At 43.9% G+C, this 57671-nt stretch carries 49 protein-coding genes and 1 pseudogene (2 of these 50 cut by a window edge); 31 read left to right on the top strand and 19 right to left on the bottom strand.

What is annotated here, in order from left to right:
* The 6 genes from M9196_RS16205 to M9196_RS16230 all read left to right on the top strand — a co-directional run.
* A protein-coding gene (locus tag M9196_RS16205) for an ABC transporter ATP-binding protein (RefSeq protein WP_250618561.1) crosses the window boundary here: on the top strand, positions 1-336 show its final stretch. It extends 348 nt beyond the left edge of the window; only the last 336 of its 684 coding nucleotides appear in the window; its start codon lies beyond the left edge, outside the window; its stop codon occupies positions 334-336.
* Between the two features lie 95 nt (positions 337-431).
* Positions 432-1745, top strand: coding sequence for an ABC transporter permease (locus M9196_RS16210; protein ID WP_250618562.1), 1314 nt, complete (start codon positions 432-434; stop codon positions 1743-1745).
* 106 nt (positions 1746-1851) lie between these two features.
* Positions 1852-2607, top strand: coding sequence for an outer membrane lipoprotein-sorting protein (locus tag M9196_RS16215; RefSeq protein ID WP_406707696.1), 756 nt, complete (start codon positions 1852-1854; stop codon positions 2605-2607).
* Positions 2607-3938 (top strand): hypothetical protein, encoded by a 1332-nt coding sequence (locus tag M9196_RS16220; protein ID WP_250618563.1) that lies wholly within the window; start codon positions 2607-2609, stop codon positions 3936-3938. The genes M9196_RS16215 and M9196_RS16220 overlap by 1 nt, the downstream gene beginning before the upstream one ends.
* Positions 3939-3940: 2 nt before the next feature.
* Positions 3941-4990 (top strand): sensor histidine kinase, encoded by a 1050-nt coding sequence (locus M9196_RS16225; protein ID WP_250618564.1) that lies wholly within the window; start codon positions 3941-3943, stop codon positions 4988-4990.
* 1 nt (position 4991) lies between these two features.
* On the top strand, positions 4992-5777 hold the full coding sequence (locus M9196_RS16230; RefSeq protein WP_250618565.1) for a LytR/AlgR family response regulator transcription factor: 786 nt from the start codon (positions 4992-4994) through the stop codon (positions 5775-5777).
* Between the two features lie 68 nt (positions 5778-5845).
* Here M9196_RS16230 and gloA2 read toward each other — a convergent pair whose 3' ends face one another.
* On the bottom strand, positions 5846-6238 hold the full coding sequence (gene gloA2, locus M9196_RS16235) for an SMU1112c/YaeR family gloxylase I-like metalloprotein (protein WP_250618566.1): 393 nt from the start codon (positions 6236-6238) through the stop codon (positions 5846-5848).
* Between the two features lie 102 nt (positions 6239-6340).
* Positions 6341-7264 (bottom strand): LysR family transcriptional regulator, encoded by a 924-nt coding sequence (locus M9196_RS16240; protein WP_250618567.1) that lies wholly within the window; start codon positions 7262-7264, stop codon positions 6341-6343.
* Positions 7265-7436: 172 nt separating this feature from the next.
* Between M9196_RS16240 and M9196_RS16245 the strand changes: the two genes are divergently transcribed.
* The 3 genes from M9196_RS16245 to M9196_RS16255 all read left to right on the top strand — a co-directional run bounded on the left by M9196_RS16245 (position 7437) and on the right by M9196_RS16255 (position 10141).
* On the top strand, positions 7437-8630 hold the full coding sequence (locus tag M9196_RS16245) for a glycine C-acetyltransferase (protein WP_250618568.1): 1194 nt from the start codon (positions 7437-7439) through the stop codon (positions 8628-8630).
* 127 nt (positions 8631-8757) lie between these two features.
* Positions 8758-9789 (top strand): L-threonine 3-dehydrogenase, encoded by a 1032-nt coding sequence (tdh, locus tag M9196_RS16250; RefSeq protein ID WP_250618569.1) that lies wholly within the window; start codon positions 8758-8760, stop codon positions 9787-9789.
* Between the two features lie 106 nt (positions 9790-9895).
* Complete coding sequence (locus M9196_RS16255) at positions 9896-10141, top strand: hypothetical protein (protein ID WP_250618570.1); 246 nt, start codon at positions 9896-9898, stop codon at positions 10139-10141.
* A 462-nt stretch (positions 10142-10603) separates the two neighbouring features.
* Here the strand turns inward: M9196_RS16255 and M9196_RS16260 are convergent, their stop codons facing one another.
* Positions 10604-11632, bottom strand: a complete 1029-nt coding sequence (locus tag M9196_RS16260) for a metal-dependent hydrolase (protein WP_250618571.1) — start codon at positions 11630-11632, stop codon at positions 10604-10606.
* Positions 11633-11962: 330 nt separating this feature from the next.
* The gene (locus tag M9196_RS16265; RefSeq protein ID WP_250618572.1) at positions 11963-13147 is read right to left on the bottom strand and encodes an MFS transporter; all 1185 of its coding nucleotides are present in this window, start codon (positions 13145-13147) and stop codon (positions 11963-11965) included.
* 190 nt (positions 13148-13337) lie between these two features.
* Here M9196_RS16265 and M9196_RS16270 point away from each other — a divergent pair, with 190 nt between their 5' ends.
* Positions 13338-14219 (top strand): LysR family transcriptional regulator, encoded by an 882-nt coding sequence (locus M9196_RS16270; protein ID WP_250618573.1) that lies wholly within the window; start codon positions 13338-13340, stop codon positions 14217-14219.
* A 243-nt stretch (positions 14220-14462) separates the two neighbouring features.
* Positions 14463-14906, top strand: coding sequence for a DUF4955 domain-containing protein (locus M9196_RS16275; RefSeq protein ID WP_319946360.1), 444 nt, complete (start codon positions 14463-14465; stop codon positions 14904-14906).
* Between the two features lie 79 nt (positions 14907-14985).
* Here the strand turns inward: M9196_RS16275 and M9196_RS16280 are convergent, their stop codons facing one another.
* Entirely contained in the window at positions 14986-18345 is a 3360-nt protein-coding gene (locus tag M9196_RS16280) for a thrombospondin type 3 repeat-containing protein (protein ID WP_250618575.1), read from the bottom strand.
* 153 nt (positions 18346-18498) lie between these two features.
* A complete protein-coding gene (locus tag M9196_RS16285; protein ID WP_250618576.1) occupies positions 18499-19710 on the bottom strand; it encodes a helix-turn-helix transcriptional regulator in 1212 nt (403 codons plus the stop codon).
* A 277-nt stretch (positions 19711-19987) separates the two neighbouring features.
* Here M9196_RS16285 and M9196_RS16290 point away from each other — a divergent pair, with 277 nt between their 5' ends.
* The 3 genes from M9196_RS16290 to M9196_RS16300 all read left to right on the top strand — a co-directional run bounded on the left by M9196_RS16290 (position 19988) and on the right by M9196_RS16300 (position 21118).
* Entirely contained in the window at positions 19988-20308 is a 321-nt protein-coding gene (locus tag M9196_RS16290; protein ID WP_250618577.1) for a cupin domain-containing protein, read from the top strand.
* Between the two features lie 73 nt (positions 20309-20381).
* Entirely contained in the window at positions 20382-20597 is a 216-nt protein-coding gene (locus M9196_RS16295) for a DUF3820 family protein (RefSeq protein WP_250618578.1), read from the top strand.
* Between the two features lie 155 nt (positions 20598-20752).
* Entirely contained in the window at positions 20753-21118 is a 366-nt protein-coding gene (locus tag M9196_RS16300) for a RidA family protein (protein WP_250618579.1), read from the top strand.
* 127 nt (positions 21119-21245) lie between these two features.
* Here the strand turns inward: M9196_RS16300 and M9196_RS16305 are convergent, their stop codons facing one another.
* Both M9196_RS16305 and M9196_RS16310 read right to left on the bottom strand, forming a co-directional pair.
* The gene (locus tag M9196_RS16305; RefSeq protein ID WP_250618580.1) at positions 21246-21719 is read right to left on the bottom strand and encodes an FKBP-type peptidyl-prolyl cis-trans isomerase; all 474 of its coding nucleotides are present in this window, start codon (positions 21717-21719) and stop codon (positions 21246-21248) included.
* Between the two features lie 62 nt (positions 21720-21781).
* A complete protein-coding gene (locus M9196_RS16310) occupies positions 21782-22405 on the bottom strand; it encodes a thioredoxin domain-containing protein (RefSeq protein WP_250618581.1) in 624 nt (207 codons plus the stop codon).
* A 180-nt stretch (positions 22406-22585) separates the two neighbouring features.
* On the opposite strand from M9196_RS16310, the gene M9196_RS16315 reads away from it, so the two are divergent.
* Complete coding sequence (locus tag M9196_RS16315; RefSeq protein ID WP_250618582.1) at positions 22586-23218, top strand: OmpA family protein; 633 nt, start codon at positions 22586-22588, stop codon at positions 23216-23218.
* A gap of 159 nt (positions 23219-23377) precedes the next feature.
* On the opposite strand, the gene M9196_RS16320 is transcribed toward M9196_RS16315, so the two are convergent.
* Together M9196_RS16320 and M9196_RS16325 are read right to left on the bottom strand one after the other, a co-directional pair.
* Positions 23378-25126: a formate--tetrahydrofolate ligase gene (locus tag M9196_RS16320; RefSeq protein WP_250618583.1), complete on the bottom strand. Its 1749-nt coding sequence runs from the start codon at positions 25124-25126 to the stop codon at positions 23378-23380.
* 174 nt (positions 25127-25300) lie between these two features.
* Complete coding sequence (locus M9196_RS16325) at positions 25301-26605, bottom strand: inosine/guanosine kinase (protein ID WP_250618584.1); 1305 nt, start codon at positions 26603-26605, stop codon at positions 25301-25303.
* Positions 26606-26813: 208 nt separating this feature from the next.
* Here M9196_RS16325 and M9196_RS16330 point away from each other — a divergent pair, with 208 nt between their 5' ends.
* A complete protein-coding gene (locus tag M9196_RS16330) occupies positions 26814-27776 on the top strand; it encodes a sensor domain-containing diguanylate cyclase (RefSeq protein ID WP_250618585.1) in 963 nt (320 codons plus the stop codon).
* A gap of 113 nt (positions 27777-27889) precedes the next feature.
* Here M9196_RS16330 and M9196_RS16335 read toward each other — a convergent pair whose 3' ends face one another.
* A complete protein-coding gene (locus tag M9196_RS16335) occupies positions 27890-28366 on the bottom strand; it encodes a CreA family protein (RefSeq protein WP_250618586.1) in 477 nt (158 codons plus the stop codon).
* Between the two features lie 75 nt (positions 28367-28441).
* On the opposite strand from M9196_RS16335, the gene M9196_RS16340 reads away from it, so the two are divergent.
* Positions 28442-28954: a hypothetical protein gene (locus M9196_RS16340; RefSeq protein WP_250618587.1), complete on the top strand. Its 513-nt coding sequence runs from the start codon at positions 28442-28444 to the stop codon at positions 28952-28954.
* 125 nt (positions 28955-29079) lie between these two features.
* Positions 29080-29757: an HAD-IA family hydrolase gene (locus M9196_RS16345; RefSeq protein WP_250618588.1), complete on the top strand. Its 678-nt coding sequence runs from the start codon at positions 29080-29082 to the stop codon at positions 29755-29757.
* Here the strand turns inward: M9196_RS16345 and M9196_RS16350 are convergent.
* Both M9196_RS16350 and M9196_RS16355 read right to left on the bottom strand, forming a co-directional pair.
* On the bottom strand, positions 29731-29943 hold the full coding sequence (locus M9196_RS16350; protein ID WP_250618589.1) for a hypothetical protein: 213 nt from the start codon (positions 29941-29943) through the stop codon (positions 29731-29733). The two genes, M9196_RS16345 and M9196_RS16350, sit on opposite strands and share 27 nt — an antisense overlap.
* 150 nt (positions 29944-30093) lie before the next feature.
* A complete protein-coding gene (locus tag M9196_RS16355; protein WP_406707693.1) occupies positions 30094-31764 on the bottom strand; it encodes an amidohydrolase in 1671 nt (556 codons plus the stop codon).
* 414 nt (positions 31765-32178) lie between these two features.
* On the opposite strand from M9196_RS16355, the gene hpf reads away from it, so the two are divergent.
* Both hpf and M9196_RS16365 read left to right on the top strand, forming a co-directional pair.
* The gene (gene hpf / locus M9196_RS16360) at positions 32179-32535 is read left to right on the top strand and encodes a ribosome hibernation-promoting factor, HPF/YfiA family (protein ID WP_250618590.1); all 357 of its coding nucleotides are present in this window, start codon (positions 32179-32181) and stop codon (positions 32533-32535) included.
* A 359-nt stretch (positions 32536-32894) separates the two neighbouring features.
* Positions 32895-33668 (top strand): ribonuclease H family protein, encoded by a 774-nt coding sequence (locus M9196_RS16365; protein WP_250618640.1) that lies wholly within the window; start codon positions 32895-32897, stop codon positions 33666-33668.
* A 116-nt stretch (positions 33669-33784) separates the two neighbouring features.
* Here the strand turns inward: M9196_RS16365 and M9196_RS16370 are convergent.
* The 4 genes and pseudogenes from M9196_RS16370 to M9196_RS16385 form a co-directional block, all read right to left on the bottom strand.
* A pseudogene (locus tag M9196_RS16370) lies at positions 33785-35239 on the bottom strand (catalase).
* A 330-nt stretch (positions 35240-35569) separates the two neighbouring features.
* Positions 35570-35815 (bottom strand): hypothetical protein, encoded by a 246-nt coding sequence (locus tag M9196_RS16375; protein ID WP_250618591.1) that lies wholly within the window; start codon positions 35813-35815, stop codon positions 35570-35572.
* Positions 35816-36121: 306 nt separating this feature from the next.
* Complete coding sequence (locus tag M9196_RS16380) at positions 36122-38212, bottom strand: alpha-amylase (RefSeq protein WP_250618592.1); 2091 nt, start codon at positions 38210-38212, stop codon at positions 36122-36124.
* A 164-nt stretch (positions 38213-38376) separates the two neighbouring features.
* On the bottom strand, positions 38377-40446 hold the full coding sequence (locus M9196_RS16385; protein WP_250618641.1) for a PAS domain-containing sensor histidine kinase: 2070 nt from the start codon (positions 40444-40446) through the stop codon (positions 38377-38379).
* A gap of 156 nt (positions 40447-40602) precedes the next feature.
* Between M9196_RS16385 and M9196_RS16390 the strand changes: the two genes are divergently transcribed.
* From M9196_RS16390 to lhgO, 4 genes are all read left to right on the top strand, one after another.
* Positions 40603-41952, top strand: a complete 1350-nt coding sequence (locus M9196_RS16390; protein WP_250618593.1) for a sigma-54-dependent transcriptional regulator — start codon at positions 40603-40605, stop codon at positions 41950-41952.
* 421 nt (positions 41953-42373) lie between these two features.
* Positions 42374-43387, top strand: a complete 1014-nt coding sequence (locus M9196_RS16395; RefSeq protein ID WP_250618594.1) for a TAXI family TRAP transporter solute-binding subunit — start codon at positions 42374-42376, stop codon at positions 43385-43387.
* 121 nt (positions 43388-43508) lie between these two features.
* On the top strand, positions 43509-45695 hold the full coding sequence (locus M9196_RS16400) for a TRAP transporter permease (RefSeq protein ID WP_250618595.1): 2187 nt from the start codon (positions 43509-43511) through the stop codon (positions 45693-45695).
* 8 nt (positions 45696-45703) lie between these two features.
* Positions 45704-46942, top strand: a complete 1239-nt coding sequence (gene lhgO, locus M9196_RS16405; RefSeq protein ID WP_250618596.1) for an L-2-hydroxyglutarate oxidase — start codon at positions 45704-45706, stop codon at positions 46940-46942.
* A 214-nt stretch (positions 46943-47156) separates the two neighbouring features.
* On the opposite strand, the gene M9196_RS16410 is transcribed toward lhgO, so the two are convergent.
* The gene (locus M9196_RS16410) at positions 47157-47774 is read right to left on the bottom strand and encodes a YitT family protein (RefSeq protein ID WP_250618597.1); all 618 of its coding nucleotides are present in this window, start codon (positions 47772-47774) and stop codon (positions 47157-47159) included.
* A gap of 363 nt (positions 47775-48137) precedes the next feature.
* Here M9196_RS16410 and M9196_RS16415 point away from each other — a divergent pair, with 363 nt between their 5' ends.
* Both M9196_RS16415 and M9196_RS16420 read left to right on the top strand, forming a co-directional pair.
* On the top strand, positions 48138-48737 hold the full coding sequence (locus tag M9196_RS16415) for an acyl carrier protein phosphodiesterase (protein WP_250618598.1): 600 nt from the start codon (positions 48138-48140) through the stop codon (positions 48735-48737).
* A gap of 298 nt (positions 48738-49035) precedes the next feature.
* Positions 49036-50124: a ketoacyl-ACP synthase III gene (locus M9196_RS16420; RefSeq protein ID WP_250618599.1), complete on the top strand. Its 1089-nt coding sequence runs from the start codon at positions 49036-49038 to the stop codon at positions 50122-50124.
* Between the two features lie 180 nt (positions 50125-50304).
* Here the strand turns inward: M9196_RS16420 and M9196_RS16425 are convergent, their stop codons facing one another.
* Positions 50305-52008: an FAD-dependent oxidoreductase gene (locus tag M9196_RS16425; protein WP_250618600.1), complete on the bottom strand. Its 1704-nt coding sequence runs from the start codon at positions 52006-52008 to the stop codon at positions 50305-50307.
* 185 nt (positions 52009-52193) lie between these two features.
* On the opposite strand from M9196_RS16425, the gene M9196_RS16430 reads away from it, so the two are divergent.
* From M9196_RS16430 to M9196_RS16450, 5 genes are all read left to right on the top strand, one after another.
* On the top strand, positions 52194-52508 hold the full coding sequence (locus M9196_RS16430) for an ArsR/SmtB family transcription factor (protein ID WP_250618601.1): 315 nt from the start codon (positions 52194-52196) through the stop codon (positions 52506-52508).
* Between the two features lie 85 nt (positions 52509-52593).
* The gene (locus M9196_RS16435) at positions 52594-53010 is read left to right on the top strand and encodes a YeeE/YedE family protein (RefSeq protein ID WP_250618602.1); all 417 of its coding nucleotides are present in this window, start codon (positions 52594-52596) and stop codon (positions 53008-53010) included.
* A 6-nt stretch (positions 53011-53016) separates the two neighbouring features.
* The gene (locus tag M9196_RS16440; protein ID WP_250618603.1) at positions 53017-53460 is read left to right on the top strand and encodes a YeeE/YedE family protein; all 444 of its coding nucleotides are present in this window, start codon (positions 53017-53019) and stop codon (positions 53458-53460) included.
* A gap of 260 nt (positions 53461-53720) precedes the next feature.
* Entirely contained in the window at positions 53721-54725 is a 1005-nt protein-coding gene (locus M9196_RS16445; RefSeq protein WP_250618604.1) for an efflux RND transporter periplasmic adaptor subunit, read from the top strand.
* A gap of 10 nt (positions 54726-54735) precedes the next feature.
* Positions 54736-57671, top strand: partial view of an efflux RND transporter permease subunit gene (locus M9196_RS16450; protein WP_250618605.1) — the 5' portion only. It continues 250 nt past the right edge of the window; only the first 2936 of its 3186 coding nucleotides appear in the window; its start codon is at positions 54736-54738; its stop codon lies beyond the right edge, outside the window.

Below are 57671 nucleotides of genomic sequence, written 5' to 3' on the forward strand. Positions count from 1 at the left end.
CAACATAGTCAGTCACTTGCCATGCTGGAAAAGGTCGGACTCGCAGATTGGGCGCATCACAGACCAGATGCCATGTCTGGTGGTCAACAGCAGCGAGTGGCCATCGCACGTGCTTTAGTTCATAAACCAAGCTTGGTGATCGCCGATGAACCGACCGCGAGTTTGGATAGTGCGTCAGCAAGCCAAGTGATCGAGCTAATGAAGACACTAGGTCATGAATTAAAAACCACGTTTATTGTCGCCACCCATGACAGCCGTATGGCAACACGGTGCGATAGAGCGATTGAGTTAATCGATGGAAAGGTAAGTCATAGCGCTTATCAGTGGGCGAGTTAATCGCGATAGACATTGTTAATACTGTTAATGGTTAAGGCTGTTAATTCTTAAAATGATTAGTTGCCAAGGCGAGTAATTAAAAGAAGGGAAAGATTATGATTATGCGCACCGTCTATTCATTCAAAATGCCGTTGTTGTATTTGCTACGAAATCGCAGACGTACCGTGCTGTCCTTGTCCATTGTTGCCATAGCGATTTTCGCATTGACCGCGGCCGCGGGCTTTGGACTATTTACTTATCAATCACTTGAAAAGTCGACCGCCAACGACGTCGGCCATATCACGGTGACTCAAGCGGGATACTTCACTTCGGAAGAAGAAACGCCCTTAGAAAATGGCTTATCCAAACCCAATGACCTGATTGCGTTGTTGAATGGGATTGAGCATGCAAAAAGCATTCAACCTAGAGTCTACTTTTCTGGGTTGATATCCAATGGTAGAAAGTCAGCAATTTTCATTGGTAACGGTGTGGAGCCTAGTGAGTTTGAGGTTCGTGATGGCGTGGTTGATTTGCAGTCAGGTACGGTACTTACTCATCAAAGTGCTAATCATATTAGCGCTGAAGGCAACGACGATGCTGGTGAAAGCGGGATCATGATAGCCAAAGACTTAGCGCGTAATTTACGTGTAGCAGAGGGTGATTGGGTGACGTTACTGGCTACAACAAGTGATGGCGCACTTAATGCGATGGACTTCCAAGTAACCGGTATCTACTCCACTGGGGTGCCAGAGATGGATAAGCGTCAGATATATATTGGACTTCCCGCTGCGCAAGACTTATTGAGTACAGAGCGCATTAGCACGTTGTCAGTTTATCTTTCTGATACTAAATATACCCAACAAGGAATGATGGAAGTCGAGCAACGGCTTAACCATTACCACCAACAGCTTAAGCATTACCACAAACAGGACGAAGCCTCATCGCAAACACTAGAGACAACACCGTGGCAAGACAGAGCATTTTTTTACCATAAGGTGCGCGGGCTGTATAACGGCATTTTTGGGGTATTAGGATTGGTGATGGCTGTTGTGGTATTCGTTGCCTTGTTTAACACAATGACCATGACAGTGACGGAGCGTACTCGTGAGATAGGCACCTTATCAGCTCTGGGTAGTTACCCGCGTGAAATTGTTGGTGGGTTTGTTAGAGAGTCAATGTTAATCGCGATCATTGGTAGCGCAATTGGGGCAGGGCTAGCACTTGTGACGACCTTAATGCTAAAAGTCGCTAACGTACAAATGCCGCCGCCTCCGGGAAGATCGGAAGGTTATCCATTAGAAATAGTTTTCTCGCCACAAGTGGCTATGTATTCATCGGTCGCCATTTTAATCATCTGTATGTTTGCTGCTTTTATGTCCGCACGTAAAGGAGCGAAAAAACCCATTACTGAGGCACTCGCTTATGTTTAATAATCAAGCGCTACTGTTTAATAATCAAGTGCTACAAACGCAAAAGAAAAGTAACCAGCAGTCATGGGCTCGCCGAGCGAGTTCAACATGGCTTGCAGCAAGCATTATGGCGATGGTGACGCTGCCAAGCGTGGCAGAAACGACGTCTTCAGTCGACACGAATGTAATGCAAGCTAGTGCGTTGATTGAACAAGCTGACCAATATCGTTTGGACAGCGAATCTTCTAAAGTGGTCTCTGAAGTCAAACTTTATCAAGATGATGAACTAGATAAGACACGCTTATACGATGTTTACTTAAAACCCAATCGGGAATCACTAGTGGTCTTCAAAGCCAAAGTGGAACAGGGGCAAAAGATGCTTATGCTGGGCGACAACTATTGGCTGTTAATGCCTAAAAGTCGCCGTCCTATTCGAATTACACCCATGCAAAAGCTGTTAGGCGAGGCGTCGGTAGGCGATATTTCAACATTAACATGGAGTCAGGACTATCAAGGTGAAATTCTGAAAACGGAAGAAATAACGGCATTAGACGGCTCGTTAAAAAAGACTAAAAAGCTAAGGCTGACAGCAAAAACATCGGGCGCAAGTTACCAACAGATAGATTTGTGGATTGATGATAACAATGCGTTTCCAATTGAAGCCGATCTGTACCTTCGCTCTGGAAAGATGGCTAAAAAAGCATACTTTAAACAAGGGACCCGATCGGGGCAGCCTCGTGTGACTGCTATGATCTTACAAGACCAAATACAGGTAAACAAAAAAACAGTGATCGAATATCAGTCGATAGAACCTTACTCGCTGCCGAGCAAATACTATAACCCTGCGTTCTTATCAAAAAATAAGCAGCTAGGGATAGAGTAATGTTCAGGGCTCGCAAGGTTAAACTCACACTTGTATTGCTGTGCCTCGCGTTAGGGGCACTCCTTCCATTGGCAGGGTTGGCAAATGAAAATGATGACAGCGGCCAGGTTGGAACATGGACAGAATCGTTGATGTTAACCGTGGACTATCAACTTAACGTACAAAGTGTCGGTGACCAAAACTCAGCGTTTTTTCCTGAAACAAATAACGAATCAGTCCAAACCGTTAATGGATTAGTTGATATTGGTGTTGGGTTTAAGGCTTTTTTCGCGAATCTTGCCTTGCAGGGAAGCGATCTTTTTAATGATGCCGAACCATCATCGAGTGGTTACCGAGATCGTGAATTTGATGCGATCATTAGAGAAGCGGTGTATGAAACTCAACTTTCCTTCGGTGATGCGGAGCTTGACGTATTATTCGGGAAAGCTCGAATAGATTGGGGGGTAGGTTACGGATATCGAGTGCTCGATGTGTTTAATCCATACCGACGAAACCCGGTAGGCATCCAAATAGAAGAAGGCGCTGGGACGTTGGCACTGTCTCATTATGGGGTAAGCTCAGAATGGACGCTTATTGCCACAGACTCAAGTTGGACGCAATTAGCCGGTTCTGACTTTGATGAAGCGAATCAGCAACAAGGGGTAGGCGCTCGATATTACACGTTGCACGGAGACTCGGAAATACAGGCTGTTGGTTATTATGACAATGTACGACAGGGTCTCATTGGTGGCAGCTTCGTCACGGTATTTGGTGAGTCATGGGAGTTTCACTCCTCAGCGATGATGCAGCGTCGTTATTTGAATTATCAGTTTGAGGACGCCGCCCCTGCAGAGCTAAAAGAAAACCACAATGCCGTGCAATACCTTATGGGAGTGACATGGGCTAATGAGACTGGGCATAGTGTGATTGCTGAATATTGGTATGATGAAAGAGCGTGGAGCGAGCAAACATGGACGTCAGCGTATGACAGTGCCACCCAAGTTAACCCCTTAGCTGCCTATTCTTATGGATTGGGTTATACACAGAAAAATCTTGTACAACACAATATCATGTTACATTGGTCGCTTGACCCTGCGGCGTGGAGTCGCTGGGATTGGAGCCGTCAATTAGGCTTAACAGATAGGCTGACTCCAAAAATAGACCTGATGATTTCTCCGGAAGATGGTGGGGTTATCGCGACACAATGGCTGGATTACTTAATTATGGATACTGGCGATTCTAACTTGCACATAGAGCTGGCGGCTCGTTATGTGACGGGTGGGAATAAATCTGCATATGCAAACTTACCAGATCGATATAACATGTTGATAAACATAAAAGGAAGGTTCTAATTATGCAATGCGGGAGTAAAGGTTCCAACTTAATACCATCGGTAGTTTTTACCACGCTATTTTGTCTTGCTATTGCCGTTTTGACCTCATCAATTTGGTCTGCATCCTATTTAGAAAATGCCATCATTAGTTTAGGTTACGGTTATAGCGCAGTGACATGCTCATGGCTCGTTAAACGTTTTCTACCAAAAATTGCCCAGCTTAACTTGGTGGCTGTTGGTTTATCTCTCGTGGGGGCGGTGTGCTTAGGGACGCTCAATGCGTATCTGTGGTTAAAGCAATATCCCGGATTTGATGAATGGCAAGGGCTAAAACCTATTTTACTACTCGGCTTAATATTTACCGCGATTTCATTTTATTTCTTCTATGTACAAGAAAAACAGTTTTTGCTTCAGCAGCAAGTCGAGCAGGCAAAATTTGAGAAAGCAACGCAAGATAAAGCCCTAATTGAATCAGAACTTAAACAGTTACAAAGTCAAATAGAGCCGCATTTTTTATTCAATACTTTGGCAAACATTAACGTCCTAATTGATTACGATAAAAATCAAGCAAAGGAAGTGCTAGACAAACTCACTGTGCTGCTGCGAGGCTCTATGTCTCGCCATCGAGAGCGCCAAGTCGATGTTGCTTCTGAAATCGCATTGATTGAAGCATATCTCGGTATTCAGCAGGTCCGGTTGGGTGAAAGGCTGACCTATAATATAGATATTCCAGCTGAACTCGATACGTTTCATCTTCCTCCATATCTTCTTCAACCTTTGGTTGAGAATGCCGTAATACATGGCATAGAACCTAGTGTCGCAGGTGGACATATTCAAATAAAAGGCCGAGTAGAAAAGGGAGGGTGTACGTTACAGGTGATTGATTCCGGTGGCGGGTTCGGAGCGGTTGAAAATGAGATTGGGGCAGGTCATGGCATTGGTTTGGCCAATGTGAGAGAGCGCTTATCGACACTATACGGCAAGGCATCTTCTCTTTCTGTTAGCGCCGGGCAGGAACAGGGCGTCGTATCGACCATCATCTTACCGTCGCCGATAAATAAGGAAGTATAAAATGAATTCAGTGACCGCAATTATTGCTGATGATGAACCACTGCTTAGGTTTCATTTGGACAAGATGTTAGCAGAAACATGGCCCGAATTGACGATAGTCGATACTTGTGAAAATGGAGAACGAGCACTCGAAGCCATTAAGGTGCATCAACCTAGTGTGGCTTTTCTTGATATCCAAATGCCTGGAATGACGGGCATCGACGTGGCGAATCGAGTGGTTGCCCTAGAGAAGAAGCACCAACTGACGGCACCGTTGATCGTCTTTGTTACCGCGTTTGATCAATATGCTATCTCTGCGTTTGAGGCGAACGCTATTGATTACGTTCTTAAGCCTGTACAAGAGGATAGACTCTTGGAAACCTGCCAACGCGTTAAGCAGCGCTTATCATCCTCAGACAGCGATGGTGTAATGCAAACTCTGATGGCTAAAATTGAGCACCTTTCTGTTGGGGGAACGAAGCAATATACAAAATGGATTAAGGCGACAAAGCAAGATGAGATTCATGTGCTTGCCGTGGATGATATCGTTTATGCAAAAGCCGAAGATAAATACATTACTTTAGTTGTATCTAGCGATCAGGGTTATCAAGAGTATATCCTGCGTAGTTCTATCAAAGAATTAACCAGCCAGCTTGATTCAGATTTGTTTTGGCAAATACATCGTTCAACGTTAATCAATGTCAATCGGTTAGACAAAGTGAAAAAAGATATCACCGGAAAAATGTTTGTTTATATCGCCGGGACGAAACTGCCAGTTAGCCGCGCAATGCAGTCTTTGTTTCGTTAAGCTCTAAGCTCTAAGCTCTAAGCTCTAAGCTCTAAGCTCTAGATTCTAGTTACCGCGTAACGTTATATTTAAAATGACAGCTCTTCGCATAGCTCTAATGGTAGGCCGTCTGGGTCTTTAAAAAAAGTGTAGCGTTTTCCTGTGTATTCATCGACTCGAATAGGTTCGACATCGATACTCTGATTCGTCAACCATGCCACGGAATGGGCGATATTCTCGACAGTAAAAGCTAAGTGTCTTAGCCCTTGAGCTTCTGGTGTATCGGGGCGAAGCGGAGCATTAGGGAAAGAAAACAACTCAATTTGCGTTCCGTCAGGTAAAGCGAGATCCAATTTATGGGAGTCGCGCGCTTCACGGTAGTTTTCATCCAATACAGCGAGTCCTAAAATTTGAGTATAGAAGTGCTTCGATACCGTATAATTAGAACAAATGATAGCAACATGATGTGTGCCTTTTAACATGAAAACCCTACCTACAATGGATGGGTAACAGTCGGTAGAGTACTACCGTTGTTACCATGCTTGTTATCTTAATACGACTGATATAAGTAATATGATGCCTTGTTATAGAGACAGTCGTTCTGGAAGCACAGACATAACATAGTCAATAAATACACGCATTCTGGCGGGCAAATATTTCGTTTGTGCGTATTGAAGTGCGATAGCCCCATGGTAATTACTTTTGATCGTCCAGTCAGCTAAGACTTGAACCGCACTGCCATCCTCTAATGCTTCTTTGATCACAAAATCATGAAATATCCCAATGCCTAATCCTTCTTTCACTCCACTTAATCTCAATTGAGAGTGATTGACCGCAAATCGACCGGATACTTTTACTGTTAGGAATTCATCGTCTTTTAAGAAGTCCCAAATGTTATCTCTTCCTGTCTCTGCCAAGTAAAGGCAATCATGATGAGTGAGGTCATTGGGTGTCATTGGTTGTCCATGCTGAGCAATGTAAGCGGGGCTTGCACACAATACCAAGTTAGTGGGACCAACGTGTTTCATAACTAAATTTTCGTCTGGCTTATCGGTTAGCTTAAACGCCACATCAACCCCCATTCGCATCAAGTCGATGTCTCCATCGAGAGCCCTGACCTTAAGCTGTATTTCGGGGTATTGCTTTAAAAACGGTGTGATAAAAGGCTGCAATACTGAGTTTAGAAAAGCTTCCGGAGCACCAACGGTTAAACTACCACTTGGGACGGTATGATCGGATTGGGAAACCTCTATTGCTTGCTGAGCCGCATTCACCATAAGGACACTTTGGTCGTAGACTTTTTGTCCTGCTTGGGTAATCACAAGCTTTCGTGTGGTTCGCTCAAATAATTTGACCGATAGGGCGCTTTCTAATCGAGTGATGGTTTTTGACAATGCAGAAGGTGTCACGCCAAGGTTTTTTGATGCCGCGGTAAAGCTACCTTCGTTTACCACCATAATGTAGGAGGCGAGATCAGGCAGTAGACTGATTAGTTTATGGTTAAACACTATTGTTGCCTCAGATTCACTAATGGTTTTCCATCTTAAGGGATAATCGTTTTCTTCACAATGAACTAGAATGGTTTCATTAAAGACTCACCAGACTGGTACGTGTCTTTCCCTACGCAACCTATGCACGCTATATAAGTGATGCAAATAGGATTATAAAAAGGAATCTAAGATGTCTTCTGCATTCTACCAACAAATCCAAGATCAAATTGAAGAAGTAAAAGTGGAAGGACTGTACAAGTCTGAACGCATCATTACTTCACAACAAAAAGCAGCCGTGAAAATTGCTTCGGGCGAAGAAGTGCTTAACTTCTGTGCCAACAACTATTTAGGTCTTGCTAATCACCCTGAGCTTATTAAAGCCGGTCAAGTTGGTATGGATGAACATGGTTTTGGTATGGCGTCTGTTCGTTTTATATGTGGTACGCAAGACATCCATAAAGAACTCGAGCAGAAATTGTCGACTTTCTTAGGTAAAGAAGACACGATCCTTTATACCTCTTGTTTTGATGCAAACACGGGTTTGTTCGAAACCATTTTAGGTAAAGAAGATGCGATTATTTCAGATGCATTGAATCATGCTTCAATCATCGATGGCGTACGTTTGTGTAAAGCAATGCGTTTCCGCTACGCAAACAACAACATGGCTGAACTTGAAGCGCAACTGATTGCTGCAAAAGAAGCAGGTGCTCGTCACACGCTTATCGTTACTGACGGTGTTTTCTCTATGGATGGTGTTGTTGCAAACCTTCCTGCTATTTGTGACTTAGCCGATAAGTATGGCGCATTAGTGATGGTCGATGACTCTCACGCCGTTGGCTTTATGGGCAAGTCTGGCGCAGGTACACATGAGTACCATGACGTTGTTGACCGTATCGACATCATTACCGGTACGCTAGGTAAAGCGATGGGTGGCGCATCAGGTGGTTACACATCTGGTAAGAAAGAAGTGATTGATTGGTTACGCCAGCGCTCTCGTCCGTACTTGTTCTCTAACTCTGTAGCACCAGCAATTGTTAATGCATCGATCCGCGTTCTAGACTTACTAGAAGAAAGTGGCGATTTGCGTGACCATCTGTGGGAGAACGCGGCACATTTCCGTACTCGTATGGAAGACGCTGGTTTCACTATGGGTGGAGCAGACCACGCTATCATCCCAATTATGTTAGGCGACGCTAAAGTGGCGGCAGAATTTGCAGAACGTGCGCTTGAAAAGGGCATTTATGTCGTTGGTTTCTCTTTCCCTGTCGTACCGAAAGGGCAAGCTCGTATCCGTACTCAAATGTCTGCAGCGCACTCGCGTGAGCAACTTGATCGCGCTATTGATGCGTTTATTGAAGTTGGTAAAGAGATGGCAATCATCTAATTCTTGCTCACAACTAAGCAAGTATTAAGTGAATGAGTCAACGAACGAGCGTTAATTATAGCGCTCGTTCAACATTAGAATTGTATTTTCACTTGCTGTATCGCAAGTGGGAATTATAGGTAACAACATGAAAATTAAAGCACTTTCAAAACTAAAGCCTGAAGAAGGCATTTGGATGACCGAGGTTGAGAAGCCTGAAATGGGTCATAATGATCTTCTTATCCGCATCAAGAAAACTGCTATTTGTGGTACTGATGTTCACATCTACAATTGGGATGAATGGTCTCAAAACACGATTCCTGTTCCTATGGTAGTAGGGCACGAGTACGTGGGCGAAGTTGTTGGTATTGGCCAGGAAGTTCGTGGCTTTGAAATTGGCGACCGTGTATCTGGCGAAGGTCATATTACCTGTGGTCACTGTCGTAATTGCCGTGGTGGTCGTACTCACCTTTGTCGCAATACAACCGGCGTCGGTGTAAACCGAACGGGTGCATTTTCAGAATACCTTGTGATTCCAGCGTTCAACGCATTTAAAATTCCAGCAGGCATCTCTGACGATCTTGCGTCTATTTTTGACCCGTTTGGTAATGCTGTTCACACCGCACTATCTTTTGACCTTGTGGGTGAAGATGTACTGATTACGGGTGCAGGTCCGATTGGCATCATGGCCGCCGCTGTTGCGAAACACGTTGGTGCACGTCATGTTGTTATTACTGATGTTAACGAGTACCGTCTAGATCTTGCCAAGAAAATGGGTGTGACTCGCGCGGTTAACGTTGTGGAAGAGAAGCTTGAAGATGTCATGAGCGAACTCGGCATGACGGAAGGTTTTGATGTGGGCCTAGAGATGTCGGGTAACCCATCAGCATTTAACAGCATGCTTGTTAACATGAACCACGGCGGTAAGATCTCCCTGCTAGGTATTCCACCATCGGATATGGCGGTAGACTGGAACCAAGTCATTTTTAAAGGCTTAGTGATTAAAGGTATCTACGGTCGCGAAATGTTCGAAACTTGGTACAAGATGGCAAGTTTGATTCAATCTGGCTTAGATTTATCACCAATCATTACCCACCACTTCAAGGTAGATGACTTCCAAGCAGGCTTCGACGCTATGCGTAGCGGGCTTTCTGGCAAGGTTATCCTTGATTGGGAATAAAAAATAGCACTCCATAACGGGGTGCTTTTTTATTCTAGGCCTGCCGTATATTATAAACCGACGCGGCCTACTTATAAGATGCCCATTTTAAACGAAAAGACTTACTATGAATTTAGATATCAATGCACTTAAACACCACCAGTTGGTTGAAGATGGTCAACTAGAGGGGTGTTATATTCATCAGCCAGTAGCGGGCAGTCAAGAAGACGACGAAACGGTTTTGGCAGAGGCACAAGCGCTGGAAAAATTGGGATATAAAGTGGTGCAGGTTCAAGCAAAACGTGGAACAACGACGTTTGCTGAGGCTATGCAAGAACTTGCTCTTAAGACTGGTCACCAACCTAAGAACTAAGATCAACGATACCGTGGGGCCGCTTTGCGTTTGTGAGTCATAGTCTACGGTAGTGAGTCGAAATCTACGGTTATAGTAGTACCTAAAGGTGTTTAGGTAGGTAAACCGTTGTAAAGTAGTTTGGTCAACGACTTGTTGACCAAATTCACAGCCATTCATTTGTGATATCAACCTTTGGGTGAATTATCTTTACCCTGAATCACCTATCTCTGCCTAGAATCACCTATCTTTACCTTGAAGCACCTTCGTCCCATTTTCAGTTTGTGCCGCAGAGTGCGAGTAAATCCTCACCAGAAACAGACTAGTTTTGCTAAAGGTAGTTCCAGTCGTTGAGATGCGTGAAAAGTCCCAAACGCTGTTGCTTCTTAAAATCCAGCGAGTCACTTTTTAACATTTGGTAAGTCACTATTACCTTATTCGTTCATAACACTAGTCGCTCACAACACTAGCCACTTGAAACAGTTAACGTCGAGAACTTAATTTCATGGCCTGCAAGTTCGCATCAATGGTTTGATTGCCCATTAAGCGAAGCCAAAGTGGCGCGAGTAAGTCAAAATCTTTCTCACTAGGGTAACGTTGAGTCGCCTCAAGTAACGCCCAATTTCCGCTCTTATCCAGTTCTGCAAATACAAACTCAAACGACAGGTTATTTGCCATCCCTAAACGCAAATCAGACACGATTAGCTTGTTGTCTTCGACTCGGTAGTTCAAATAGTCATGAGAAAAGGCTTTAAGTCCTGTCAATGTGCTAGGTTTTTCTTCTAAAGGCCAATGACCTAATGGACGAGAAATGAAATTGATGTGTTTGTCTTTATCAAGCACCGATGCCAAGCCTTCCCAATATTGTCCATCATCCATGACAACAATACGCCAGAGAACGGTATTGAATGCCGTTGGTGTAATGAGTACTTGTTGATTAGGCAGATTCTGGGCGACTAAGTTCTGTTCAACGCGATCAGCAATGAACTGCTGTGACAGGTAACCCCAGCCTAAATACAGAGTCGATAACAACACAACACGTTGGCACCATTTCCCCCCCTTTTGCTTGAAGACTAGAGCCACACCAATGGCAAACAATAACGGTAGTGTATACAAAGGGTCGATGATGAACACGTTGCGAAGCTCAAAGTAACCGTCAAAGGGCCAAATAAGCTGCGTGCCATAGGTGGTCATCGCATCCAACAGAGTGTGAGTGACTAACACACTGACAGTTAAAAAGAACACTCTGGAAAATGTCCAGAATGAATCAGAGTAACGACGACAATATAGCCATGAAATTAACAACGCGATAGGTGGAAGTATAAGCAAAGAGTGACTAAACCCTCTGTGCTTAATCGTATTTTGAACCGCGTCGCCATAATCCAGAACGACATCTAAATCAGGTAATGTGCCCAAGAGAGCGCCGGCGAGTAACACCTTCGCATTACACTGTTTTCCCGCAATCGCTCCAGCGACGGTTGCACCTAGCGCGGCTTGAGTAATAGAATCCATATCGACCGTATTTTATATGATTAAAAGGCTACATTGCTTCAAAAAGTAAATGGAAGCCGTTGTAGAGTCAAACTTATCATACGTTCAAGTCTCTCTATTTACCTACTTTTACATAATTGTTTAGTGAAATTCTTTCTGAATAATGAAAGTTAAGATTTACTGGTCAGTTTGTTCAGCTTTTGCTAGATAGGTTTTTGTAATTCAGAAATGGTTATTTAGCGTTGTAAACTCGACTTTATAAACCTAATCGTGGTTTTTCAATCGCCTAGAGCTTTTTGTGCTCCTCACTTTCGTGAGGAGCACTGATGTTGTTACCGGAGAAAAATAAAACTACGCCGTTTGTGCCAAATTATGAGTTGTACGTTTATCAAGGTGACCACTCAAACGGGTTAGAGCCAGTGCGGTAAGCACGATTAGCGCACCAATCCACGGGGTATGCATCAAACCCATTTTTGAGACAATCACACCGCCTCCCCAAGAGCCCAGAGCAATACCTACGTTAAACGCTGCAATATTTAAACCAGATGCGACATCGACAGCATCAGGGGCGAATTTCTCGGCCAGTTTTACAACGTAAACTTGTAGCCCAGGAACATTACCGAAAGCAAACGCCCCCCATACTAAAATGGTGGCTACCGCGGCAATTGGGTTTACAGCAGTAAAGTTAAAGACAACTAGGATGGTAGCGAGTCCTGAAAAAATAATCGTTAGCGCTTTAATTGGTCCCATCTTATCGGCCATTTTGCCCCCGCAAATATTACCAATCGCTACCGACACACCGTATACAAGCATAATTAGGCTGACAGCATTTGAGCTAAACCCGGATACATCTTCAAGGATTGGTGCTAAGAATGTAAAGGCTGTGAAGGTTCCCCCGTATCCCAGTGCCGTAATGGCATAAACGAGGAGTAACCTCGGTTGAGTCAACACGTTTAGTTGTGCGGACAGTTTAGCTGCAGGAGGCTGTTTTAGGTTGTTCGGAACTAAGAAAGCGCTGCCAATAAGAGCAATAAGGCCTAACAGCGCAACAATTAGAAATGTCGATTGCCAGCCAAAACTCTGACCAATATAAGTCCCCAGTGGCACACCTGTGACTAGCGCGACGGTTAATCCTGTAAACATTATCGCAATTGCGCTCGCTGCTTTCTCTTTGGGTACGAGACCTGTCGCGATCGTAGAGCCGATTGAGAAAAACACACCATGGGCAAGACCTGTCAAAATACGAGCAACGATAAGGGTGTTATAACCAGGTGCTTGCCATGCCAATACGTTGCCTAACACAAATAGTGACATAATAGTAAGTAGTACGTGTTTGCGGTTCCATTTTCCGGTTAGCGCCGTTAAAACAGGTGCGCCAATTGCTACACCAAGAGCATACAGACTCACCAGTAGTCCTGCTGATGGTAGTGAGACATTTAAATCAGACGCCATAGTAGGGAGCAGTCCTACTATCACGAACTCGGTTGTTCCAATAGCAAAGGCGCTGAGCGTCAGTGCGAGAAGGGCTAGTGGCATATCATTTACTCTCTTAAGTTAGGTTCGAATACAGAGCAACAGATACGTTCTTCAACATTTTGCTGCACCGTGATTTGATAGGAAAGATTCTGAGCGAAAAGTAGATTGCGAAAAATAGGTTATTTAACAAATAATATTTGTTATAAATGCAATAATTGAGCGTAAATTGATGAGTAAATGGAAGTGAAGCATGCTGACAAAATCGAACGATTTAGAAATTCTACTTTCCGTCGTCGATACTGGCGGGTTTACAGCGGCAGCAGAAAGTTTAGATATACAGGTCGCTCGAGTATCGAGAGCGGTGAGTAAGGTGGAAAGCCAGCTTGGCGTGACAATATTAACGCGTACGACAAGACGAATTGAATTAACGGATGAGGGAAGGCAATTTGTTGATTCTGTTAGAGTCGGGTTAATGCAGTTGCAGCAAGCGGAAGAGGAGATCATATCTCGAGGGGAATTGCCCAAAGGGAAATTGCGTGTTGATGCCGCCAGTCCGTTTGTTTTTCACCAGTTAGTCCCATTAGTTCAATCATTCAACCAAGCCTACCCGGACATAGAGTTGGAATTAACCTCCAATGAAGGCTTTGTCGATTTGCTCGAGAAGAAAACCGATATCGCTATTCGTATCGGTGCATTAAATGATTCAACGTTACATGCACGCCCACTCGGTAGAAGTTTACTTTACATTGTGGCCTCACCGGATTATTTAGCCAAGCGAGGAATTCCTAATAAAGTCAGCGAATTAGTTCAACATGACACGATTGGTTTTTCAATACCGAAAAAGCTCAATGATTGGCCGCTAAAAGGGTTTGATAAACTGGTCCCCACGATGACTTCAAGTAACGGTGAAACGGTGAGGCAGCTTGTGTTGAAGGGCAATGGGATTGCCTGTTTATCTGGATTCATGGTCAAAGAAGACATTGCAGACGGGAGACTAATTTCTTTGTTCGAAAGTGAAAAAATTAATCATTCAGGCAGAGAACAAATCAACGCGGTTTACTATAAGTCTTCTTCTGTTGCTAAAAGGATTTCTGCTTTTATCGACTTTATTCAGCCGAGGTTGGATCTGTAGAAGGTAGACAGCAGAAAGTGGGGGACTGTTCGCTTCTTTGCTTTAGCAACTGCTGCGGTGTGCTGACTTCAACAAGGGGTAGAGCGTGATTGAACGTATTCATTTGTTCTCAGTCACAAAATATGGAAAGGGGCGTAAAGCCCCTTTGGTTTATTAGCCATTTTGACTTGCGTGCGGCTATTCAGCTATTTGCGCACAAGATACGTATCGCCAGTTAGACATAGAGTTGTTGCCTGATGAGCCATCTTTCTTGCGTCAACGTCATCCGATTTACATGGTGCACAACCTCGTATCAATTTGTTTGACAACTTACAAGGTGGCTGGATTCCTTCTCGTTGGGGAGCGGCAATTAGCAATTTACCCAATCACTTGGCGGGGTTAACCTATTGGAACTTTAGAAATATAGGTGCGCCTCAGACAGGCTTTGAAATGATGTCGACGAAATCCAAATATGGGCGATTAATTGCGCCAACGATGGTTGGTAATCATGGTAACGCGATTACCTTTGCGTCAATGCAAGAATACTCTAAGCACGCAACGAAGCAAGGAGAGGCCAGCTATAAGGAATGGCTGCCAGATCAGCCACAAGCTTGGTTGGAGTCAGATGGTAGTCGAGTCTTTCCCTCATCGTTGTATCAAGCTCAACTTGAGCAACGTTTAGGGCACTTACCGGCCTGGGTAGAGTAGGGAAATGAATAAACCCCTCATGTGCACGTATTTAGCCGTAAACACATGTGGGGCTTATGATTTTAGCTAACGGTCCGGTTTAATCACTGGTAAAGGTATAGTTGTCGAGGTTATCTTCTTTGAATCTAACCTGCCATGTCGCTATTGCGCCTGTGTCTCCGTTAATTTCGTTGGCACTCGCCCAGCCGGTATATTGTTCAAAGGTTTTAATGACAAGCGTTTCTGACATCACGTCGACGGTATAAAAGGTCAATTGATAGGTGTCGAGACCATTAATTATCGTCACGGTATAATTAGGGTTCTCATCATCATTAAGCACCCAAGTTCCTGATAACCATTCATCATCAGATTTAATCAAGGCATCCCCAGATAATCCCGTTTCATCATTCATTTTGAACACGATGGTGTCATCATGTATGTCACGGCGCTCCAGCACAAGTACTCGATTGTCCTCTATTAAGTCATCTGCGAATCGAGGCGTGTAAATCCGACTATTGAAGTTTTGTGTTTCAATGCATCCTTCAGTTTGGCTTTCAAAGTCCGTAAATGAAGAAGTACTCGTAGGTCCATCGTCATTCCAAGTATCGTCGTTACTGGTATCACAATTGAAGTTCGATGATAGGCTATGAAGTTCGTACACAGAGGCTTCATCATCGTTAAACCAGTAGGCTGCGATTAAGAAGCCATTTGTTGTTTCCGCTAATAAAGCGATTCGGAGTTCGACAAAATCACCATTTTGATGGGAGATATCAATGACATTGTGCTCTTGAAGCGCCCAGTTATAAACACCATCCCAAACCCCATCAAATGCGTAATCTAATGTCCCGTCGTCTGACATTACGAAAACATCGCTACCATTCCCTTCTTGCCAACTGTCGGCTAAAACAAGCTGATTGATATCGGTATCTTGTACAATCAGCTTATCCTCTGCCCTGCAGGTGTGGTAACGCTCCGCTGCTGCACTGAATTCCTCCGCTGAGGTGATGGAATCAGACTCAAATGAACATAACACTTTGTCTTTATAGAATGTGACATCATCAGACCAGATTTCTTGAAAAGTCTGGCCATTTTCAGACCAAGTCTCATAAAATTTAAACGCACCACGGGATTCGTGCTGATCGACCATCGCCCAAACCCATGTTCCTCCATCGTCAAATGTAATGGTTACAAGATCACCTTCTAATACCCAATCAACTTGGTAGGTATTGCCAAGGTCATCGTCTTTGACTACTACAGCGGTACCGTCGGTGTTAAAAAAGTATTCTCGGCTTCCGCCGCTACCACGAGTTCGATAAACACTATGGGTTAATAAAAGATGTTCAGTGATCGGTAATGCGCCGCCACAATTTTCTAATGCGGGTGCGTAATCGGCAAAGGTTGCGTTACCTTGTTCGCTATCACCGATACGGCAGGTAAATTCGTCTCGTAGACTTGCTTGATACTCATTTAACGCGGTGTCATTTAGAAGCGTGAAGTTGGACGCAATACTTCCGCCTACTAGATGCTCGTCTTTCCAGCCAATGTAGACCGCATTGTCGTAGTTGGAAAGGATGAACGTAGTTTGTTCAATATTGATTTTATTGCGGATAATAGTCGGTAGTGAGAGCTCGAAAAGTTCCACGTTGTGTATGGTTGCACGGGTCCATGCTGACGTGACAAGTTCTGAACTGTCATAGCGTATAGGCTCAGCAGTGAGTGGGGCGACAAAGTGATAGTAGTACGCCAGTTTTTCGGTCTCGGTTTCTACAAGCTCGACAATAATATCATCAGAGATGAATACGCCATTTAGCGCGGTGACGGATAAGGAGGTATTCGGTGAAGACTCTTGCGACGAACTGGCAGATTGTACGTTGACAAGTGTTGATATGTCAGTGGGTATCGCACCTAAATTGGATACTGCACTGTCATCAAGCCAATAATTATCTTGTTGGGTGACAAGGGAAAAGGTGAGTGCTTGAGCATCTTCAGATAATAGAGTGTTTTTACTTAAATAAGGCCAATAATCACCGATAGTGGTGACTTTGTTACCGCTCAGGGATGTGACAGAACCCACGGCGGTATATTGAGCATTGAGCCCTTCAGTTGAGCCCACGGTGATTGTCCAGCCACTTCCGTCATAGGAAAGAGAGGCGTCGTAGCCAACTTCATTCCAGCCAGTGTCGGTTAAAAGCACTTCGGAGCTTAAGTCAGATATGATTTCCCATGTACTTTGACCGTAGTCATCGTAGCTCAAGTAAGAGGATTGTGTGAAAGTCGCGATGGGGTTGCCGTTGACGACATCTAAACTAAATGTTTCTCTGTCCGCTTCTGGCAAGTCAAAGTCATTGTTGCCCCAAAGTGAGTAAACCGTGTCATAGGATTCAAAGAATGTGATAAGTTTTGCAATATCGGAGAGTCCCACTGTAGGATCAAATGGGGCTGCGTCTGATATATCGAGGACGCCATCGTTATCATCATCGGTATCGGCATAGTCACCAATACCATCGTTGTCGTTATCGTTACTTTCTAGAGGATCGAAGGGCATAAAGTCTTGGTCATTACCAACCCCATCACCATCGATGTCTGGATCCATTTGGTCACCGATGCCGTCATTATCAATGTCATCCCATGACGACACATAGTTTGCTGGGTAGTCCTCCGGAATTGGGTCAGTAAAGCTATCGAGTGCATCCGGAACCCCGTCGAGGTCACTATCGGTACCGGTTTCTTTTTGTAACCCACCGTCTCCAGCGACAACAATATCGCTTTCTGGATTGAAGTTTTCGTCTTTAACCACATCACTGAGTTGGGTGAGTAAGCCATCGACATCGTGATTCGATGTATCACCGGACAAGTTTTGTTTAAGTTGATCTGTGTTGTTCGGTAACACTTTGGCATTCACAATAATCTGGGCAATTTTCTTTGTGTTATTGGAACCAGTTTCGTAATAATCCCCTAGAAGTTCCTCTTCTTGTACACCTAAATCTGAGGCGACTTGTTGCTTGGCTTCATCAAGAGAGCTGCCATTATTGACTTTAATGTGGATTAACGTAGAGAAGGGGGTTACAGCCGTTTGTCCAGCAGGGGCAGACATGACGTAATCTTCTAGTACGGGGCGATTATCGCTGCCGTCACCGACATCAATGGTTTTACCTCGAATAGCGCGCACGACCAACGGGTATTGGCTCGCATCGGCTATTGCATTGCCATTGAGATCAGTGACACCTTCTAACTGTAGAGTAGCATCGCCCAGTCCAGAGGTTTCTGCACTAGGCTCGCCTTCATCCAGTTGCCCGTCACTGTCGATATCTAGCCATATTAAAGCGCCATTTAGGTAGCCATCTATTGCTTTGACGCTATAGCTAGAACCATTGCTGGATCCAACATCGTTATCACTGCCTCCGCAGCCTGCAAGTACTGACACTATCGATAGTGTTAGTGCCGATTTAAGTTGTCTCATATTAAGCCTCACTTCCATTGTAGGGTCTATGCCCAGCTCATTTGACGTTGTTTTATTTGTTTCCAAATGAATAGCCGAGTATGTGACCCGGCTATTCAAAAGCTTGTATTAGTAAATGAAACAATAAAGATGGAAGCAATTCGTAGTAAGCAATTACCCCCAAGTGGGGGGGGAGGCGAGATTAGATGTTGTGATAATTGTCACAATAAGCTCAGACTGCTTTCTGGTGCCAGTCTTGTTATAAATGGATTTTAAGTGATCTTTTATCGTGTAAGGAGAGCGACTAAGTTGTTCGGCAATTTCATGGCGATTAAATCCACGAACGGTGTATTCGCAAACCTTGATTTCGGTTTCAGTCAATTGGTATAACTGATTAAGTAGCAATGGATTGAGCTGAATGTTGTGGTTTTTATCAATCAAAAAGACGATGGAACCTTGGGATGACTCAGCCGCGAATGTTGGGGTGAACACCATCGTGCATTGCTCATTATTATCTTGGTCGCAGTAAGACAGGCTATCAAAGCTATTATGTTCAGAGTACGCCATGCCAACCGCACGAAGTACACTAATGATAAACTGACGAGAAAAGTTTATATCATCAAAGTCGACTCGTTCATTTTTGATTGAAACACCGGGCAGCCTTTCAATGAGTTTTTGTGCTTGCTGATTGCAATAGATCAATTCGCCCCTAGACCCAAATAACAAGCTAGCTTGAGGTATGTGTTCGAGTGTATTTTCCCAGCCCTTGTCTGTGGGCAATCGCTTGTTTTGCAGGTAAAGCAAATAGGCTTGCTTTATGTGGGGCATTAAGTTGTCGAGTATTAAAATTTCGTTTGCTGTAAATGTTTCATGGTCTTTATCTCGGTGTGCGAACATACAGGCGATCGTTTCTTTGTCATGATGGATAATGGCACCGCACACATCGCTAAAATGTGAATCAAACCAATTCTCTGCGTCGAGTAATGCACCTCGCCGCGTAGACTCTGGGGGACGACCTATGTCGTGACTAAGCGTATAAAATCGGCTTATCGGGTTACTGTGTACGTACTCAATTACATAATCAATGGCGCCAAGATTTTTGTCTATATGCTCTAAGACTGCGGCTACTTTGGGACCAGCCATCCATGCTGAATAGATTTGTGTGGTCGATTTACTCGCCAAGTAAATCACAATGTCGGCAAGATGAAATTCCTGAACCATCTTATCTAAAAAACATTGAAACCCTTGAGTCGATAAACTAGAAGAATAGAGAGACTCCAGCAGTTGGCTATATTCGTTTATGAGCTTCTTGCTGTCATCAGCGAGAGGAGAATTGTTAGGAGCGTTTTCGCTTATGCCACTTTCTAAATGTCTATTTTCATCCATGAACTCACAAGCCTTAATGATGATATTGATAATAACTTAGTAACTATAGAATGGAATTTGAGATATGAAAGTAAATGCACCATGCTGAGCATGCATTAGTGCCGGTTATTTATGCGTAGATAGAGAGGTATAACGTAATTTGATTTGCAATCCATATCTCAATACGGTTAAGTTGATATCTCTTCCTGTCATCCATTATGGGCTACCTGAAATTAGTGTATTACGCTATATATAGTTATAAAAAATATATAGTTATAAAAAACATATGGTTAACAATATGAAACCAGACAATTTATTTAGTCACATTCCTAGCACGATTGAAGAAGAATTATTTGAAGATATCCAGAAAGGTCAGAATGTTCGTGTTGAGCGCATAATCTCCGACGGTCATAGTACACCTGTGGGGGAATGGTACGATCAGCACGAACATGAGTGGGTGTCAGTTCTGCGTGGAGAAGGCATTATAGAGTACGTTGATGGCACCCAGTGCGTGTTGAAAGTTGGTGACTATGTCAATATCCCTGCACGGACCAAACATCGAGTCTATTCGACGTCAAATACCGAGAAAACGATTTGGCTTGCCGTATTTTACACGTAATAGTGATTTATATGACAATGCAAAGAACAGTAAGTCCGATATTACATTATTCGATAACAAAGAAAATATATTCATGTTGAACAAAGAAAATTTAGTCAAATTGGCGAGAACGCCAATGCCGTTTGGTAAATACGCAGGGCGTATGCTTATCGATCTCCCAGAAGAATACTTGCTGTGGTTTGATAAGAAGGGCTTCCCAGAAGGGGAGCTAGGTTCATTACTAAAGTTATGCCTTTGCTTGAAAATAGACGGGCTAGATAGCGTGGTGAAACCTTTAAAGCGAAGTTAACGGTTTCACTATTTAATATGCGTAGTAATCCGGCTTTGATGTCGGATTTTTATTACTTAATCAGCAATTGCGCTCGCTATATTTGGCTAAAAATGTTGGCAGAATTGATCGAGCTGATATGATAGCGCTTTGATTCTTCAAGGTAAGTCTAAGTAATGACAATTCATCGAGTTAACCCGTGTAAGCGTTGGTCTGATGTCACGGTATTTAATGGTATCGCACACTTTGTCGAAGTGGCTGAGTCTGATACTTCTGCTGGCATGCAAAGCCAGGTCCAGCAGATTTTTGATCAAGCAGAATCTATGTTGAAATCTATTGATAGTGATAAATCTAGAATCCTATCAGTGACGGTTTACGTGAGTGATTTTGCAAATTTTGATGCGCTAAATGAGGTCTGGGACTCTTGGTTCCCTGAGCAATGTGCCCCAAGCCGTGCCTGCGTAAAGGTAGAGTTAGCGGACCCTAATTTACTGGTGGAAATGGCCTTCGTCGCTGCTGCGGGCGACAAGTATATACCGTAAACCGATTTACTCGACCTTAAGTATGACTACTTAAACGCATTGTTATGATTTACATATAAAAAAGCTCCGAAATCGGAGCTTTTTTTAGTGCTTAACACTTAAGCGTGACACGAGGCTAAAAGTTGACTTATTGAACTTCAATTAGTTCAACATCAAAGATCAAGACCGAAGCTGGTGGGATAGGGCCTGAACCGCTTTTTCCATAAGCTAGATTACTTGGAATGAATAAGCGGTATTTATCACCTTCTGACATCAGCTGAAGTCCTTCAGTCCAACCTTTAATGACTTGGTTTAAACCAAAGCTAATTGGCGTACCGCGGTCAACAGAGCTATCGAATACCGTGCCGTCAATCAATGTACCGTGGTAATGAACTTTTACTTTGCTTTTAGCGGTAGGCTGTACAGTACTTTCGCCTTTGTGTAGTACTTGATATTGAAGACCGCTATCGGTTGTTGTGACTTCCTCTTTTTGTCCATTTTCCTGTAGGAAAGCCTGTCCTTGTTGCAGGTTGACTTCGCCGGCTTTGTTGTTAGTCCATGTACGGTAAATCATAAAAGCAGCAAGCAGTAAAACGATAAGCGGGATAAGTATCTTTGACACAGTAATTCCTTACACTAAATTAGATAAATTGCCGCAGGTTAGAGCGGCATAAAAGATGATGACTACTTATTTTTTAGGTAGTTAATGGTTTCTGAAATTTCCTTGATATCTTCGTGTCCAGCAAGGACGACTTCGTATTTACCATTTACGATGAAAGTCGGAACGGCGTTGATTTGCGCCTCTGTTGATACCGAATTAGCAAGTTCAATGTACTCGAATAGCTCTTTTTGTTGCGCTTCATCAAAGTCGTATGGTGTGACCATAGTGCGCGATTCAAAAATACGATTAAGCTCAACTTGTTTTTGTTGCCCATCTAACTCGCTGTTTTGCACTAATGAAAATAGCTCGAGTTTCATGTCTTCAGGAACGCGTTGGTCTTGAGATTGCATGACGGCACTGTAAAAAATCATGGCAGCGATTTGCGCGCTCTCGTTAAACATTACATGTATTTTACCCAGTTTCGAATCTGTCAGTTTTTCTAGTTCTGGGAGTAGCGGTTCTAGGTTACGACAATGACCACAACCTAGTGAAAAAACCTCGGTTACTTGTGGAAGGTTATGTTGGCTCAGATCATTAGGTAGTACTTTGTATTGTTTACCTTCAACTGGTGTATTGGACTCGCCACAAGCTGTGATGAGAACAGCCAAAGAAAGTACCGTTACGATTTTGCTCAGTGATTTAAACATGTTAATGCATCATATTATTAATAATACCTTGAGTGTAACTGTTACCAATTACATCAGACAAGCAATTAGTAACAAACTGAAACAGCTAAATGAATAATATTTTCGCTAGTGGGTAAAGTTTTTGAAACTAACGCCGATAAAAGAAACATTGGATGGTGTTACAAGCGTTTGGAGTATGTCATGAAGAAATTTGCGTGTTTAATTGCGGTCGGGTTGCTGGCAGGATGCAGTTCTACGTCATCAATGACAGATAAAATGTTCGCAGGCATTCTCGAAACCGCTCCTCGTTCTGAACATGATGTCATGCATCCTGAATGGGCCAATGCCCCGCTAATAAGAAACGCTGGGCAGGTAGGAGCCACCGTCGAAGGTCCTAATGGTCAATATAGAACTCAAGCATGGGATTCGTTAGAAACCTATCTTGTTAACCATGGCCTTGATTATGAACTGGTCCCGGGCGACTACGTTATGATTCGGCTAAAAGAAAAAATACATTTTAGTACCGGTTCATCACGTGTTTCCGATAACTCATCTCAATGGTTGTTCCAATTGGCTAATTTCTTATCCCAGCAACAGGGGATAGATGTCGTGATCGGTGGTCATACTGACAACACTGGGGCGATAGTCAGAAATGATGTATTATCAGACAAGCGCGCTGAAATGGTGAAAGAAACGTTGATCAAGAATCAGGTCTCTCGTCAAATTATTTATACCCGCGGTTATGGTGAAGCGGTGCCTGCTTGTACCAATAGCACCTCTTTTGGTAAAGCCTGTAATCGACGTGTAGAGTTAACTTTGATTGTTGCTAAATAGCAGATTAATTTAGATACCGAGTCAGTTCGATGTTGCAATAGAGAATGATTAAAACCTAATGGTAGACGCAGCAAAAAAAAGCGACGATGATTCGTCGCTTTTTTGTTAAACCGTTAATTGATCTCTGCGTTAGCCCAAATCAATTTCGTTTAAATCGAACTAGCTCAACCCAATAATGTTACCTTCATCATCGAGGTCAAGAGACATAAAGGCAGGCTTATCCGGTAAGCCAGGCATTGTCATTACATTACCACAAAGCGCATAAATAAAGCCCGCACCGGCGCAGAGCTTTAGCTCTCTTATCACGACTTCAAATCCAACGGGAGCCCCTTTGATACTGCCATCCGTGGTGATAGATAACGGTGTTTTCGCTAAGCAAACCGCTAAATGATTAAAGCCTTGAGTTTCATATAAATCGAGCTGTTTTTGTGCTTGGTAAGATAGCGAGACATTTGCTGCCCCATACCCGGCTTCACACACCGCCATAAGCTTTTCTTTGACAGTTTGTTCTGCGGTATACAGTGGTGTGAAGTTAACAGGCGTTTGACAAGCGGCTATGACTTCTTTTGCTAATTCAATCGTACCGTTTCCGCCAAGGGAAAAGCCTTCACTGGTTGCGACGCGACAGAGATTATTAAACTGCTTAATCCACTGGGTTAATAGGTCCAATTCTTCCTGAGAATCTTGAGGGAAACGGTTGATAGCAACCACAGCAGGGACGCCATACTTGGCGACATTATTAATGTGCCATTTTAGGTTTTCGAATCCGGCTTTAAGCGCCTCTTCGTCGTCTTCAAACAATGAGTCAGGAATAGGAGCGCCAGGTTTAAAGTCATACAAGCCTGAATTGGCTTTAAGACCACGAAGTGTTGCGACAATAACCGCACAGTCCGGCTTTTTATCGGTGGCCGCTGCTTTGATGTTGCAGGCTTTCTCAAAGCCCATGTCGGAACCAAATCCACCTTCTGTGACGGTGTAACTAGCGAGTTTAGTGGCGATCTTGTCGGCAATGATGGATGAGTTGCCGTGAGCGATGTTGGCAAACGGACCTGCGTGAATTAGAGTCGGTACGCCTTCCAAGCTTTGCATTAACGTCGGTTCGACGGCGTCTTTCATAGATACAGCCATTGCCCCGGCAACTTGTAAGTCTTCGGTGGTAATAGGTTGCCCTTCAATGCTGTACGCAACAACAATTTTACCGATTCGAGCTCTCAGATCTTTCAGGTTTTCAGATAGCGCTAATATCGCCATGAGCTCTGAAGCGGCAGAAATATCGAATCCATCTTCACGTTCGATCCCATTGATGGTTTTATTGACCTCGTTTTTGCCCACAGTGACCATACGTAGCGAACGATCGTTATGGTCAATGACGCGTTTCCAAACGACGTTCTTTACGTCGATTTTAAGCGCCGATAGTCCAGTACGAGACTCAAAGTTGTCATAGCCCAAGCGTTGTTCATGATAGATGCGAGCGTCTATCGCTGCAGCAGCAAGATTATGCGCTGCTGTTACGGCATGGATATCACCCGTTAAGTGTAGGTTGAGTTCCTCCATTGGTGCGACTTGTGCGTAACCACCACCGGCAGCGCCGCCTTTTACACCAAAAACCGGTCCCATAGAGGGTTGGCGGATGCACGCAAACACGCTTTCGCCAAGTTTTTTTAGCCCTTGAGAGAGCCCAACCGTGGTAACGGTTTTACCTTCACCTAACGGCGTTGGGGTAATCGCAGTAACGACAATAAGCTTGCCATCAAGGTTATCTTGAAGACGTTCAATAGCTTTAAGCGACACTTTTGCTTTATGCACGCCTTGAGGAAGTATTTCGTGATCGAGCAAACCAGCGTCTTTGGCAACGTCGGTGATAGCAGAAAGTGAGGCACTACGGCAGATTTCGATGTCAGATAGCATTAACGGTCCTATAAAGCCACAAAATAAATGAGGGAAACGTTTGCGTCGAGATAATACTGGCTAATAATTCTTTGTAAAGACAAAATTTCAGTATGCTGTACTAAACTTGACCAGATCAAATTGTTAGCGATGTTTTAATGAAAAAAAGAGGCTTATTAGCCTCTTTTTATTTATCTATCTATCCCAGTATGCTTCTTCTAAGCTATCTTCTCGTTCAGGCAACGCACGAGTCAGTCTTGGTGAGTGTTGCATTAACACCTCATAGCTGACGCGGTTCGCGTATTTACATACTTGCGATAAAGAAGAGTAGGTTAGACATGGCATCACATGTTTGTCTGAGCCTGGTACATTATTATGATGGAATGCATTTGCCGTCATATCATGCAGCAGGGCGGAAAGGGCACCGTCACCAGCTCCATTAGTATTCTTGATCTCAAGAGGACCACCTAAGTAAGGACCAATGTGAGAGTATACTTTCTGTGGATCAGCACAATCTTGCTTGCGCATAGCTCGACTGAATTCAAACTGGTTAAAATTCTCAATCGGCCCTTCTAATAGCTCATGAGTGGTGTCTCTAAGTGCAACATTGTCGCAGTAGCCAGCCATGTATAAACCATGAGGACCTGCGGTGCACAGTACCAAATCAACCCAATCTAGTGCTTTGTTTGCTGCAAGAAGCGGATCGCTAAACCCAGTTAAGGCTTCGCCTTCTTCTTCGTTCATTGCCACAATCGTGACATTTTCTTTAATGTAGTCTTGCCAAAACTTTTCGTTGCCTTGGATAACCCACTTAGTACCTAGCGTGAGGACGACGGGCACAGACTTTTGCTTGGCGAGCTCTACCGCTCGAGCAACGGCTAATGGCATTGGATCTTCGGGTTTGCCGCGCATGAGGTAAGATGAGACGACTAACGCGGATGCTTTGTCAAAAATTGACTCAGGAACGCTCTCTGGAAGCAGCTGATTCATTTGACCTTCGTTAATAGCAAAAGTACGTTCACCATCATCTGTGATCAAGGTATAGCAACGACCAATCGGACCATCGACAGTCTGCAAATGGTTAAGGTTCATTCGTGAAGAGGTACGGCACAAGTAGCGATAGCCGTATGAGCCTACTTCGATGTTTTTTGACATCACGCCAAGCAACACGGACTTACTGTCCGCAAGGACTGAGTAATTATGCAGGGTGTTACCTATTGTATCACCTGGAAATTGGTGAGTAATTAAACCTTGCTCAACCAACTCTTGGTATAAAGCATCGGCTTTGCTTTCTTCAAGAACAAGTGAGTGTCCCTTACTCAGCTCATACTTTTCTAAAAACGAGTTATCTACACGAGCTTCAATATCGACAATAGTCTGTCCAACGCCAATGATTGTTGGTCGAAAATATTTCGGTGCAGCTTGAGCTTGGCTCACAGATAGGTTTTTTTTACTTGTTGGAAAGTAATGCTTTGATTTACGTTGTCCGGGGAATCTCATACTAAACGCTAAGGGATCAAAATTTTCCGTATGATATCACATTATGTGTCATTTTGTTGCAATGAATTGCACTGTAAATGCCTAAATTGCCCGTTATGTTCCATTTATGTCAGTTTAATATAAGGTTGAGTTCATATTTTTAACCTTACCTCTAGCATGGTTAATGTGGGTGCTAATCTAGAACTAAAACAAAGTAAGAGGTGTTAAATTGAATCAACTTGATATCAATAAGGTTGACTTTAAGCAGGCCTTTAATCGCCTTGATAGTTACTTTTTTATTAAAGATGCACAGGGCTGCTATGTTTTCGTCAATGAAGCTATTTGTCAGTTGTTTAACTTATCGAATGAGCAAATTCTAGGTAAAAAAGACGATGAATTTTTTAATCTCGACGAAAGTAACGAGATTATCGTCAATGACCAGTTAGTGCTCAGTGGGCAAACGGTGTCTACACTTGAGAAAAATATATTAAAGGGCAACCGGGTCCGGTATTACCAAAACATGAAATCACCATTATTTGATAATGATGGTGAGGTAATTGGAATATTTGGAATTGCCATTGATGTCAGTGACGCCATTGCAAAAAAGCATGAGTTGGAGATCATGGTTATTCGAGACGAGCTCACTGGTCTCTATAATCGCCGTTTTTTAGATGCCCAATTGGCGTGTGAATATTCTTCCTTTCAACGTCACAAACAGCCATTTTCACTGTTAATGATGGATGTGGATAATTTTAAGGCAATTAATGATTTACTCGGGCACAGCACTGGCGATCATGTACTTTATGAAATTGGTAAAATTATGCTCGAATCTCTGCGAGTTGAAGACTACTGCTGCCGATTTGGTGGTGATGAATTTGCCATTTTATTGCCAAATACAGAGCTACGTGATGCATTTTTCTTAGGAGAAAGACTTCGAGAAGCCGTCGCGGCGTTTAAATTTACAAGTGTTGATGGTCGAGCGTTCAGCACAACAGTAAGTATTGGTGCCTCACACCTTACCGAGCAGGAAGAGCAGGACGGACTTACCAATATGGCTGATGCTGCATTAATGCAGGCAAAAAGAAAGTGTAAAAACTCGACACTCGTTTATTGTCATAAACAAACCATTATTACCAAGTGCACAGATTGTGATTTAGCCTGCGGTAATGAACTGCAGTCTCCTTCAAATTAGTTCGTTATATTTAAAACTTGTCCGCAATAAGAGTTGGTTGGATATCACGCATGGTTTTAGCGTACCACCGAAGTTGTATTAAAAAGAGCCCAATCAAGGGCTCATTCTATGGGTTATGGTTGAGTCGAAGCGACAGGCTCGACAAATGCTTTTGTCCCCCATAAAGGCACCGTAGATAGGCTGTGCTTAAAGCTGCCTGATGTTTCTTTGGTTGAATAGGACAGATACATGAGTGTTTGATTCTCTGCATCCAAAATACGGCGAACTTTCATTGTTTTGAACAGTATACTTTTAGACTTTCTAAATACTATCTCGCCTGATTTGGACGTGTCGATTTGTGCTATCATTTCAGGCGTGATTTCACCTGTTTGGCGGCATGATATAGAACTGTCACTTGGGTCTGAAAAGCTTAAGTTGGCCTCAATGCTTGCAATATGACACGTCACACCGGGTACTTCTGGATCGGTTAATGTGTTGAGTTTAATGTCTTTTAATGTAAACATGCCAAGTGAAACATCACCAACCTCCTTATCTCCGCAACCCGTTAGGGCAAGGGCAAGAGCTGGAACAATCATAAGCTTTTTCAACATATTGGGGCAATCCTTTAAAATAAGAGCTTGTGTATACAATAACCACGGTCAGCAAAAAATCAAATAGGATTTACAATGAAAGACGCGGCAATGGCTCTATATAACAAAAAGAATGAATGGTTAGCAAGCCAAGTAGATGTCGAATTCCCCACACCAGAAAGCATTAAAGGACGAGCTTTATATCTTGATTCTTTAACCAGTAGGTATCTTGAACCTGTCCCCGTAACAGAAGGATATTCTGCAACAATTGAGTGGCATCTTGTTGATTTTCATAGACTCACTGTCATGTTTTCACTTCTTCAGTCTAAAATATGGGAAAGCGAAGAGGCTCAAAATGTCATTGTTGAGTTTTTGACACAAATAATCCTTGAGCCAGAATACAGCTTGTATGTTGGGTTTACTGAAGGCGAAGCGGTTTGCGCTGCAAGCGTGTGCCGACAAAGTGATGTGGTTGTTGTTTCTGATATTGTCGACGCGACGGCAACAATGAGTCATGATGACATTGCCTTATCACTTATTTACCAGACGCTAAACATCAATAATGATGCGAATACAAACTTAGTAGAGATATGGATTGAAAAACGGTGATCAGCACGAAACTTTCGTCTATTGATTAGAGGAATGTCGTAAACCATCGTGTAGATACCGTTTTGTGTACCCAATATCTATTAATATTTATGACGAATTAAGTGGTTATGGGTATGTAAACTAATATGTCAGTAGTGAAGTGTGTCTTATTTGATTGCGATGGAACCTTAGTCGACAGCGAAATGCTCTGTTGTGAAGCATTGGTTGCGACCTTCAAAGAAGTGGGAGTGTCGCTTTCAATAGAAATGGCGGTGGAGAACTTTTCGGGAGGAAAAATTGCCGATGTGTTGACGTCAGCTAAAGGGCTCACTGACTCAAACGCATCTCTGGATCTGCTCGAGCCCATTTATCGACGTTTGACCACAGAGCTATTTGAATCAAAACTCACTCCAATAAATGGGGTGGAACAATTACTCGATTACTTAGATGATGAGAAGATTGAGTACTGCGTTGTCACCAATAGCCCCGCAAATAAAGCGTTGCACATGTTGTCGATTGTTGGACTGTCAGAGCGATTTCGAGGAAAAATCATTTCAGCGTTTGATGCGAACAGCTGGAAGCCAGAACCCGATCTTTTGAGTTATGCTGTGACCATTATGGGATTTCTCCCAAAGGAATGTGTGTACATTGACGATACAGAAAAAGGCGTCAATATGGGGATCGCGACGGGCGTTAAGACGGTGCATTTCTCTAAAGTCTGTATAGACAATCAACCTAATGTGACATGCCTGTTCGCGATGAATCAGGTTGTTGCACACATAAGTGAATTAAACAGCTCAATGAACAAGGCGGCAAGTGTGTGAGTTAGGCTGTATTTGAACCATGACCTTATTAATATACATTTCTGTCCAATCTTTGGAGTATTCTTGTGTGTAGAATCCACAGCCTGCGCAAAGGAATGTTTCGCCATCTTCTGACAAAAGATACTCATCGGAATCACATTCTGGGCAGTCGTGACTATTCTGTGTCTCGATAGTGTATTTCTTCATTGGAAGTACCTTCTTATTCATTCAATTGACGAGTCTGTCATCAAGATAAGCATAATACGCATCACTAATTTTATGTCGAAAAATTAGCGCCTTGCACAATAACCTGCGAGTAATGTCACTCAAACGCAAACAAAATTATGCTCGAGGCACTTAATCTTCAATATCAAATACCACCTGACCTTGTAACAACGTCATTATTACGTTTGCAGATGGGATTTTTTGGGTTGGCAGGCGAGTAATATCCTGATCAATAATGGCCAAATCAGCAGACTTTCCGATGGTTATTGAGCCAGTGATATGTTCGATTCCTAAGCTTTGCGCCGCATTAATAGTATACGCATCGATAGCCTGTTCTACCGTTTCAAACCCCAAATGCTTCATTTTCAAACTATTCGAAATCCCGACAAGGGGGTTGAGATCGTGGACATTCCAGTCGCTACTCAGTGTGACGTTAGCCTCGGTGTCCAAAATTGCGCGTGGATTCATCATCGCGTTAGCTCGTTGTTGACCTAAAAATGGGACGGCCCAATTATGGTCGTTGAATGCCACATACTCAGATCCCACCTGAAAGTCAGCCGTAACATTGAGCAGGGCAAAGCGGGGAATATCTTGTTTGGCCACAAGCTCTACATGCGTCAAGGTATAAGGCTTAAGTGAGCCTTGTTTTCTCACGTACTCAATGGCATTTAAAGACTCTTGCACAGCACCATCGCCAATAGCATGAATGTGGGCGCTGTAGCCTATGTCGTTTAAAGACGTGAGCCAGGTTTGCATTTCTTTTGGTGCGATATAATTGATGCCGTAAGGGTCATTGGCAAGATACGTTTTGATGTAAGGATTGAGTGTTTTTGACGTACCGTTAATAATGATACCATCACTGTACATTTTGACTTGATCAACTAAGAGTAACCGTGTTGGGTCATCAGAGAATATTTGCTTTAGAAATGCAAGCTGCTCTGCCATGGGAAAACTCGGGTAGATCCATGGACGTAGAGAGAGTCGTGCGGTAAGTGTTTGGTCGTCTTCCGCCTTTTGCCAAACGTCATACCATCCACGTTTCCAGTACATCCTGCCATCTCCAATGGTTGTGATACCGTTAGAAGCGACGTGTTCTAGCCCAAGTAGCAGCCCATCATAACTCTGCTGAAAACGGTTGGATAAACTATTCCAAGCGAGATCCATGACGATATCGCCAGCGTTATCTAGCAAAATACCGTTGAGTTTGTTGGTCGCGGTTTGTTTGAGTATTCTTCCACCTTTGGGATCAGGCGAATGCTGATTAATTCCTGCTAACGTTAACGCCACCGAGTTAACCCACATCGAGTGCGAAGTTTGCTCCATAATAATGACGGGTTGGTTGGGAAAAATACGATCAAGAACCTCTAATGGGGTATCGGTATTATTCTCTAATATTGATGTTAATGAAAAACCATACCCAATGAGCCAATCTTTAGTGTTGAACGATGCTTTGCATGCTTCTAGATACGGGATTTGATCAGCCAGTGATGCGTAATCTGGAAGTTCACATTGACCACCCACTTCGGACGCGGCTTCAAAAACATGATTATGATTATCAATGAAGCCGGGCAGTATCGTGGCCTGATTCAAATCGATGATATCGGTGTCGTCGGTTGCCAGTGCTTCTAGGTCGATAGTCTTACCAATACGGGTGATTATGCCATTATTAATCGCAAGACTATCAGCATTGGGGTGTTGGTATATATTAGCATTGATTAAAATAGTGTCGGTGGAAGGTACAGAACTTGCAATAACAGCCGACGAAAAAAGGGCGGTCAACATCAAATAGGATATGCGGATCATTGTGAGTCCTTTAATGAATTTGAAACGTAACATGACGTTGAGGAAGAGTGAACGCTTAGGTGAATGGTTAATGTTATATCAACAATAGCAAATAATGTTAATAAGTTGGTGATGAGTGGCTATTTAGTAAAATACTGAATGATTGAGTGACAATGTCACTTTGGCGGAGGCGGGGATTTTATAAATTTTTCAATAGGTTAAAATTCGTCCCAACTGAGTTGTTGGTCAACTATTCATCATTTTCCTACTTTCTTGCCCCTAACATATTCTGTCTCATCACTCCGTATTCAAGGGGCAACTTGAAAAATATTTGTGAACAAAGAAGTGAATCACACAAGTGTACAAATTCACTTGGTCAAATGACGCGGAGTTTGCTACGTTTATATGACACAGTGATTGGAAAGGTAGAATTATATGAAAGTAAATGTTCAAACACATCATGTATCAATCAACGACGATTCTCGTAAAGAAATAGAAAGTAAATTTGAGAAGGTTTCCGCTCACTTTCCACAACTGATTAGCTGCGACATTATCATCACAAAGGAACATGGCCAGCATCAAGTGGAAGTCTTTACTAATTATGAAGGTGTTAGAGTTTCTGCAAAATCGACTGACGATGTTATGTATCCAGCTATCGCGGGCGCGGTTAAGAAATTAGAAACAGGATTACGAAACAGAAAAGGGCAACTCAAGTCAGGGCTTCATGAAAAACCAACGAGCACCAAACCTGAAATTGCATCAGATATCATTCAAGAAATGAAACTCGTTTAGTTCTTAAGCCACTAGCTTTTAAGTCATTACGCTTTTAAGCCGTTAATTTTCGAAGCCAGCACTTAGTGCTGGCTTTTTTCATATGGCCCAGTGAGACAGAAGCAATAACACTTGCGACGCACAAAACAGACCAACTTGAGGTTTGTTATTTCACTACTGGTCAATCTAGTAGCAAAGTGCTGACAATAGCAGCAGGTGCACTAAAAAAGCCAAGCTTGGATGGTATTTTCATGCCAGCTTGGCTACTGTAATGTCATTGATGAGCCATTTTATGACTCATGTATTCTTGTCGCGATGAAGCCTTACATCACGGGTTAATAGCATCACGGGTTATTCTAAGCGTAGAAAAGGGTAAAGCATTGGCTAAAAAGTATTACGTAGTGTGGAAAGGAAGGGAAACCGGGATTTTTACAACATGGGCAGACTGCAAGGCTCAAGTCGATAAGTTCACTGGCGCGAAATTCAAATCATTTCAGACGTTAGCTGAAGCTGAACAAGCGTTTGGTTCTAACGGTGCAACAGGTAACAGTACAACAAGAGCGCGCGCTACTGCCGCTAAAACAAACACTAAAGCCAAAGCGAAGCCGTTATCACAACAAGATATTGTCGCGATGCCAGTGGAGGTTAAGATATTTACCGATGGCGCGTGCGATCCCAATCCCGGTCAAGCAGGCACTGGATTGGCGGTGTATCAACACAACACACTTGTTGAGTTGTGGTATGGGAAGTATCAAGCTAATGGTACCAATAATACTGCGGAGCTTAATGGTTTGCATCAATCAATGCTGTTGGCAAAGGCCCATTTATTGGCTGGGCGTAGTGTTGCGATTTACTGTGATTCTATGTATTCCATACAATGTATTACTACTTGGGCAAAAGGATGGGAAGCTAAAGGCTGGAAAAAGTCGGGTGGGGAGATTAAAAACCTAGATTTGATTAAGCCAATGTTCGAACTTTACCAGCAAATTGCGAATCAAGTTGCTATTCATCACGTCAATGGGCATGTGGGTATTGAAGGTAACGAGTTGGCGGACCGGATGTCTATTGTCGCGGTCGACACGAAGCAAGAGGTGATGGCTCAATATTCAGACCTTTCAGATCTCACGAAAATACTCGCATTACGTGCAGGTTAAGTCGTAAAGCAAAAGATATGGATGGTCAGCTCTGGAGACTGAGTCCATCCATATTGTTAATGTTATTGTTATTACTAACGTTAATATAGCTGTTTGCTTGAAATATTATTCATTTATTACAGCGAGTTATATTCACTAACGTCAATGTTCAATAGCTTGCCAATGCCTTCTCCATAGTTGGGGTCGGCTTGATAGCAGTGTTTTAAATGGCGAATTTGAATTTCTTTCGGTACGCCATCCAGGTTTCTTGCCGTGTTGTCGAACAAAATAGCTTGTTTATCTGCAGTCATTAAACGGAAAAGCTCACCTGGTTGACTGAAGTAGTCATTATCTTCACGGTGATTCCAGTGATCAGCGGCCCCTTCAAGACTTAATGGTGGCTCAGAAAAATCGGGTTGCTCTGCCCACTCCCCTTGATTATTTGGTTCATAACCAATTGTTCCTCCATGGTTGCCATCAACGCGCATCGCTCCGTCTCGGTGATAGCTATGTACAGGACAACGTGGTGCATTCACGGGAATGCTATGGTGGTTAACACCTAATCGATAGCGTTGTGCGTCACCATATGAGAATAAGCGCCCTTGAAGCATCTTGTCTGGTGAGCAACTGATCCCTGGTACAACGGCGGCTGGGTTAAATGCAGACTGTTCAACTTCAGCAAAGAAATTCTCAGGATTTCTATTGAGCTCCAACTCACCAACCTCGATGAGTGGATAATCTTTATGTGGCCAAATCTTCGTCAAATCAAATGGGTTGTATGGTACGGTTGCTGCTTCGGCTTCCGGCATGACTTGAATTTTCAAAGTCCATTTAGGGAAGTCTTTATTGTCGATACTGTCTAAAAGATCCTTCTGGTGGCTTTCTCGATCTTTGCCAATAACGGTTTCTGCTTCCGCATCAGACAGGTTTTTAATCCCTTGTTGAGATTTGAAGTGAAATTTAACCCAAAAACGTTCGTTGTCACTGTTGATCAAACTAAAGGTATGACTGCCGAATCCGTGCATATGTCTATACGTGGCAGGGATGCCACGATCGCTCATAACAATGGTGATCTGGTGCAGAGCTTCAGGAAGTGAAGTCCAAAAATCCCAGTTGTTTGTCGCGCTTCGCATATTCGTTCTTGGGTCACGCTTTACTGCGTGGTTAAGGTCTGGGAACTTGAGAGGATCTCTTAGGAAAAATACGGGTGTGTTGTTACCAACCAGATCCCAGTTACCTTCTTCGGTGTAAAATTTAACAGCGAAACCACGAATATCACGTTCGGCATCTGCCGCACCACGTTCGCCAGCTACTGTTGTAAAGCGTGCAAATAATTCTGTTTGTTTGCCAATTTCGGAAAAAATCTTAGCTTTTGTATATTAAGTGATGTCGTGAGTGACGGTAAATGTACCATAGGCACCGGAGCCTTTAGCGTGCATACGTCTTTCCGGAATAACCTCTCTATCAAAATGCGCTAACTTTTCTAAAAACCAAACATCTTGTAGAAGTTGAGGGCCACGTTTACCTGCGGTTTGTACATTTTGGTTGTGTGCAACAGGGCAGCCTGAAGCGGTGGTCAGTTTTTTACTCATAGAGATATCCCTTTCTTGTTAGATCAAGTGAGAAGAACGTAATAATAGTAGTCGTTCTTATCAAATATGTAAGCGAATCAAGTAGGGGGCTCAACCGTATTTACACTGCTTTACACTACCAATAAATGATACGGATAAAACGCGTGAAAGTAGTTTAATTGTTTTATTTTAATCAATGTTATTAATGGTTTGATGCGGTAGGGAGTGAGCAAGTTAGACGACGTTTTGTGGGGGGCGCCTGTAACGTTACTTTGCTTACTTTCAGTCGTGTACGCAATAATGCGGTGTTTCACAAATAAAGAAGCAGAGTTTACAGGCGCATCGCTAAATTTAGTGGCGTTTAGGTCCGTTACGAACCAGTTCTTTACCGGTTTCGAAAATTTCATCGCTGATCCAGCGAGCGAGAAGGAGCTCTTGCTTCTCATTGAAGACCGCGACGAAGTGGCGACCATCAGAATTGTTTGTCGCCATTCCTACACCTGCAACGCCTTCTAATCCAAGGCCGCCATTTTCGACCGACAGTAAGAATTGCTCAAGTGCTTCAAGGGTGTCGATAATATTGTTATCTGTTTTCATGGTTTACCGCTGTATGTTGATTAATGTCACCAATAAAGCAGGCACTTTACAGCGGAAGCGAAAAGATGTGAATAGTAATGGCGATGAAAGTGCGCGCTTTTACTATTTTAGAGCCCGCAGGTTTGGCCTTGTTACTGATATAGACCCTGATACTAATATAGACCTAGTTACTGATGTAGAACTAACTGGCAGCGTAAACTTAGTTATCCAGGCCGAGCTATTTATACTCTGCTCGTTACCTAATCGATATTTTATAATAAGCGTTTTAAAAATAAGCGCTCATATTATGAGCGCTATGAGTTCGAGTTATCGCCCAAAGTATGCAATGACGACTTTATCTTCACCGAGGGTTCGGGAAAATACAAACGCGTCATCATGGTCGACAATACGATGCACGCCGGCGCCGATTGCAGGGTGACGGTCCCTAAATTGACCGACGGTTTTCCAATGTTCAAGTAACTGTTGCTTATTGGTATCGAGTGACCACACCATGTCCGAGCGCGTACCTTGATGGAAATCATCGGCGAAAGGCCCTATGTCTCTCGCGATTTCATCCCCATAATAGATTTGTACCGCGCCCGGACTCAGTAGCAGGGCATTTGCGGCACTTTTTTGCATTTGATAGTCCTTAAATCGGCTAAAAAATAGTTCGGTATCGTGCGATGACATATAACTTACGGGATTGAAGTCCACAGAGTCGGTAATTGAATCTGCGTAGTGCTGATAAGTGTCGGCCATTTGACTAAAACAAACGGCGCCCTTATCGAGTTTTTTCTGCATATCAAAGTTGATCAGCGCATCAAACCCATCATCAAAATACGGACTACGATAAGCACTGTGTCCCCATACTTCGCCCATCATCCAGAAAGGTTGCCCAGAGGTATTGTTTAACGTACGCCATTGCTCCAAGCTGTCTGTCGCTTCGGATTTAAGTCGCTTCCACACTTCCGGTTCTACGTGTTTGACAGTATCGACTCGATAACCATCTATGCCAAAGCGCTTCACCCAGTCCGTCTGCCATTCTATAAGGTAGTCGGCAACGGTATAACCCTCTCGTGACTCGACACGTGTACCGGGGTTGTCCATCAACCATTGCGGCGGTTGCACATGCTTGGTCGATTCGGTTTTAAAATCGGGTAGACCCGCCAGCGATAATGTGGTGTCACTTGAGCCGGGTTGGTCATAACCGGGCAGTCCAGTTCGAACCCAATCCGCGCCCCACCAGTCTTTCCAGTTTGATGATTGATAGTCGATGTTGCTGTGGAAGCTGTGCCAGTTTTCTCCTTCTTTTGGCGCCCAGTCAGCCCATTGAGTCGGTAAGTTTTTTGGGGTGGAAATAACATCGAGAGAATCAAATTGCGCATCGGCTAACGTCGCATAACCTGGATGATTGATGACGGCATCCAGTAGAACTTTAATCCCACGTTTATGGGCTTCCGAAACGAGACGTTTTAGATCTTCATCGTTCCCGAAGCTGTCGTCTACTTTGGTAAAGTCTCGTGCCCAATAACCATGATAAGCGTAAAATGGGAAAGAACCGCTATCACCTCCGCCAACAAAGCCGTGCACTTGTTCAACAATTGGTGATAACCAAATTACGTTAGTACCCAGACTCTTGATGTAATCGAGCTTTTCTGTGACGCCATTTAAGTCACCGCCGTGAAAAGTGCCAATTTCTTGCTTGTTGTCGTTATGTCGAGAGTACGGTTGCGATTTGGAACGATCGGAATTATTGAAACGATCAACCATGACAAAATAGATGTTGGCATTGCGGTAGTTAATGGTTTTGTTGATTTTTGTAACGGACGCTTTAGCTTGGGTTTGTACTGGCTCAAGAAGGATGAGACCGCCATTTTTTTGAGAAGGCGTTACCGTGACCCTACCGTTATTGACGCGTAATTCATCACCGGAAAATACCTCCCGAAGTAATGTGCCATCAGCAAAAGAAGAGGAGACATTGATGTCTTTCGGGCCTTCAATAAACGTTTCACACTGTACGTTAGGCAGTGGACGTTTAAATTCCGTTTTCGCGATTTTCTTAGGTTGCCGTTTAAACAACAGGGTTTGGCTTTCTTGATCATAGGAAAACGAATAGTCCCCTGTGAATCTAATGGTCAGCGGCAATTGAGTCGTTTCACCACATAATAGTGGGATTGGCGTATTAAATTTTATCTTACCTGGAAGCTGGTTATCACATTGCCCTTCAATTCCAGAAACGGACAATTGATATTTGTCTTTAGTCAGTGGCACTACGACAGCGTTAGCATTGTCTAGCGGGTAATCACGACTGGTAGTGGTCGTTGATATCGTCAGGTAAGGCGTTGCAAACAGCGCAGACGACGCGAAGAGTGACGGCATTGCAATAAGTAAAGAGGTGAACAGAGTCTTATGTTTCATGGTCATTCCATTGTTATTATTTTTCACTCTTACTTTACTTAGCAAAGCGATCACGCACATCATTCTAGCGCTCTACGCCTCAAAGTTTGCTGCTGTTCACATTATGAGCGCTTAGGGCGTAGAAACCCTGCGTATTAGACGATAAAAATGGTGCAACGTGGACGTTAAGTTGTCGATTCTGGCAGTAATAACGTAAAGGTCATGCCGTGTTGCGCATTAATGTGCGCAGTAATTGAACCATTCATATCTCTCATGTTGTTAGCCGTAATTGATAATCCCAAGCCAAGTCCATCACCTATCTTTTTACTGGTGTGAAAGGGTTCAAATATAGCGTCTATGCACGCCGGGTTTACGCCGCATCCATTATCCATGATTCGTATTTCTATCATGGTGCTGACCTTGCTAATAGCGATGGTGAGTGTTGGGTGCTGAGTATCACTTAGCGCGTCGATGGCATTCGAAATAAGGTTACCTAGAACCTGTCTAAGACGTTGTTCTTCACCGGTGACAGTTGGTAGCACTTCTGGGGCTCGAACTCGCACGTCAATTGAGGATAATTTCGACTGATAGATACGTAGTGTCTCTTCGATTGCTTCGGATAATGATACAGGGTTGAGCAATTCTGGCTTGCTATAGGCAAAACTTTTTAATTGGCGAGTCATATTTGCCATGCGATCGATGAGCGTTTGAATTAACGTGTGGTTAGCACGCATCATGTCATATTCATTACGCGCCATTAAAAGCTCGTTGGTGGTGAGTAACGTACGGAGCCCTGTAAGAGGTTGATTGAGTTCATGAGTAATTGCGCTCGACATTCGACCTAATGCCGCCATTTTACTCGCTTGAACGAGCTCGTGCTGCGCTTGTTCGAGTGCTTGAGTACGTTCTTCAACTCGTTTCTCCAACGCTTGATTCGCTTGTTGTAGTGCTTGTTCGGCGGTCTTTCGTTTACTGATATCAATGACGGTGGCAAGAAAAAAAGGCTGCCCATGCCATGGAAACAGCGTTAATGAAAAAAGGACAGGGAAAAGGCTGCCATCACTTCGCTTTGCAATGGTATCTACTGCGCTTAACTCGGTATGTTCTTTATGAGTCGATAAATTCTTTAGCAGCTTTAGCGTGGTGGAGTTCGGGTTTCCTGCGTCAAATAACTCCCACGCATGTATCGCTTTACTATGCCTATCTGGAAGACAGAATTGGCGTTTTGCCATAGGGTTAACATCGAATAACAGGCCTTGCTCATCAATGACCATTAACCCGACATGGGTCTTGTTGATCATTTGGGTAAGGCGCTGTTGTGATTCCTCCAAAATGGATTGGATTTGCTGTTTACTTTGTTGTTTTTGATGACGTTGAAAGAAGATGATAATCAGCAAAGTGATGAATAGCAGTAGAGTGACTGTGCTCCAACCAACAACATTGATCGTCTGTTGCATTGGGTTCAAGGGGGTCAAATAACTGATTTTCCAATCTAAATCGTCAAGCTTAACGGTGTGAGCAAGGTAACTATCGGCAGAGTTGTGTTGTGAGTCAGTGAGTTGCCACGTTTTAATGCGTGTGTCGTCATACAGTAATTCGTAATTTTGCATAATGTGATGGGATGAGTCGTTAAGCCAATCTGCACTGTATCGAGCGCTACTCGATAAAAAGAACTGATTCTGCTGATTCTGCAAGGTTATGACGTCGCTACTGGTAATGATTTGTTCGGTTAATAGGCTGAGGTCAATTTGCACTACCGCTATGCCAGCAATGTCCAATCCAATAAAAATAGGGGCAGTCAAATAGTAAAGCGGAGTCGAACCTTTGGTTTTACTTACGAGCGACACACCTTCGCCTTGAGTGTGAATTTGTTGCGCGATGGCTTGTCTATCTGACCGGCTGAACCTTTCTCCCACCAAATTCGATGCAAGCGCTTCACCCGTGGCAGACAAAATCAGCCAGCCTTCAGTATTCGCCGCTTTATCAAGTTGGAACAGTTCGTCTTCAACGCTTTGCTTTAGACCTACATCGCCTGCCACCAATGCGATGGTTCGAGGGTTATTAGTGATGAGATAAGGCAGGTGATAAAAGCGCTTTAATGTCCGTCTTACTTCGCCGATATAGTCGAGTAAACGTTCTTGGACGAGAGTTTGGGTTTTATTGCTTAGCCATTGTCGCGAAACTTCTCGGCTCGTCCCATAGCAAAGACTGATCAACATGACGACAACGACAGTAATAATCCACTTATATCTCATCATGCATCCCGCAATAGACTGATTTTGTTTTATTAAAAGACTGCGCTGTTTCTTATTGATGTAAAAGAGTTGTGATCAAAAAGTGAGACTTAGCTCCTTTTATCCAATTGCAAATTTACCTAACGTAGATAGGGAGTATTCATTTGGGTGATAGGTATGGTTTTCGTAGAAGCGGCACGAGTAGCACTAATTGAAGATGACGACATTGTTCGACAAGCGACGAGCCAGTGGTTACAACTTGCAGGTTTTGAAGTGGAGGCATTTAGTACTGGGTTAGCGGGTAAGTCTGCAATTCTTAACGGCGACTACGATGCGATAGTCAGTGATGTACGATTACCCGATATAGACGGTTTGGCACTACTCGCTGACCTTTCGGCAAATAACATTCAAACCCCAATGATCCTAATTACTGGGCATGGCGATGTCGACATGGCGGTTAGCGCTTTGCAACAAGGTGTGTTTGATTTTATTGAGAAACCCTTTCAACCAGAAAGGTTGTCGCAGCGTGTTAACGAGGCTGTGGTTTCGTATCGAGCCCAAGCGTCGGCTCAAGATCGGCAAGAATACTTGGCGAGTGTCAATGGGCTTGAGCAAGTGTTGATCGGACAAAGCTCGGCGATGGTGCAACTAAGAGCTCAGGTGGTTAAGCTGGCTCGCATTGATACTCATGTCATTATCTATGGTGAAACGGGGTGTGGTAAGGAACTCGTGGCCACCAGCTTACATAATGAAAGCCCACGCGGTAAACGTGAACTCGTAGCAATTAACTGTGGCGCTGTACCTGAAAATCTCTTTGAAAGTGAGTTGTTCGGCCACGAGGCTGGCGCGTTTACAGGCGCGAGTAAAAGGCGAATTGGTAAGCTTGAATACGCAGATAAAGGGACGTTATTTTTTGATGAAATAGAGAGTATGCCACTTGCCATGCAAGTGAAGGTCCTACGATGCATACAGGAAAATACCGTTGAGCGGGTGGGAGGGAACCAAACGATCCATACCGATCTTCGAGTGATTGCCGCTGCGAAAGAGGATCTAAGTGATAATAGTGAATTTCGACAAGACTTATATTATCGCCTTAACGTCGCTCAAATTCACATTCCGCCACTGCGAGAGCGCGAAGAAGATGCCTTGATTTTGTTTGAGCACTTTATTCGCCACACTCGTGAAGATGCGCGTTCTTTAAGCGATGCTGATCGACAGGCAATCTTGAGTTACTCATGGCCTGGTAATGTCCGAGAACTGAGGAACGCCGCCGTACGCTATGCCTTAGATGATAGCGTCTCTGTGATGGAAATATTAACAATGCGGCCAAGCTCTACGACCGAACTGACTCAAAGTGGTGTTCCGCTCGCGATTCAGCTGCATAACTTTGAAAGAAAGGTGTTGAGTGATGCTTTGTCTCGTCATCATGGTTGTATTACCGATGTTATGCTTGAGCTAGATATACCACGCCGAACACTTAATCAAAAAATGCAAAAGCTCGGTCTAAATCGAGCAGATTATACTTAAGCAATTAAGCAATTAAGCAATTAAGCAACGAAGCAGCCAAGCAGCCAAGCAACTAAGTCACCAAGTAGCTAAGTCCTTAAGAAAAGAAGCTACGTTAAGTATAAGCAACGAAAACGGGGTGCATGAGGATAGTCTATTGGTGCCATGCCATCGGCAAAAACTTGCTTAGTTGAATTGTCGTGAAAATGCTATTTGAGTCACAATTTGTTAACATATTAGGACTGTCGAGTCGCTTTTTGGCGGTTTCGATAAGCAAGAACTTGCTCATTAATCAGGACACATTTGAGCAAAAAATTGCTCATTTTACCATTGTTACTAGATAATATATTTATTTATCAATTACTTATATTTTGGCATTGAGCTTGCTATAGAGTAAGAGTAGATAACAAGTACGTAACGCCAAATAACATGGAGTGTAACAATGAACAAAAATAGAGTAGCGAAAGCGTTAGTCATCGCCCTGACTTCTTTTGGATTAGTCACGAATGCCGCTATCGCACAAGAGCGAAGCTATATTTTGTCAACGGCGTCTACGGGGGGAACGTATTATCCCGTAGGTGTGGCGTTGGCGACGTTGAGTAAGGTTAAGCTTGCACCTAAATATCACTTCTCTTTATCGGCAATTAGTTCTGCCGGATCAGGCGAAAACGTCAAACTTTTAAATGAGAATGAAGCCCAATTTGCCATATTGCAGGGTCTATATGGCGCTTGGGCGTGGTCTGGTGAAGGCCCATATGCAAAGAGTGGTCGCCAAGAACAGTTGCGCTCAGTGTCCATGCTGTGGCAAAACGTCGAACATTTTATCGTTCGCACTGAATTGGCGGAAACCGGTACGGTGTCCGACTTGAATAATCTGGTTGATAAGAAGTTTTCTATTGGTAAAAAGAATTCGGGTACGGAAAACTCAGGTCGACAAATTATGAAGGGACTAAAGGTCGATCCTGACTCGTTTAATCTTGCGTTTATGGGCTACGGTGGAAGCGCGAGCGCTCTACAAAATGGCACGATAGACGGAATGAATACGCCAGCAGGGGTGCCGGTTGGCGCGGTGACTCAAGCGTTTGCCGCTCTTGGTAATGATATTTCTATTTTGTCCTTTACGGATGAGCAAATTAAAGAGGCCAATGGGGGCTTCAATCTTTGGACTAAATACGACATTCCCGCCAATACCTATCCCGGTTTAGACAAACCCATTACGACGATTGCTCAGCCTAATTTCTTGGCGGTAAGAGACGATATTTCTGATGATGATGTCTATGAACTGACCAAGGCTATCTATGAAAACTTAGCATTTTTACAAGGTATTCATAAAGCGACGAAGGCCATGGCACTTGAAAAGGCGATTGCAGGTCTACCTGTCCCACTTCACCCCGGTGCTGCTCGTTACTATAAAGAAGTGGGTTTAGAGATCCCATCTCACCTGATTGCTAAATAGGCAGTTGACTAACATTCATTCAACTGAATGAACATGCCTTCACGTTCCGTGAAGGCATTCCTTAAATACGTGACCCTATTAGCAAATAATAGCAACAGAAGCCACTAGGCTGGAGTATGTCATGAGCGATACCGTTCAAAAGGAATTGCAGAAGTTTGAGTTGCCAACTCGAACTGATTTTCCATGGGTAACCACCACGATCACGGTGTTTGGTGTGGTGTTGTCTTTACTGCATATTTGGTTCAATACGTTATCAACCTTACCGGAGCTTTGGATTTCTGCTACGCACTTCGCCGGGTTCGCTGTGATATGTAGCCTGTGGTATCCCGCTCATGTGTCATTGAAGTCGAGTAAAGTGGCACTTGTGGTTGATGTCTTCATTGCGTTGGCGGCCATTGCGTGTTTATTGTACATCCCGTACGCAGAAGATGCCCTCTACGAGCGTGGTGTTAAGTTTGTCACCAGTGACTGGGTATTCGCCATTCTAGCGATTGTTATTGTAATTGAACTAATACGCCGCACGATGGGCTGGTTTATTCCAATCCTCATTGTCGTGTGTTTAAGTTACGTGGTGCTTTGGGGGCAATGGGCGAGCGGTATTTTTCATTTTCCGGGCTTAAGTATGGAAACCCTGTTGTATCGGAGTTTCTATTCGTCTGAAGGAATGTTTGGTGCGATCTCCCGTATTAGCTGGACGTTCGTATTTATGTTTATCCTATTTGGTGCATTTTTAGTTCGATCTGGTGTCGGCGACTACATTATTAACGTCGCTCGTGCGGCAGCGGGAAAAATCATTGGCGGGCCGGGGTTTATCGCTGTGATTGGCTCAGGGTTAATGGGGTCGGTATCCGGTTCAAGTGTCGCCAACACGGTTTCGACGGGAGTGATTAGTATCCCTTTAATGCAAAAAGCGGGCTTTCCTTCTCGATTTGCGGCGGGAGTCGAGGCGGCCGCTTCCACGGGTGGACAACTGATGCCACCGGTCATGGGGGCAGGCGCGTTTATTATGGCGTCTTACACTCAAATTCCTTACGTCGATATTATCGCGGTCTCTTTTGTTCCCGCGTTGATCTACTTTTTATCCGTCGCTTTCTTTGTGCGGATAGAAGCCAAACGTAGCGGCGTTCAAAAAATTACCACGAGCGAAGTGCCTTTATGGAAAGTGTTGATATCAGGCTGGCACAACCTCATTCCACTGGCCGTTTTGGTCACACTACTGGTTCAAGGCTTTACACCAACCTATGCCGCGGGTATCTCAATTCTCTCTGTGGTCGTGGCGTCATGGTTTTCTAAAGATCATAAAATGGGTCCGAAAGCGATAGTCGAGGCGTTGTCACAAGGCGCGAAGAATATGGCGACCACGGCGATATTGCTGGTGGGTATTGGGCTAGTGATCAATGTGATCAGCACTACTGGCATTGGCAATACTTTTTCCTTAATGATAGACGGTTGGGCAAGTGGTAATTTGTTGGTCATGCTGGTGTTGATTGCTCTGGCGTCTTTAGTGCTTGGTATGGGGTTGCCAGTGACAGCGGCGTATATTGTGCTTGGTACCTTGTCTGCGCCGGCGTTATACAAACTTATTGCAGAAAATCAACTCTTCGAATTAATGGTGTCGGGCCAACTTCCTGAGCAAGCGAAGGCCATATTTATGTTGGCGGCGCCAGAGCGCTTACATTTACTCAACGCGCCAATGCCTATTGAAACGGCGAAAGAGCTAGTGGCGTTAGTTCCTGCAGATTTTGTGGAAACCTTATTAGAGCAGAGTATTGGAATGGAAGCGGTTGGGCTAGCGTTACTCGCGGCACATTTGATTATATTTTGGCTTTCTCAAGATAGTAATGTTACCCCACCTGTGTGTTTAACGGCTTTTGCTGCGGCGACTATCGCGAAGACACCACCCATGCGAACCGGTTTAACCGCATGGAAAATTGCCAAGGGCTTGTACCTCGTTCCCTTGCTTATCGCGTACACCGGTTTGGTGAGTTGGGATGTGATGTCGGTAGTGAGCGTTGGGTTCTTTGCCATCATTGGTACTTACGCGTTAATCGGTGCGATTGAAGGGTACCTTGAAGGCCCATTAACGGTATTGTTGAGAGTCGTACTTGTGGTGGTCGGTGTTTGCTTGGTTTGGCACGATCTTCCTATTCTCGTTCGAGTCATTGCCTGCGGTGTATTCGCTTTGATCTTTATACACAGTAATCGAATATTTAAAGCGCAGAAAATTATTGGTCAAAGTGGTAAATCGCAAGACACAAACACTCAAAACAGCAAAGCACAGCAAACGAAATCCGTATCAGCATCATAAGGAGCAACATGGACACGGAATATGACTATGTGGTGGTGGGCGGTGGCATCGTAGGTGTGTCGACCGCTTGGCAATTACAGCAACGATACCCCGAGAGTAAAATCTTATTGTTAGAAAAAGAAAGTGGCGTTGCTCAGCATCAAACGGGTCACAATAGTGGTGTCATTCATGCCGGTGTTTACTATGAGCCAGGTAGTATGAAAGCCGATTTTTGTAAGCGCGGTGTGGAACGAACGATGGCGTTTTGTCGTTCGCACGATATACCGGTAGAAAATTGTGGCAAATTATTGGTTGCGACAAACGTTGTTGAGCAACAACGTATGATGGTGTTATACGAACGATGTCATGTGAATGGCATCGAGGTCACCTTGCTAGACCAAGCGCAACTGAAGCTAGCAGAACCCAATATTATCGGGCTAGGTGCTATTTATGTTGCCAGTACTAGTATCGTCGACTATCGCTTGGTGACGGAGCATATGGCGTCGGAGTTTGAGGCGAACGGCGGCATCATTCAACTCGAAACTAAAGTCACAGAGCTTATAGAGCGCGATGACCAAATAATCATCGGTTGCGTCAAAAGAGATAAGGTCAAAGATCAAGAGCTGACAATGACCAGTCAGTTCTTGATTACCTGCAGCGGCTTGATGGCGGATAGAATGACACAGCTGCTTGAAATAAAAACCGACTTTCAGATTATCCCTTATCGTGGTGAATACTATCGCTTGGATAGTCGACATAATCGGGTGGTCAATCATCTTATTTATCCAATTCCAGATCCCGACTTACCATTCTTGGGCGTGCACTTAACAAGAATGATTGATGGTTCGGTCACGGTGGGACCAAATGCAGTACAAGGTTGGAAGCGAGAAGGCTATGGCTCGGTAAACGTGAGTTTGCAAGATACTTGGCAAATGCTGACATTTTCTGGTTTTTGGAAAGTGACACTAAAGCATATTAAGACTGGACTGACTGAATTCAAAAACTCGTGGTGGAAAGCAGGGTATTTGAAAGCGGTTAATAAATATTGTCCGACGATTAATGTGGATGATCTTAAACCTTATCCGGCCGGCATTCGTGCGCAAGCCGTCTTATCGGACGGCACACTGGTACATGATTTTTTATTTGCAGAAAGTACGAGAAGTTTGCATGTCTGTAATGCACCCTCTCCAGCCGCCACGTCGGCCATTCCAATCGGGGAATACATTTGTGATAAGGTCACAAGTAAGTGTGAGAATCTGGAGCGTTGAGACCATATTGTACAATCTCTGACTCACGTATGCCTGACTCACTTATGCCTAAAACAAGCGCTAAACCATGAGTTGGCCTGAGTGGCTTGGGTATTATGACCACAAACCGCTTACAGAAACTATTTCCTTACACTCGCTAACCCTTAACAGTCGCGATAACTAAGAGTTCTTTTAGTTTGGCTGTTAATGCGTTTAAGTTTAGGTGTTATAGGGACTACGTTTGAGGCTTGGCGGTAACCACAGCTTGATAGCGCCCAGGTTTGTGGTTCATGGCAAGAATAAGATTAGTGGTAATGGCCCCTAAGATTGACAGCGCAATCAATGACAAGTCAACGATGAAGAAAGACAAAATCACGATTGAGCAATCAAGCCCCATTTGAACTTTACCCGCGCGAATGCCAAAGCGATCTTGTAGGAACAACGCAAGAATATTGAAACCACCTAAGCTCATTTTGTGCCTGAAGATGACGAGCATACCGATACCAATCAAACCCCCACCGATAATAGCGGCGTAAAGAGGTTCAATATGACTAATTTGGATAACATGATGCAGATGGTCAACCGCAAACGATACGATGCTCACCGCAATAAAAGTGTTAATCGTAAATGGCCAGCCCATTCGTGTGGCAGAAAGCAAATAAAAAGGTAGATTGAGTGCGAAAAACACTTGCCCGAACGTAAATGCAGACACTTTAGTAATGAAAATAGCCAGACCAGCAGTTCCACCGGTGAGTAATCCGACATGATTGAAAAAAATGACGCCAAGAGAAACTAACGCGCTACCGAGTAATAACGCCAGTAGGTTCTCTCTTAAACTATGATCCTTATCCATGTTGATGCATTCCTTTGTTGATATCAGCGTATGTTAATTTGAGCGATATTCGCTTTAGCCTAAGTTACTGGGAGGTAAATAATGGGCACTATGGCGTATGACCTGTCTGTACCGATTGGTGGTTTCCTTGCCACTAGCACGGATAATAGGTTTACACGACGGTTTGGATAGTAGCCTTGGGGGGCGGATGTCGTCGAGGTTTTGCACTCAATTCACATTGAGGCAAGTGTTACGAATCCTTTACAGCTAGTTGATGAGAAGAGCAGGGCGCTGAATGGTTTAGGGCATATATTTGCTGCGGCATACATTGAATTTACGCGCAGTAGTAGCCACACTGTCTTAATGTTATATAAAAGGTATTTGATGAATTTTTTAGCGCACCTTCACATTGCCGACCACTGTCATAGTAGTTTGCTAGGAAACCTTTTAGGGGATTTTGTTAAAGGGGATCCGGCGAAAACCTATAGCGCCGATTTAGTTCGGGGAATTCGATTGCACCGTAGTGTTGATTCGTACATTGATAATCATGACATTATCAAACAATGCAAAGTACTATTTTCGCCAGAAAAGCGCCGTTTTGCTCCTATCGCATTGGATATGTTTTGGGATCATTGTTTAGCGAAACATTGGCAGCATTACCATGCAATGCCGCTGCACCATTTTGTTGATAATGCACATCGAGATGTTACCGCGCCACAAGTGTTAAACGCCGCGCCATTGCCGGAACGTTTTTTACGTATGAGCGAGTACATGTGGCGTGATAGATGGTTAGAATCTTACCAAGATCTGGACAATATCCAATACGCATTAGAAAGAATGTCGCAACGTAGCTTAAGGATGGGAATGCTTGCTGAATGTAGCAGTGACTTAGAACTAAATTACCAACACTTCTTGAGTCTGTTCAAAGAACTTTACCCGCAAGTGCTTGTGCATGCGCGATATTTCTCACAGAACCAGCCCTAAAGTCATAACTCAGCGTCATTGACGGCGCTCTAAAGTACACCGTTTTATTGGTAAGACCTGTTTATTTTAAGGTTTGATTATTAGCTAGATATGGTTTTTCGTCTATTTATCAACCGATTTTGTCATCGGTAAGCCTGGTTAATTTGTTTTGGGTATGGGTTGTAGTTGGTTGTATTTATAGGGTGAATACTTCTGGGGTGAATATGGTTTACAAGCATTGTTTGCATTTGCATTAACAATCAAAATGTTGTGATATGATGGAAAAATTGCTTAACGATTCAATATAGATAGGTACAGAATGACAGCTTATTATGCCGAAATCACGGGTTGGGGTAAGTGCCTCCCACCAGCAACACTGACTAACCATGATCTAAGTACGGTAATGGAAACTTCTGATGAGTGGATTCGTTCTAGGACTGGGATAGAAACTCGTCGTATTAGCCACGTTAACACCTCAGAGATGGCTACGGTTGCAGCGCAACATGCAATGGCATGTGCTGGTATTACGGCAGAAGACGTTGATCTGATTATTGTTGCCACTTGTTCACCAGACTCGTTGATTCCCAATACGGCTTCTCGCGTTCAGCAAAATTTGGGCGTTCCGGCGGCGGCGGCGTTTGATCTAAATGCCGCCTGTACGGGTTTTGTCTACGGCTTAGAAACCGCAACGAAGCTGATTCAGTCGGGTAACTACCGTAACGCAATTGTTATAGGCGCTGAGCGTTTGTCTTTCTTCCTTGACTGGAGCGAAAGAGACACAGCTGTATTGTTTGGCGATGGCGCAGGTGCGGCGGTATTGAGCCGCACAGAAAGCAAAGTGGGTCTCCAAGACGCTCAAATTGGCTGTGATGCGAAAGGGCGTGACATTTTAGCTGTTCCAAAGTTTGGTACGTCAATGGAGCGCTTCGCGGCGGATAATGGTTACTTTGAATTTGAATTCATTGGTAAAGAGATCTTTAAGCGTGCAGTAAAAGGCATGGGGGCGGCGGCGAATACCGTATTGTCTCGCTCAAACTTGACCAAAGAAGACATTGACGTGGTTATTCCTCATCAAGCGAATATTCGCATCATTCAAACGTTGTGTGATCTGTCGGGCATCGAACGTGAAAAAGCGTTTGTGAACATTCAGAAGTATGGCAACACCTCCGCGGCGACAGTGCCAATCGCGTTATGTGAGGCGTTAGAACAAGGGAAAGTCAAACCCAACGATGATCTGCTGTTAGCTGCATTTGGCGCTGGATTGACTTGGGGTGCAGGGCATATTAAATGGGGTGAGCGTGTCACACCAATTGATAGCAGCGATGCACAACTGCCAGCGTGTGAAAAGTCTGCTTTGGAGCTGATGGCTACTGCTATCGAGCATTGCCAAAACAAACCTGAGAAATAATCAGCGCAGTACTCAAATTAGTATTTAAAAAAGGAAGCCTTGGCTTCCTTTTTAATTTTTTGTCATCGAATCATAAACCGTTGCACGCAATGAATGTGTATTACGTCTCCTTATTTATTAAGGCTCCTGTTTATCTACGTACACTTTTTATCAACGTTCACGGCTTAACACGTTCCCCCATTATGCTGAGGCAAACTTATAAGTACGGTAACCACCAATCAGGTTGCGAGCGTTAAAGCCATTGTTAACCAGTTGACGATAGGCTACGTTACCGCGTAACCCCACTTGACAGTAGATGATGATCTCTTTGTTTTTCGGCAACTCATTCATACGCTGACGAAGCTGATCGACAGGGATATTGATTGCTCCGTCGATAAAGCCTCCATTTTCGAGCTCACCAGGGTTACGAACATCTAATAACACTTGATCGCTTGTCAGGTTATCTATCTCGTCAAAGTGAATCGGTGTTGAATCACCTTTAAGTATATTGTTGGCAACAAACGCAGCTTGATTAATGACATCTTTTGCACTGCCATATGGAGGAGCATAAGTAAGTTCAAGGTGCTGGAGTTGTTCAACAGTCATACCCGCGCGCTGCGCGACAGCAAGAACATCAATTCGCTTGTCCACGCCATCTTTACCTGCGGCTTGCGCACCAAGAATTTTACCGGTTTCAGGGCTAAAGAGTAGTTTAAGCGACACAATTTCAGAGCCTGGGTAATAACTGGCGTGACTAGCAGTATGAACGTACACTTTTTCATAACGAATGCCTTCACGTTTTAGCACTTTTTCATTTTTACCTACTGAAGCAACCGCTAAGTCGAAGATTTTAACGATGGCAGTGCCTTGTGTACCCTGATAGGTTTCATTACGCCCAAGCATGTTGTCTGCAGCCATACGTCCTTGACGATTCGCAGGACCGGCTAGGGGAACAAAGCCGGGTTTTCCAGTAACAAAGTCTTTGTCTTCAACTGCGTCACCGACCGCGTAGATAGAAGGATCACTGGTTTGCATGGCATCATTTGTGTAAATGCCGCCAAACTCGCCCAATTGTAATCCCGCTTCTTTTGCTAGGCTTGATTCAGGACGCACACCGATAGACATGATCAGCATGTCGGTGTCGAGTTGTTCACCGTTATTAAGAGTGAGCTGTAAACTACCTTGCAAATGCTGATGTTCTGTCGGTTCGCCTGCGTCTTTACTGGCCACGTGATGACTACTGGTATAGTGGACAGATTCAAGCGCAACACCCAATCTAAGATCCACATCGTGCGCTTTAATTTCCGCGTGTGCAAAGCCAGCCATTTCCTTATCGACAGGCGTCATGACTTGATCTGCCATCTCAATTAGGGTGGTTTTAATACCAAGTTGGTGGAACGCTTCCATCATTTCTAAGCCGATAAAACCACCCCCGACGACCGTAGCATGCTCGGGCTTGTTCATCTGGATAGTTTGCAGGATCCGATCCATATCAGGGATGTTCCGCAGAGTATGCGTAAGGGGATTAGCGATACCGCTGATAGGAGGAACGAAAGGCGCAGCTCCGGGGCTAAGTAATAGAAAGTCGTACGATTCTGTATATTGCGTGCCATCGACTAAGTTTTTTACGGTGACGGTTTTATCGTTACGGTTAATTGACTTAACTTCACTCATAACACGAACATCAACATTAAAGCGAGCGAGAAAGCTTTCAGGAGTCTGTAACAACAGTTTGCTACGATCCTGGATGTCGCCGCCGACATGGTAAGGTAATCCGCAATTCGCAAAAGAAACAAAAGGTCCACGTTCGAACATTACGATCTGAGCATCTTCGCTTAAGCGTCTTGCTCGTGCCGCGGCAGAAGCGCCTCCAGCAACACCACCTACGATTAATATCTTAGTCATACAATACCTCTGTTTATTTTTTTGAAGCTAATAGTGCTAAATAGACGATCTTGCCGTCAATTCATTTCAGTTGCGATTACTATAACGCCATGAATTAGCATTGTCTAATGTATTTTAATCTAAATTTATTAATTCTAATTAAGGTTTGACTAAAGTAATTGGTGCGTAGATAATCAACCAAAATCATGACACACAGAGGTAACAACGTGGATTTATTGCATATGAAAGAGCGCGTAACGGATGTCGCAGAGGTATTGAAAACGTTATCGCATCCAGACCGTTTGTTTGTGTTGTGCCAGTTAGTGGATGGAGAGCAGGGCGCTGGTCAATTACAAGCCAACTCAAACCTTAGTCAATCAGCGTTTTCACAACATTTGACCGTGTTAAAGAAGGCGGACTTAGTCTCTTCAAGAAAGGAATCACAACATGTTTACTATGCACTCAAAGATGAGCGTGTTGCGGGACTTATTAAACAATTGCATACGTTATACTGCCACTAATTACATAACATCAAAGCTGTTTTAACTTGCAGAATTTTTGATGAATTTTGCAACTTAAATCATTTTAATGTTGAAAGAGGTCATTATGGAATTTACCTTCCCTTGGGCATCGCTGCTTGGTGGCATGTTACTGGGTCTATCCGCCACATTGTTATTGTTTTTCAACGGCAAGATTGCTGGAATAAGTGGCATTCTTGGGCGAATCTACCAAGCCAAATCAGGCGATACGAGCTGGCGTCTTTTGTTTGTACTGGGTATGGTCGTTGGGGGCGTTCTGTCTGCAAAACTGTTGAATGTTGCTCCTGCTGAGATGGTTGTGTCTACACCACTCGTCTTGGTTGCTGGCTTGCTCGTCGGTTTGGGAACTAAGCTAGGTAATGGCTGCACCAGTGGGCACGGCATTTGCGGGATGGGGCGTTTATCGAAGCGCTCCATTGTCGCTACAATGACCTTTATGGCTGTTGCAATGGCAACAACTAGCGTTATGTTACACGTACTATAGGAGGCAATGATGCAACGTGTTATCTCACTCATTAGTGGTTTTTTGTTCGGTATCGGTATGATTGTCTCTGGTATGAGCGATCCTCAAAATGTGATGGCTTTTCTGGATATATTTGGTCACTGGTCTCCTGATCTTGCCTTTGTTATGGGGGGCGCACTGCTAGTATTCGCACCAAGCTATTGGTTGATCATTCGTAAGAAGGCGCAGCCTGTGTGCACCGATCAGTTTTGCATTTCAGACGATAAAAAGATCGATATTCAATTGTTAAGCGGTTCTGCTTTGTTCGGCTTAGGTTGGGGTATCGCGGGCATTTGTCCTGGACCTGCTATCTCGTCAATCGCTAATGGCAGTACTGGTATTGTTGGCTTTGTGGTTATGATGATCGTCGGAATGTTTATTGGCGATATTCTATTGTCTAAACGCAATGATTCCGTGTTAGCGAAGCAATAAAAATAGGCTTTTAGCAAAACGATAACGCCACTGTATGAGCCGTCTTGATACGGGGAACAGATAGCAAGGCTTGGTTTAATCACCAAGCCTTTTTTATTTTCTAAACCGTTTTCATTTAAGGAAGTAGAGTGAAATCAGCTTAGTAAGGAAATAGTGCAGTACGGAACCAATTTTATTTAGCATTAGCTAATATTAACATTAGACAATGCTAAATAACGCATGTATATTAGAGTTAACTAATTTATGAGCGCGAGGTGAACATGAAAGTGGGATTTCTTAATTGGGTTGTATGGAGTAGTGCTATTGTCAGCACAATGTCGTACGCCTTTGAAACCACCGTTGTTGATCTACAAGATGTTGGTATTGTCGTTGAACTAGACGGAACGGTTGAAGCGGTTAATCGAGGGACACTCTCAGCGCAAACATCGGGTCGGATTGTTGCGGTGAATGCCGACGTCAATGACATGGTTAAGCAAGGGGATGTGTTACTTGAAATTAGTGCACAGCAGCAGTCGGCTTCACTTGATGCTGCATTAGCACAACTTAATAGTGCCAATGCCCAAAAGAATAAAGCTATCGCTCAGGTCAAGCGCTATCGAGAGCTATTTCCCAAAGGTGCGATTTCCAAAGAGCGACTCGATACCGCGGAAGCGGCAGCGCGATCATCGTTGGCCGATGTAAAACAAGCGACCGCAGCGGTGACGCAGGCGAAGGAGTCGCTAGGGTATACCAGTATTACAGCGCCCTATACAGGTATTGTGACTAAACGTCACGTTGAGCTTGGTGAAACCGTGGCGCCAGGCAGCCAGTTAATCACTGGGTTCTCCTTATCTCCCTTACGAGTGGTCACTGAGGTTCCACAACGTTATCGAAACGATGTTAGTGGTGTGAGCCAATTTACGATAACCACGCTAAATGGGGAGACGCTAGAACCCTATGAAGCAAAATTGTTCAATTATGCTCACCATCAATCTCGCACCTTTCGTCTGCGACTCGAACTGTTAGAACAACCCGCCAAGCTACTCCCTGGAGAGTGGGTCAATATCGCTTTCCATTATGATGAAATACCAACTTTGTTAGTTCCGAAGAGTTCAGTCATCCAACGTGGGGAGCTCAGCGTGGTCTATCGGGTGGACGGCGCGAAAGTTACCATGAATCCAATACGAGTTGGGCAGCAACATAACGACCAACTGCAAGTTTTGAGCGGTCTTGAAGTCGGAGATGAAATTATCTCAGATGCTGTCGCGTATCTCGCTGAGAAGTAGGAGAACATGAATGAGTAACAAAATGAGTGATGACAAAATGGGGATTTCCGGGCGCATTGCTGCTACTTTCCAAACGTCAGCAATGACGCCATTACTAGCGTTAGTCGCACTATTACTCGGCTTAATGGCGATAGCGGTGACACCGAAGGAAGAGGAGCCTCAAATCGATGTCACCTTTGCGGATATATATATTCCATTCCCCGGCGCCACCCCGCGTGAAGTAGAAAGCTTAGTGACCAACCCCACAGAGCAAATCGTTTCGGAAATTAACGGGATAGACAAAATCTATTCATTCTCGCAGCCTGGTGGTGCGATGATTGTCGCGATTTTTGAGGTAGGTATTCCTCGTAACGAGGCGGTAGTTAAAATCTACAACAAGCTCTATTCCAATAATGACTGGATTCCGCCAAATATGGGCGTAGGACAGCCGCTAATTAAACCTCGTGGCATAGAAGATGTGCCGATTGTTAATGTGACATTGTCGGCTAAGCATGAGGACGTGTCGCTACAAGCTCTAACTAGTGTAGCCTCGGGTTTAGAAACTGAATTAAAGCGAATTAAAGGCACGCGAGATATTTACACAGTAGGGCGCCAACCTACGATTGTGGATGTCAGGCTGGATCCGGCAAAAATGTCTGGCTACGGTGTTACGATCGATGCGTTAAATAAAATGTTGCCGGACGCTAACTCTGCATCGACGCTGCTTAGCCTAACGCAAGACAACCAGTCAATTCCTTTGCAGATAGGCGAGTTCTTAACCAATATTGATGACGTTAAACAGTTAGTTGTAGGGCTAAATGACGATCAGCCTGTTTATCTCTCCGACATCGCGCAGGTTGAATTGGATGCAGATACACCAACACAAGTGGTATGGACTGGCGATAAGAATCAGTTAAAGCCGGCAGTTACCATCGCCATAGCCAAAAAAAGTGGGGAAAATGCGGTCGATGTTGCGAAGAAGATTGAGCAGCGATTGACTCAGCTAGAAAGCACATTGATCCCAGATACTATCCAAGTCGACATGACACGTGATTACGGAAAAACAGCTGCCGACAAAGCTAATACCTTAATTGGCAAGCTTGCGTTCGCCACGGGCGCAGTGGTCTTGTTAGTGTTGTTTACCATGGGGGTGCGCGAGGCGGTAGTTGTCGGCATCGCTGTTATCATAACCTTGTTACTGACGTTGTTTGCATCGTGGGCTTGGGGTTTTACCTTGAATAGGGTGTCTTTATTTGCGCTGATTTTTTCGATTGGCATATTGGTTGATGATGCCATTGTCGTTGTAGAGAATATTCATCGACATATGCTCAAAGGGAAGCGAAAACTGGCAGAACTTATTCCTGGCGCCGTTGATGAGGTGGGTGGACCTACGATACTTGCAACATTGACTGTGATTGCCGCATTACTTCCTATGGCGTTTGTTTCCGGATTAATGGGACCATACATGAGTCCAATTCCCATCAATGCGTCGATGGGGATGTTAATTTCATTGATCATTGCCTTTGTGCTGACGCCGTGGCTTGCACGCATTTTATTGAAAAAAGGGGATATGTCGGATCATAAGACGGCGAATAAGCATGTTGTTTTCTTTAATAAGATCATGTCTCCGTTTGTCACTAGTCGTATGCAAAAGCGTAATCGCCTTTTGTTGGGGGTTGGGGTATTGGTGGCGATTGCAGTGTCATTGTGGCTACCTGTACAACAGTTGGTCGTCATGAAAATGCTACCGTTTGACAACAAATCTGAGTTTCAAGTGATTTTGGATATGCCGGAGGGTAACTCATTAGAACGAACACAAAGAGTGTTGTTTGAATTGAGTGATGCACTTAATGAGGTAGAGGAGGTCAAGGATTACCAAATTTACGCGGGCACGGCTGCACCAATCAATTTTAACGGCCTAGTACGACATTATTTTATGCGACAGGCACCAGATAAAGGTGATATCCAGGTTAATTTGACCGATAAGTCTGAACGAGTACGTTCTAGCCATGAAATCGCCGCCCAGATCCGACCGATTTTGGTGGAGATCGCTAAGCGATTTGGTGGGAAAGTCAAAGTCGTTGAAGTGCCACCAGGGCCACCCGTTTGGTCACCGATATTGGCGGAAGTCTATGGGCCGACGCAAGAGGTACGTGAACAAGCCGCATTGACACTACGTGAGATATTCAAAGATACCCAAGACATTGTCGATGTTGATCTTTACCTACCAGAGTCACATCAAAAATGGCAAGTAGTCATAGACCGAAGCAAAGTATCGCGCTTGGGACTTTCTTACTCATCGGTTGTCGATACGTTGGCGACGGCTGTAGGCGGCAAGCCTGTGAGTTACTTGCATAGTGAGCAAAGTAAATACCCTATTCCTATTCAGATTCAAGCAAAGGAGAGTGCCAAAGTTCGTTTAGAGCAGGTGATGAATATGAAAATACGTAGCGCCAATGGTACGCAGTATTTGCTCGCCGATTTGATTCGAATTAGTGAAGCACCAATGGACAACTATATCGTACATAAAAACCTTGTCCCGATGATCATGGTTGTTGGCGATATGACTGGTGACTTGGATAGCCCTTTGTATGGAATGGCGGATATATCCACCACTATGGAAGATAAGGGGTTAGAAGCGAAACAGTACTTTATTAATCAACCCTCGGGGTTGCAAGGTGTAGAAATATTCTGGGATGGTGAATGGACCATTACTTACGAGACATTTCGTGACATGGGTATTGCTTATGCGGTTGGAATGGTACTGATCTATCTTTTAGTTGTCGCGCAGTTCAAATCGTATTTAGTGCCGCTTATTATTATGGCGCCGATTCCTCTGACCATTATCGGGGTCATGCCCGGCCATGTATTATTAGGCGCGCAATTCACGGCGACGTCGATGATCGGCATGATAGCACTTGCTGGGATCATTGTGCGAAACTCGATCTTACTTGTCGATTTCATCAA

The organism is Vibrio methylphosphonaticus, from assembly GCF_023634655.1.
Taxonomy (GTDB): domain Bacteria; phylum Pseudomonadota; class Gammaproteobacteria; order Enterobacterales; family Vibrionaceae; genus Vibrio; species Vibrio methylphosphonaticus.

Coding starts and splice junctions, on each gene's coding strand:
- M9196_RS16210 (WP_250618562.1), top strand. CDS start 432: ATGATTATGCGCACCGTCTATTCATTCAAAATGCCGTTGTTGTATTTG.
- M9196_RS16215 (WP_406707696.1), top strand. CDS start 1,852: ATGGCGATGGTGACGCTGCCAAGCGTGGCAGAAACGACGTCTTCAGTC.
- M9196_RS16220 (WP_250618563.1), top strand. CDS start 2,607: ATGTTCAGGGCTCGCAAGGTTAAACTCACACTTGTATTGCTGTGCCTC.
- M9196_RS16225 (WP_250618564.1), top strand. CDS start 3,941: ATGCAATGCGGGAGTAAAGGTTCCAACTTAATACCATCGGTAGTTTTT.
- M9196_RS16230 (WP_250618565.1), top strand. CDS start 4,992: ATGAATTCAGTGACCGCAATTATTGCTGATGATGAACCACTGCTTAGG.
- gloA2 (WP_250618566.1), bottom strand. CDS start 6,238: ATGTTAAAAGGCACACATCATGTTGCTATCATTTGTTCTAATTATACG.
- M9196_RS16245 (WP_250618568.1), top strand. CDS start 7,437: ATGTCTTCTGCATTCTACCAACAAATCCAAGATCAAATTGAAGAAGTA.
- tdh (WP_250618569.1), top strand. CDS start 8,758: ATGAAAATTAAAGCACTTTCAAAACTAAAGCCTGAAGAAGGCATTTGG.
- M9196_RS16255 (WP_250618570.1), top strand. CDS start 9,896: ATGAATTTAGATATCAATGCACTTAAACACCACCAGTTGGTTGAAGAT.
- M9196_RS16260 (WP_250618571.1), bottom strand. CDS start 11,632: ATGGATTCTATTACTCAAGCCGCGCTAGGTGCAACCGTCGCTGGAGCG.
- M9196_RS16265 (WP_250618572.1), bottom strand. CDS start 13,147: ATGCCACTAGCCCTTCTCGCACTGACGCTCAGCGCCTTTGCTATTGGA.
- M9196_RS16270 (WP_250618573.1), top strand. CDS start 13,338: ATGCTGACAAAATCGAACGATTTAGAAATTCTACTTTCCGTCGTCGAT.
- M9196_RS16280 (WP_250618575.1), bottom strand. CDS start 18,345: ATGAGACAACTTAAATCGGCACTAACACTATCGATAGTGTCAGTACTT.
- M9196_RS16285 (WP_250618576.1), bottom strand. CDS start 19,710: ATGGATGAAAATAGACATTTAGAAAGTGGCATAAGCGAAAACGCTCCT.
- M9196_RS16290 (WP_250618577.1), top strand. CDS start 19,988: ATGAAACCAGACAATTTATTTAGTCACATTCCTAGCACGATTGAAGAA.
- M9196_RS16295 (WP_250618578.1), top strand. CDS start 20,382: ATGTTGAACAAAGAAAATTTAGTCAAATTGGCGAGAACGCCAATGCCG.
- M9196_RS16300 (WP_250618579.1), top strand. CDS start 20,753: ATGACAATTCATCGAGTTAACCCGTGTAAGCGTTGGTCTGATGTCACG.
- M9196_RS16310 (WP_250618581.1), bottom strand. CDS start 22,405: ATGTTTAAATCACTGAGCAAAATCGTAACGGTACTTTCTTTGGCTGTT.
- M9196_RS16315 (WP_250618582.1), top strand. CDS start 22,586: ATGAAGAAATTTGCGTGTTTAATTGCGGTCGGGTTGCTGGCAGGATGC.
- M9196_RS16320 (WP_250618583.1), bottom strand. CDS start 25,126: ATGCTATCTGACATCGAAATCTGCCGTAGTGCCTCACTTTCTGCTATC.
- M9196_RS16325 (WP_250618584.1), bottom strand. CDS start 26,605: ATGAGATTCCCCGGACAACGTAAATCAAAGCATTACTTTCCAACAAGT.
- M9196_RS16335 (WP_250618586.1), bottom strand. CDS start 28,366: ATGTTGAAAAAGCTTATGATTGTTCCAGCTCTTGCCCTTGCCCTAACG.
- M9196_RS16340 (WP_250618587.1), top strand. CDS start 28,442: ATGAAAGACGCGGCAATGGCTCTATATAACAAAAAGAATGAATGGTTA.
- M9196_RS16345 (WP_250618588.1), top strand. CDS start 29,080: ATGTCAGTAGTGAAGTGTGTCTTATTTGATTGCGATGGAACCTTAGTC.
- M9196_RS16350 (WP_250618589.1), bottom strand. CDS start 29,943: ATGAAGAAATACACTATCGAGACACAGAATAGTCACGACTGCCCAGAA.
- M9196_RS16355 (WP_406707693.1), bottom strand. CDS start 31,764: ATGATCCGCATATCCTATTTGATGTTGACCGCCCTTTTTTCGTCGGCT.
- hpf (WP_250618590.1), top strand. CDS start 32,179: ATGAAAGTAAATGTTCAAACACATCATGTATCAATCAACGACGATTCT.
- M9196_RS16375 (WP_250618591.1), bottom strand. CDS start 35,815: ATGAAAACAGATAACAATATTATCGACACCCTTGAAGCACTTGAGCAA.
- M9196_RS16380 (WP_250618592.1), bottom strand. CDS start 38,212: ATGAAACATAAGACTCTGTTCACCTCTTTACTTATTGCAATGCCGTCA.
- M9196_RS16385 (WP_250618641.1), bottom strand. CDS start 40,446: ATGAGATATAAGTGGATTATTACTGTCGTTGTCGTCATGTTGATCAGT.
- M9196_RS16390 (WP_250618593.1), top strand. CDS start 40,603: ATGGTTTTCGTAGAAGCGGCACGAGTAGCACTAATTGAAGATGACGAC.
- M9196_RS16395 (WP_250618594.1), top strand. CDS start 42,374: ATGAACAAAAATAGAGTAGCGAAAGCGTTAGTCATCGCCCTGACTTCT.
- M9196_RS16400 (WP_250618595.1), top strand. CDS start 43,509: ATGAGCGATACCGTTCAAAAGGAATTGCAGAAGTTTGAGTTGCCAACT.
- lhgO (WP_250618596.1), top strand. CDS start 45,704: ATGGACACGGAATATGACTATGTGGTGGTGGGCGGTGGCATCGTAGGT.
- M9196_RS16410 (WP_250618597.1), bottom strand. CDS start 47,774: ATGGATAAGGATCATAGTTTAAGAGAGAACCTACTGGCGTTATTACTC.
- M9196_RS16415 (WP_250618598.1), top strand. CDS start 48,138: ATGAATTTTTTAGCGCACCTTCACATTGCCGACCACTGTCATAGTAGT.
- M9196_RS16420 (WP_250618599.1), top strand. CDS start 49,036: ATGACAGCTTATTATGCCGAAATCACGGGTTGGGGTAAGTGCCTCCCA.
- M9196_RS16425 (WP_250618600.1), bottom strand. CDS start 52,008: ATGACTAAGATATTAATCGTAGGTGGTGTTGCTGGAGGCGCTTCTGCC.
- M9196_RS16430 (WP_250618601.1), top strand. CDS start 52,194: ATGACACACAGAGGTAACAACGTGGATTTATTGCATATGAAAGAGCGC.
- M9196_RS16435 (WP_250618602.1), top strand. CDS start 52,594: ATGGAATTTACCTTCCCTTGGGCATCGCTGCTTGGTGGCATGTTACTG.
- M9196_RS16440 (WP_250618603.1), top strand. CDS start 53,017: ATGATGCAACGTGTTATCTCACTCATTAGTGGTTTTTTGTTCGGTATC.
- M9196_RS16445 (WP_250618604.1), top strand. CDS start 53,721: ATGAAAGTGGGATTTCTTAATTGGGTTGTATGGAGTAGTGCTATTGTC.